Genomic DNA, 51,039 nt, shown 5'->3' with positions numbered 1-51,039 from the left:
CGAGGCAAGGTAATGCGCGTTGTTGTGGCACGCGGTCGCCACCTCCCGGAATCCCTCTGGTCCAACCGTGGACATGTAAGCCGTGGCGGCGGTCGCCATCAACCCCTGGTTCGTGCAGATATTGCTGGTCGCCTTCTCCCGGCGGATGTGCTGCTCGCGGGTCTGGAGCGCGAGGCGGTGGGCGGGCTTGCCGTGGGAGTCGACGGACACGCCGACGAGTCGGCCGGGCAGCTGCCGCTCGAGGCCCTTGTGGACCGACATGTAGCCCGCGTGCGGTCCGCCGAAGCCCATGGGCACGCCGAGGCGCTGGGCGCTCCCGGCGGCGATGTCGGCACCCCACTCACCGGGAGGGGCGAAGAGGGTGAGGGCGAGCAGGTCGGCGCATGCGGTGACGAGGGCGCCCGTCGAATGGGCGGCTTCGGCGAGGGCACGCCAGTCCCTCACCTCGCCGGTCGCGTCGGGATACTGCACGACCACGCCGACGACCTGGGCGCCGTCAGCGGCCGCAGCGAGATCCTCGGCAGCGCGGACGCTGCTGAGGTCGGTGACGACGAGGGGGAGGCCGATGGCCGAGGCCCGCGTCCGCATCACGGCGATGGTCTGCGGGAACAGGGAGCGGTCGACGAGCACGACGCCCTCCGTGGCGCGGCTCGCCCGGTGCATGAGCGACATCGCCTCGGCGGCCGCGGTGGCCTCGTCGAGCAGCGATGACCCGGCGATGTCGAGGCCCGTCAGGTCGCTGACGGCGGTCTGGAAGTTGAGCAGCGCCTCGAGCCGACCCTGGGAGATCTCCGGCTGGTACGGCGTGTAGGCCGTGTACCAGGCCGGGTTCTCGAACACGTTGCGGCGCACGACCGGTGGCGTGATGGTGCCGTAGTAGCCGAGGCCGATGAGCGAGGTGAGGACGCGGTTGCGTGACGCGTGGCCTCGCAGCTCCTCGATGACGGCTGACTCGCTCTCGGCGGCCTCGATGCTCAGCGCGTCGGTTGACCTGATCGCCCCGGGGATGGCCCGGTCGCACATGGCGTCGAGGCTTGGCTGCCCCACGACGCGCAGCATCTCCTCGACGTCGTTGGCGTCGGGACCGACGTGCCGGCCCACGAAGTCGGCGAGGGTGGGCGTCAGCGTGGCTTGGGACTGGGACGACATCGGGGCTCCTCACGGATGAGCGGACGAACACACGCCCCGACTGTCGGTGTCCGGCGGCTGTGCCGAAACGTCCTCCAGAGTGCCTCGCCACATGGTTCGGGTGCCTGAGAGGTTCCGGGGAGGTTGCCCCTTCGGCGCCTCGTCGACGGGGGGCGTCACCCGCCTCACGTCGGCCGAGAACTCTCCCATGTGGGTCGCGCGGCGGGCTCAAATCTACCAGCCGCAGCGTTGGACACTCGCCCCTCAGGCCATGCGGCGCGCCTGGCGGCGCGCTGTCAGCTCGTCGTCAGGGTGAGCGGCCGACTGCTCGTCGTCAGCGCGCTCGCTCGGCAGCTGGGCCAGCTCGCCCTCCACCTCGCGCCACACGCGGCCGACCGCGATGCCGAAGACTCCCTGACCGCCCTGCACGAGATCGATGACCTCATCCGCGGACGTGCACTCGTAGACCGAGGCCCCGTCGCTCATCAAGGTGATCTGCGCCAGGTCGTCCACGCCACGCTCACGCAGATGGTCGATGGCGACTCGGATCTGCTGGAGGGAGACACCGGTGTCGAGCAGGCGCTTGACCACCTTGAGCACGAGGATGTCACGGAAGCCGTAGAGCCGCTGGGTGCCCGAGCCGGTTGCGCTTCGCACCGATGGCTCGACGAGTCCGGTGCGGGCCCAGTAGTCGAGCTGTCGGTACGTGATCCCGGCTGCACGACAGGCGGTGGGCCCGCGGTAGCCGACATCGTCGGCCAGCTCCGGAAGGTCGTCGGTGAACAGCATCCCCTGCGAGGGAACCGGGAGACGACCGCCGCCGGGTGCAGCGTCCTCGATGGCGGCCATGGGAGGTCCTCCTCGTCGGAAGGTTATGGGCGTCGAGTGGACGACACCGGGGTAACTACAGTCACGTCGTTCACTTCGACGGTAGATCCCGCGGGAAGGACCGTCAATCACCGGGGCCTGGACCGGGACCGTGTCGGACCCGCTGTCGGACCTGGTGCCCGGTCCCGCTCAGGCGTCCTTGGGCGGGCCCGGCTCTCCGGGCTGCTCGAAGTCCTCGGCAGAAACATGGTCGAGGAACTCCTTGAACCGCTCGACCTCGTCGTCCTCGTCGGAGGAGACCACGATGGCGGCCTCGTCGAGGATGCTCGGCTCGACCAGCACCTTCGAGCCGGTGCGCAGCGCGAGGGCGATGGCGTCCGATGCACGCGAGCTGATCTCGGTCTTGCCATCGATGACGAGGGCGGCATGGAAGACCGAGTCGCGCAGCGCCACGATCCGCACCTCGGTCAGCTCGTGCCCGAGCGCGGCGAGGATGTCGCGCATGAGGTCATGGGTCAGCGGCCGCGGGGGGACCACCCCCTGCTGCGCGTACGTGATCGCGGCGGCCTCGGGCGCGCCGATCCAGATGGGCAGGTAGCGGCCGCCGTCCCGCTCCCGGAGGAGCACGATTGGCTGGTTCGTCGGCATCTCCACACGGACACCCAGGACATCGACCTCTCGCACGCCTCCACCGTACCCCGCGTGGAGCGGGGAAGCTGTGCGCCGGGCCAGCTGGCTCAGCGCGCCAGGCCGGTTCGCACCAGCGCGGTGTGCAGAGCGACGCAGGCCGAGAGGATCTCGGCGGCCAGGTCCTCGCGGGATCCGTTGCCGCGCCGGCTGGCCAGGACCTGGTCGACGAGCCCGATCTCACGGTCCGCGGCGGCCCGAAAGGGGCGCAGATGACGTGGCTCGAGGCCGTGTTCGGCGAGCTGCTTCGCGGCCACGGCGACGTCGACGGCCTCCCCGACGAAGTGGCCCGTGGCGTCGGCACGGAGCAGGCCAAAGCTCTCGAGCGCGGAGAAGAGCGGCTTGTCGATGCCGCTGGCCTCGCGCAGCTCCGGGCCGGTGAGTCGCACGCGCCCACGCGGAACGAGGGTGTCGCGGCGCAGGAGCGCGGGATCCGACGAGCGTGGCGAGGCCGGTGAGGTCGGCAAGGTCGGAGGGGCCGGCAAGGTCGGCGACCGATGTGGCGTCACGGAATCCTCACTGGGATCGGGCAGTCCGCGATCGAGGGCGTCGAGGGCCTCTCGAATGACCTTGAGCGGCCAGAAGCGGTCGCGTTGCGTGGTCAGGACATAGCGGAGGCGCTCGACGTCCTCGGCGCTGAACAAGCGGTAGCCGGCTGGGGTCCGCTCGGGTGTGACGAGGCCCTGGGCCTCGAGGAAGCGCACCTTGGACGACGTGACGTCGGGGAACTCGTCACGCAGCTGCCCCAGCACCTGGCCGATGGTCAGGCCGCCGCGCGTCCCGGGCCCGTCAGGCTGACCCGCACTCATCGAGGCGCTGCGTCAGGCCGCGTAGTAGACAAGCCGGAACTTGCCGATCTGGACCTCGTCCCCGGTCTGGAGGTGGGCCTCCTCGATCCGCTCGCGGTTGACGTAGGTGCCGTTCAGGGATCCGGCGTCGCGGACGCTGTAGCCCTGGTCGCTGCCGATGAAGAGGGCGTGCTTCCTGGAGACCGTGACGTCATCGAGGAAGATGTCGGAGTCAGGGTGACGCCCCGCCGACACCTCGAGGTCGTCGAGGAGGAACCGTGCTCCGGTGTTGGGTCCCCGCAACACGATGAGCAAGGCGGTGCCCGGTCGCAGCGCCTCGATCGTCGCCTGGTCCTCAGCGCTGAGGCCACGGATGTCGTGCGTCTCCACGTACTCGGCGCCTGCGGCGGGCACGCCCTGGAACCGCATCGTGCGGGGTTCGACCGTGAAGTCCTCCTGGTCGGGCTGGTCGCTCGACATCGGTCCTCCTGGAACGCCGTGTGTCTCGGGGTTTCTCCACTCTAGTTCAACCGCAAGCCCCGGTGACGCGCCCACGGGCGTTGAAACGGGGCTCTGGGTCGCGTCAGGTGAGCGTGGCCACGTAGCCGGCCGAGTCGAGCAGGCCATCGAGTGCGGAGCGGTCCTCGATGCGCAGCTCGAACATCCAGCCCTCACCATACGGATCGGAGTTGACCAGCTCGGGGGTGGTGTCGAGTGCATCGTTGACGGCCGTCACCTCGCCGGCGAGGGGCGCGTAGATGTCACTCACGGACTTCGTGGACTCGACCTCACCGCAGGCGTCACCCGCGGCGACCGAGTCGCCGACGGCCGGAAGCGACACGTAGACGACGTCACCCAGGGCGTCCTGTGCGAACGAGGTGATGCCGACGCGGACGACATTGTCCTCGTCACCTTCACGGATCCATTCGTGGTCGCTCGTGTAGCGCAGGTCGGAGGGATAGTCGAGGTCACTCATGTTCGCTCCTGTCAGAACGGCGTCGGATGGGGTGCTCGAGATCTACAGCGACCCAGGGAGGCAGCTGCGCCAACGGTCGGGTCGAATCTACCGGCGGCCGAGCCGCGCCGGGGCGCCAGTCCCCAACTGCCTCGCGACTCGCCCTGCTGGGGCGTCCTGCGGCTTCACTGGCTGGGCTCGGCGTGGGTCAGCGGTTTCGGAGTGTGGGTGGAGGTGATCGCGAGGGACCTCGACTCGTTCACGGAGGCACTGCCCCCCTTCTGTCGGATCGTCTCGACGATGCCGCCCGGGATCGTCATGGCGGACGCCAACGTGTTGGGATCGCCGATCGCCTTGACGAGGACAGGCCGGTTGATCGACCTGCCGTCGACGGACAGGTCGCCGGCAGCGTCGCCCACGAACGAGGACGCGACGACGCGCACTCCCCCGACGTCGATCGACTCGGCACCGGCGTCCCGCAGTTCCTGGATGAGGTCGAGGATCACCGGACCGCTCACCTGGCGATCGGGGTCGCTGATCGACACGGTGATACCCGGTCCCTGCGCGGGCAGGGTCCCCGCCAGGATGCCCAGCGTGTCGGCGCGCTGCTGGGCCAGCTCGAGGGCCTCGCCGCTGCTGTCGGTGCCGCTGAGCAGGGCCTCCTTCCTCTCCTCCAGCTCGCGTACCTGCTCGTCCAGCCGGTTGGAGCGGGCCGAGATGTCGTCGAGGAGACGGATCAGATCCGACTGGCTGAGCTCGCTGAGACCGCGCTCGTTGGTCAGCTGGACCTGGGTGGCGATCCCCACGCCCAGTGCGACGGCGAGCAGGGCACCGAGGACGTTGGCCTTGGTCGTGCGGGGCCGGCCCATGCGAAAGAGGCGTCGCCACGCCGCCTTGCCCTCCACGTGTCCAGATGGGACACCGCCATCGCCGTCCACCGCGCTGTCAGCGGGCGTCACTGCTTCAGGGCCGTATGCCGCTGGGCTGGCTTGCATCACCTGCGCCACCGGGCGGTGTGGCTCGGTTGACGACCCGACGACAGTGCTGTCCGGGTCGACGGCAGGGGCGCCGGGCGGCACGGTCGGATCCACCTCCGCGCCCGCCGAGGCATCCACCGGGGTGGCGGCCTCCTCCGGCTCGGGCGCGGCCTCCTCCGGCTGGGGTTCCTCTGGTTCGGATTCTTCTGGTTCGGGTTCCTCGAGTTCGGGTTCGTCAGTGGCTGACTCCCCCACATCCACCGTCTGCGTAACGGTTCCCTCGGGCTCGACTTGGGCCGCAGGGCCCTCCACCCTGGAGTGCAGCTGGTCCTGGGTTGAGCCCACACCTTCCGGCGCGAGTGCGGTTTCAGCCGGTGCCTCGGCTGGGGTCTCGGAGGTCATCTCGGAGGTCGCCTCGGAGGTCGCCTCGGAGGTAGTCTCGGTGGCCTGCCGCGCGTCAGTCTCGGCTGCCACAGCAGTCGCGTCGAATTTGGCGGTCTCGTGCTCGACGCCCTGCTCGACGCCCTGCGCGACCCCACTGCGGGGCGCTGTCTTCGGCTTCCTGGAGCGCTGGGACTTGCCTCCCTTCCGGCGCGCCATGTCAGGCCTTGAAGAGGTGGCGGCGGATCGAGGCGACGTTGGAGAAGATGCGCACGCCGAGTACGACCACGACCCCGGTGGACAGCTGCGCGCCGACTCCGAGCTGGTCACCGAGGAAGACGATGAACGCCGCGACGACGACGTTGGAGAGGAACGAGACCACGAAGACCTTGTCGTTGAAGATGCCGTCCAGAACAGCACGCACGGCCCCGAAGACCGCGTCCAGAGCCGCGATGACGGCGATCGGGAGGTACGGCTGAAGCCACACGGGCACGGCTGGGTCGAGCAACAGGCCGATCGTCAGCCCGACCAGGAGTCCGAGGGCTGGAATCACGAAGTGCTCCTCTGTGTGTCGTCGCGTGCGGTCACCGGGTGGTTCCGAAGGACTGGTCCGGTTCGTTCGTTTCGGAGGTGACGGTACTCGGACTCGTCGTGGATTCGCTCGATTCACGCACGGCGCCCGTGGTCGCCGAATCTGGGGCCGTCGCAGTACCCTGCATCGGCCGGGCTGCGGTCAGTCGGGTCATGGAGTCGCCCGGCACGGTCAGCCGATCGCTGGCGGCCAGGTCCGAGGTGATCCCGAACTGGTCGCCGAGCTGAGCGAGGTAGGCGCCAGCGAACGACGGCTCGAAGAGCTGCTGCATGCGCGCCGCGTCTCCGAGCACGGTGATGACGTAGGGGGGCGTGATCGGGCGGAAGTTGACGATGATCGCCTGACCGGCGAAGCGGATCGCAGCAGTGGAGGTGAGCCGATGGCCGTTGATCGCAATCGCCTCCGCGCCGACTCCCCACAGGCCGTTGACCACGATCTGCAGGTCGCTCGAGGTGACGCGTCCGGAGTCGAATCCGCTGCTCGGCCGGTCGCCCGGGTTGGGATCTCCCCCGGCTGACGGCGCGTCGTCCATGGTCACGGTGAGGCCGGGCCCGCTCATCGCAACGACGCCGGCCGCGATCTCCAGGTCGCGGATGGTGTCGGTCAGGTCTGCGGCACCTGCCTGACGCAGTTGCAGCGCATCCAGGTCCCCGACCTCCTTGCGGAGCGCGGTGATCTGCGACTCCTGCTGCTGGCCCTCGGCCTGGAGGCTTTCGATCCGCGAGACGAGCTCCGACTTGACGGAGGCCGCGGCGGTCGGGCGGGGCCGCAGCGCTTGGGCTCCGACGGCGAAGAGGAAGCCGGTGAGCACCATCATGATGATCACCGCCGCGGTGCGTGTGGGCGTGGCAGGTGGCAGGCCGGCCGCGGCCCGGCGGTCGGCGGCTTCCTGGTAGCCGCCGTCCAGCGGCCTCTCGAGCATGGAGTTCAGCAGCGTCATCGACTCATCGGGGCGGCGCTGCCCCGGCGGCCCGGTCGTCATCCCGCCTCCAGCCGTGCCCGCGCGAGCACGAACCTCGCCTGCAAGGCGTAAAGGATCGCGGCGAGCCAGTACAGGGCAATGCCCCACCAGGCAAAGCCCCAGCCGATGGGCCGGGCAAGGTCGCCGATCCAGTCCGTCCGGTTGGCGAGCAGCAGGAGCGGGAACGCGTAGAGCAGGTTGAAGGTGGCGGCCTTGCCGACGAAGTGCACCGGAAGGCCGATCTGCCCGCGCATCCGAAGGTGCAGCAGCATCCCCGCCATCGTCACCTCGCGCAGGATGAGCACGGCGACGAGCCAGATCGGAATGATGTCGCGCCACGCCAGCCCGACCAGGGTGGTCAGGATGTAGAGGCGGTCGGCGATCGGGTCAAGCAGCTGGCCGAACCGCGACTCCATGTGGAACGTACGTGCGATCTTGCCGTCGGCGTAGTCGGTGATCCCGCTCAGCATGAGGATCAGCAGCGCCCAGCCGTCCTCCTCGGCCACGATGGCCCAGAGGAAGAGCGGCACGCCGACCAGCCGCATGATGGAGAGCACGTTGGGGAGCGTGAGCAGGCGGCCCGACACCTCGCCCGGGCGCCGCTCCGACACGACCTCGCCATCCACGTGTCAGAGCCTAACCGCCACTCCGGCCCCGGATGTCCTCCGGGGAGGCCCGGCCCGGGGGCGCTTTCCGGGACAGGCGTGGCAAACTCTCCCCCATGCCCGGCGGCCACCTCCACTCCCAACGACATTCACAGACCCATTCGCACCGGGGTGGTTCCCACGTCGAGGTGGGCTCGGTGGCGAGGGTCGCCCTCACCGTTTTCCTCATCCTCGCCGCCGCAGCCACCCTGGTCGGCCTCGTCCGCTACTGGCCGTCCGATGCGTCGGCGACTGATCGCGTTGCGTCGTCCGAGTTCGCCGCACCAGGCGTCACCTTCCCGGTCGCCACCGTCTCGGAGGCGCTGCCCCCGTGTGCGGGTGCCGACAGCCAGGTCGGGGCGCCTCCGGTGGAGAACCAAGGAGGCGACACCGCAAAGGACTCCGCAACCTGCGGCGCCATCCGCGTGGTGCTCGAGCCGGAGACCGGTGACTGGAACGACGAGGTGACCGTGACCATCTCCGTGCCGAGGCCGGTCACGACGTCGGGACTGCAGGCCGGAGACAAGGTCCAGCTGCTCAAGATCCCCGCCCAGGGCACCGAGCCCGCGGCCTACTCCTTCCTCCAGGTCCAGCGCGGCGCCCCCCTCGCCCTGCTCCTTGCGCTCTTCATCCTCGTCGTGGCCATCGTCGCCCGGCTGCGTGGCGTCCTCGCCCTCGTCGGGCTATGTTTCGGCGGGCTCGTCGTCATCACGTTCATGCTGCCGGCCCTCCTCGAGGGGCAGCCCGGCATCCGGGTCGCGCTCATCGCCTCGTCGGCCATCATGTTCGTCGTCCTGTACCTCGCGCACGGGTTGTCGACGCGGACGAGCACCGCCCTCGCGGGAACCCTTTTCGGCGTCGGCATCACCGCCTTCCTCGGGGTCCTGGCGGTCCACCTCGCGCGGTTGAGTGGCGTGGCGGACGATGAAGGCGCCACCCTGGCCGCTTTCAACGAGACGATGCGCCCGCGCGACCTACTGACCGCGGCGATCATCGTCGCCGGACTCGGCGTCCTGAACGACGTGACCATCACCCAGTCGTCGGCCGTGTGGGAGCTGCGCGCAGCGGCACCACACCTGTCGCGACGAGCGCTGTTCCGATCCGCGATGCGGATCGGTCGCGACCACATCGCCTCGTCCATCTACACCATCGTCTTCGCGTACGCCGGTGCCGCGCTCCCCGTGCTCCTGCTGCTCTTCCTGTACGAGCGCCCGGTCCTCGACCTCCTGCAGGCCGAGGCAATGTCCGAGGAGATCGTGCGTACCCTTTCCAGCGCCATCGGACTCGTCCTCGCGGTCCCGGCGACCACGGCCATCGCTGCCCTGACCGTGGGTCGGTCCCGCGAGCCGGAGATCCTGCCGACGGAGGTCATCGATGAGGACGTCGTCCGCGCCACGCAGGCGGACGACACCGTGGTCACCCGACCGCGAACCACCGGACGTGCCCGTCCGGCGACCAGTGTCCTTGAGCACCCCCGGCCCGGGCCCAGCGCAGCGGATCTCCAGCAGCGGGCCGCAGGCACCCATCGGGCGCCCACCTCGCGCGCGGAGGCGCGCTCTCGCAGGCGCTGACGGGGACGATCGAGAGCCCGCCCCGCTGGAAGCGAGGCTTCCAGCGGGGCGGGCTCAGCGGCATACGCCCCATGGCGCCGTGGCACCATGGGGACCGTCAGACGTTGTGCTGGCGCGGGCGGGAGGTGCCGTCCTCTTCCACGTCGGGGCGCCCGTCGCGATCCAGGTCGGTCCGGTCCACGTCGGTCCGGTCCACGTCGGTCCGGTCCAGGTCGTCGCGATCGTGGTCGTGATCGGCGAGATCGCGCTCTCGCACGTCCCGATCACGGAGATCGCGATCGGCGAGATCGCCGTCTCGTACGTCCCGGTCACCCAGGTCACGATCAGCACGGCCGTCGGCATCCATGCGGTTGCCGTGCTCATCGATCCGATATCCCTTGTCATCGGTGCGGACATCCGGGTCCTTGAGGTCAGCCAGGCGCATCTGCTCGTCGCGCTCTCGCCGCACCTCATCGGCGTGACCCGTCCGGCTCCGCGCCTCGGCCGCGAGCCGCTCGGCCTCCAGCTGCTGCCTCTGGGCCTCTGCCTTCGCCAGATCCGAACGGGCCTGCGCCTCAGTGGCGCTGGCCTCCCGCTCGCGAAGCTGGCGCTCGTGCTCGGTGGCCCTCTCGCGGATCTCCGCGGCCTTCGCCCGCTCCGCCTCCGTGCGACGTGCGCCCGAGCGCGAGAGTGCGAAGGCGACGATGCCGCCCACAACGATGATCGCCACGATGATCCAGACGATCGTGCTGCCTTCCATGGAGTCCTCCTGACTCGCGGGAACGAAGCGACTGCTGGTCGCTCGGTGTCCGCATACCCGGTTCGGCACCTGCGGAACCCAATGACGGGCGCACGTGTGGCACCGCGCACGTCTTGACTGACTTCACTCCTTGGAAAGACCCTCATGTCGTCGGGTATGGGAGGGAGTACCGTTGCGCGACCTGCCGACGGGGACGGTGTCGATGCTGTTCTCGGACATCGAGCGCTCCACCTTGCTGCTCACGCGCTTGGGTCGGGACTACACCGAAGCGCTGGATCGGCACCGTGGGTTGCTCCGCTCCGCGTGGGCAGCCGGGGCCGGGACCGAGATGAGCACCGAGGGCGACAGCTTCTTCGTCGTGTTCCCCACGGCCGGCGGCGCCGTCCGGGCAGCAGTTCTTGCCCAACGGGGGCTTGAGGCGGAGGCCTGGCCCGGGGGCGAGCACCTCCGCGTGCGTATCGGCATCCACACCGGGACGCCGCAGCTGCACGACAGCGACTACGTGGGCATGGACGTGCACCGGGCGGCGCGCGTGGCCGCAGCTGCCCACGGAGGTCAGATCGTGCTCACGTCGGCGACAGCCGAGCTCGCCGGGGGCCTCCTGCCCGAAGGCGTGCGGCTGAAGGACCTCGGGACCCACCACTTCAAGGATCTGCCGGAACCGGAGCGAGTGTTCCAGCTCGCCATCGATGGCCTCAAGGAGGACTTCCCCGCCCTGAGGTCTCTCGGGGCGTCGTCCAACCTGCCGATCCCGACGACTCCCTTGGTGGGCCGTGAACCGGCCGTGTCGGAGCTGTCCCGGCTCATCGATCCGCGCGACGTCCGCCTGGTCACACTGACCGGTCCGGGAGGGTCGGGCAAGACCCGTCTGGCCATCGAGGTTGCCGCAAGGATCGCCGCGACCTTTCCCGACGGGGTCTTCTTCGTACCGCTGGCCGCTGTCGCGGACGCGGAAGTGATGTGGACGTCGATCGCCGATGTGCTTGCCCTGCCTCGCGGGGCTCGATCGCCGCAGCGCCTGCTCGAACAGGTGGCTCAGCGGGCGGCGCTTTTCGTGTTCGACAACCTCGAGCAGCTGCACGGCGCCGACGACGTGGTCACCCAGCTGCTCGAGGCTGCACCGCGCGCCACCATCATCACGACCTCTCGACGTGCGTTGGGTGTCCCAGGCGAGCACCTGTACCCCGTTCCACCACTGCCGCTGCCCGTCCGACCGACTCTGTCGAGCGCGAAGGAGTCGCCGGCGGTAAGGCTGTTCGTCCAGCAGGCTCGGAGGGTGCGTCCCGACTTCAGACTGACGGCGGACAACGTGACGCAGGTCGTGGCGATCTGCCGGCAGCTCGACGGCCTGCCATTGGCCATCGAGCTCTCCGCTGCGCGGATTCGCCTCCTCAGTCCCCGGGCGCTGCTGCGACGGATCGACCAGAGCCTTGACGTGGCGACGAGGAGCCGGCAGGCGCCGAGCAGACAGCGAACTCTGCGCGAAACGATCGCATGGTCGTATCACCTGTTGTCGGCCCAGCACCAGGCGTTCTTCCGCCGTCTGGGTGTCTTCGCCGGTGGCGCAGACCTCGATGCCGTCGCTGCGGTGTCAGAGGGTGTCTCGTTGGGCTCACCGCCTGCCGACCCCTTGGACCACCTGGCCGAGTTGGTCGATGCCAGCCTCGTCGTGATGTCGGATGGTCCGGACGGTGAGCCTCGCATCACCTTGCTCGAGACGATTCGCTCCTTCGCCCGCGACCAGCTGCGGGACGCGGGCGAGCTGGACGTGGTCCACTCAGCCCATGCCCAGTACTACCTGCAGGTCGCCGAAAGGCTGCAAGGGCTGCGCGCCGTCGACCATCTGCTCGCCCTGCACCAGGCGGAGACCGAGCTCGACAACTTCCGCGAGGCCCTGGCGTGGGCGTTGCGATCCCGTGGGGGCCCAGGCCGCGACGGGGACGCCGACGCGGCGACCGACCTCCGACTGTCCTCGTCGCTCGGTTGGCTTTGGTACACGGGCGGATACGTCCTGGAGGGAAGTCGCTGGCTCGAGCAGGCCCTGGACCGCCCGGAACGGGCCCCGTCGGGTCAGCTCGCCGAAGGCCTCGCGCTGTATGCCAACCTGCTGATCACTCAAGGTGCCCTCGAGCGAGCCGGTGAGCTCGCCCTCCAGAGCCTCACCATGGCACGCGTCGTCGGCGACGACCCGCGGGAGGCCTATGCGATGGTCGTGCTGGGGACGGCACAGCTCCACCAGGGTGACGTCCACACTGCACGCCAGACCTTCGAGGATGCCCTGGTCCTCAATCGTCGAATTGGCGACCCGGACCGGGTTCACCGCGCACTGGGCAACCTGGCTGGTGTCGAGGAGGAGCTCGGCAACTTCGCCCACGCCGAAGAGCTGACTCAGGAGGCGCTGGGGATCGTCCGACAGGCCGGAGACGCGCACGAGGTGGCAGTCCAGAGCCAGAACCTCGCTCACCTGTTGACAGTGAGCGGCCGCGCCGAGGAGGCCGCCGAGATCGCCAGGTCACTCATCGACTCGGTCCTGCAGCTGCGCAGCCCCAACCTGACGATGGCGTTCGCGAACACGTACATGAACATCCTCCTCCGACTCGGTGACCCCTTCCGCGCTGCGCAGCTGCTCGGCTCGGAGCAGGCCATGAGGGTGCGGTTGTCGTTGCCGAACCCGCACGAGGACGAAGAGCTGGCAGAGGCATGGATCACCGCGAAGGATGTGATCTCCCGCCGAGACTGGGAGCTCGAGATCCAGAGGGGGCGCGAGACCGAGTTGGAGGCACTCCTTGCCAGCCTGAGCGACCGCTGATCACCCGACTGCTGACCACCATCCGGCACGCAGCCAGGACGAGGTCACCGGGCCGAGGCGACGTTGACCGACACCGAGGAGCCCTGCCTCCATGAGCGTCTCGTTTCCTGGTGCGACCAAGGTGTGCCCCTGCCCTTGCTTCCCGGCAGGGGCAAGAGTCCTGTCGTATGCCGCTGGGCTCGCTCCCACGCGAGCCGCGCTCTCCCCGCGGGGCGGGGTCGACGGGCCCTATCGTGATCCCGTGCGGACTATCGGCAACTTCCTCTGGTTTCTGCTCGCCGGCTGGTGGCTGGCGCTGGGTTACGTCCTGGCCGGTCTCCTGGCCATCGTGCTGATCATTACCATCCCGTTCGGCATCGCGTCCTTCCGGCTGGCCGGTTACGTCGTCTGGCCCTTCGGGCGGACCGTCGTCGTCAGTCGAGAGGCGGGCATCTGGTCGCTGGTCGGCAACGTTCTCTGGATCGTGCTCTTCGGCTGGGAGCTGGCGCTGATCCACCTGACTGCGGGGCTGCTGCTGTGCCTGACGATCATCGGTATCCCGTTCGGCGTGGCCTGCTGGAAGATGGTGCCGCTCGCGCTCATCCCCCTGGGCACTCGCGTGGTGCCTGTCTCGGCAGTCGATAGCGACCGCTACGGGGTGCCGGTGGGCAACGAGCCGGCCCGCCCCGCCTGACCCCTTCGGTGCTACCGGGACGTGCTGTCGCGTTGCGGTCCCCTCGCGCCGAGGCACGGCGCCGAATGCGGGCCGCTCACCCGACGAGCGGGAGGCTGCTCGCCGCGGTGTAGAGGGCAACGACGATCAGGAGGACCGCGAACGACGCAGTGAGGTGCCGGGGGTTCGTGCGCGCCGCGAGGCGCCCTCCAACCACGCTTCCGACAACGGCAACCATCGTGAACGTCGCGATCAGCGGCCAGTCCAGCTCGCTGGCCCCGGGCGGGCCGGTGGTGAGGCGTGCGGCGAGCGCAGTGGCGCTGTTGACCGCGATGACCAGCAGTGACGTCCCAACGGCCGTCGGCATCGAGAATCCGAGCGCGAGCACCAGGGCCGGCACGAGCACGAATCCACCTCCGACGCCGAAGAATCCCGTGAGCAGGCCCACGAGGGATGCTGTCCCGATGACCTTGGCCACGCGAGGGCACGCGCACGAGAAGGGCCGGATGGTGACCAGGGGCTCGTTCGGAGGATCGAGGACGTCGTTGGGGTGGCGGACTGAGCGGCGAGCGCGGCGCAGCATGAGGGTCGCGACCGCGAGCATGAGTCCCGCGAAGAGCAGGAGCAGGAGGTTGGGCTCGACCGACGTGGACAGGGCCGTGCCGAGGAAGGATCCGGCGGTGCCGAGTACCCCGAACAGGGTTCCCTGCCCGAAGCGCACTCGGCGGGCACGCGCGTGTTGCACGAGGGCGATGACGGAGGTGATGCCGACGATGAGCAGAGAGCTCGTCGTCGCCGAGCGCGGGCTCTGGCCCAGCACATGGACGAGCGCCGGAACGGTGAGGATCGAGCCGCCGCCACCGAGCGCGCCCAAGGACAGCCCGACGAGCAGCCCCAGTGGGACCACGAGCAGCGGCACGTCTAATCTCCTTGCGCGGCGGTCGAACCGAGATCTCTGGCCCGGAGGTGCTCCGAGGCCGAGGTGCGGTTGCGCGAATCGTTGAACGGGTTGGCTCTCGGGGTCGCTCAGGCGGCGATGATGGGCGGCCCGGAGGGGGCCATGGCTTGTTCCTTTCGGGGAACGGGTCGCTCCGGGGTTCCCTACTAGTCCTCGGACCCCACCGTTCCCATACCCCCCGGGGTATTGGTTTCAAAGACACACTAACCCGGCGCCAGGCATGAGCGCCAATTCGAAGGGCGGACAGCGGGATGGCCGATTGCGCACCAGTCGCGCAGGATGTTCGCCGCCGCGACGTCCACGACCACACGCCAGCACCACGGGTGTAGTGCTCGACCGGCACACCACTGGTCAGCCATCAAGGCAAGGCCGCCGGCCGACACCTCCCGGCGGCGCTGACCGGCGTTGGTGACCAGTCTGAGAGGCAAGAGCCCTGCCGGCGATGATCCGACAGGGCTCTCGCCTGTTCGAGCAGGTCAGCAACGGTATTCGTGCCGCCTGCCACACGGTCGGGCTGACAGGATTTGAACCTGCGACCCCTTGACCCCCAGTCAAGTGCGCTACCAAGCTGCGCCACAGCCCGCTGCCCCGCGGGGCGAACGAAACCTTAGCGCACCGATGTCATCGCTTCCGAATCGGGGCCACGTGAGGCACCCGGTCGCCGGCGATCTCAGGTCAGCGGCGACGCTTCTCCCGCACGCGCACCGACACCTCGATCGGCGTCCCGTCGAAGCCGAACTGCTCCCGCAGCCGCCGTTCCAGGAACCGGCGGTATCCGGCCTCGATGAAGCCTGACGCGAAGATCACGAACCGTGGGGGCCGCGTCGACGCCTGGGTGGCGAAGAGGATCCGCGGTTGCTTGCCACCTCGCACCGGGTGTGGGTGGGCGGCCACGACCTCGCCGAGGAAGGCGTTGAGCCGCCCGGTCGGGATCCGGGTGTCCCACGACTCGAGCGCCGTCTCGAGCGCCGGCACCAGGCGGTCGAGGTGGCGCCCGGTCCGAGCCGAGAGGTTGACGCGCGGCGCCCAGGGCACCTGGACGAGCTCCTTCTCGATCTCGCGCTCCAGGTAGTAGCGGCGTTCCTCGTCGAGCAGGTCCCACTTGTTGTAGGCGATGACCAGGGCTCGGCCTGCCTCGATGACCTGCTGGACGACGCGAATGTCCTGCTCCGCGATCGGCTGCTCCGCGTCGATCAGCACGACCGCCACCTCGGCCTTCTCCAGCGCGGTGTGAGTGCGCAGCGAGGCGTAGAAATCGGCCCCGCGGGTCTGGTGCACCCGCCGCCTGATGCCGGCCGTGTCGACGAAACGCCAGGTCTTGCCACCGAGCTCGACGAGCTCGTCCACGGGGTCACGCGTCGTTCCGGCGACGGTGTCGACGACGACCCGTTCGGCCCCGGCGAGCTTGTTGAGCAGGCTCGACTTGCCGACGTTCGGCCGCCCGATCAGGGCGACACGGCGAGGCCCGCCCTGGGCGTAGGCACCGTGGGCCGAGACCTGCGGGAGCACCTCCAGGACGGCGTCGAGCGCGTCACCGCTCCCCCGGCCGTGCAGAGCGGAGACCGGCCAGGGCTCGCCGAGCCCCAGGTTCCACAGGGCGGTCGCGTCCGCCTCGCCGCGCTGGTCGTCGACCTTGTTGGCGATGAGCACGACCGGCTTGCCGGACTTGCGCAGCAGCTTGACAACCGCCTCGTCGTCGTCTGTCGCTCCGACAGTGGCGTCGACGACGAACATCACGACATCGGCCAGCTCGATGGCGATCTCGGCCTGCTCCGCGACGCGCAGATGGATGCCTGTCGCGTGGGACTCCCAGCCCCCCGTGTCCACGATGGTGAACCGGCGACCACCCCATTCCCCCTCGTAGGACACCCGGTCGCGCGTGACTCCGGGCACATCCTCGACCACCGCCTCCCGACGGCGCAGGATCCGGTTGACGAGGCTGGACTTGCCCACGTTGGGCCGCCCCACGACGGCGACCACCGGGAGCGGGCCGTGCCTCGCCTCGTCGCCGAGCAGCGCATCGTGGGTGTCGAGGAGCGCCTCGTCCTCGGCGCTCAGCTCGAACTCATCCAGGCCGACTCGAAGGGCGCGCTCGACCGACCCGTCGTCCTCCGCGGAGATCGGGGCGCCCGCTGCGTCCGGGCGGGCGGTCTCGTCAGTCACGGTGTCCTCGAATCAGTCGTGTGGGAAGTGTGCCTTCATGGCCTGAGCGCATGGCCGGATGCCGTCACGCGCTCACGACGAAACTCCATTGTCCACCAGCGCGGGACACACCGGCGACGCACGACCTCAGGCGCGGGCGGCCGAAACGACCTGCAGCACCGCCTCGACCGAGCCCTCGAAGTCCAGGTGGGACGTGTCGATCGTCGTGACGCCGTCGGCCGCCACGATGAACTGGGAGACGGTCGAGTCTGCCTTGTCCCGGTCGATGACCTGCGAGCGCGTCGCGTCGATGGAGGCCGCGTCGGCGTCACCGTGCAGCTCCCTCGACCGGCGGGCCAGCCGCGCCTCCTCGGAAGCCGTCAGCAGGATGCGCACTGGAGCATCGGGCGCGACGACCGTCGTGATGTCGCGACCCTCGACCACGACCCCGCCTCGCGCCGCTCCGGCCTCCGAGATGAGGTCGCGCTGCAGCTCTCGCAGCACCTCGCGCACTGGGACCACGGTGGCCACCTTCGAGACGGTGGTCGAGATCCGCGGCTCGCGGATGGCGATCGCCACGTCGGTGCCGCCGACTGACACGCTGGGGTCGTCGGGGTCCGTGCCGATGACGAGCGGGAAGTCCGTCGCCGCCGAGAACACCGCCGCCGGATCGTCCAGGTCGATCCCTTGGGCGAGGCACCACCAGGTCAGGGCGCGGTACATCGCGCCGGTGTCCAGGTAGGCATAGCGCAGCGCGCGGGCCACCTGTTTCGAGACACTCGACTTCCCCGATCCCGACGGGCCGTCGATGGCAACCACGCACCCGGACAGGGCGTGGTCGGTTGGCCGGGGCACGTCGGATTCGACGGGGGTCTGCGGCATGGGCGGCAGCCTAGTGGCCGACAGCCACCACCCGACGCGGCCGTCCCCCGGGGCAGGTGGCCACCAGAGCGACACCAGGCCGTATGCCGCTGAGCTGGCCCAGCGGCATACGGCTGAGTGACGCCGTTGCCGGGGTCACGCAACGTGACGGTCTCAGTCGTGCAGCTGCCAGCCGAGCCTGGTGAGGGTCTCCTCGAGTGGCTCCGCCGCCGAGGGGACCACCGAGATGTAGGCCACGCCGAAGGGCTGACCCAGCCCGTGCTCGAGGTGCATGTCCTCGAGGTTGATGCCGGCGTCACCCATGTCCGTGAGGAGGCGGGCCAGGGATCCAGGCTGGTCCGGCACGAGCACGGAGACGACAGCGTAGGCGGTGGGCGCGCTGCCGTGCTTGCCCGGGATCCTTGCGTGCCCGAGGTTGCCGGCCTCGAGCATCCCGCTGAGCGTGCCCAACGACCCCTCCCCCTCGCCCTCGCCCTCGACGAGTCCCTCGAGGGCGCCGACGACCGCGTCGACCTGGGCTCGCAGGTCGAGCAGGACGTCGCGGACCGCCCTGGCGTTGCCCGCGAGGATCTGCGTCCAGAGCCGCGGGTCGCTCGCCGCGATCCGGGTGACGTCGCGCAGTCCCTGGCCGGCGAGCCCGACGGCCGGCTCGGGAAGCTCCCGGAGACACGACGCCACGATGCTCGCGGCGACCTGGGGCACGTGGGACACGGCCGCGACGGCCTCGTCGTGCTCGCGGGCCGGCATGACGCGAACCGCCGAGCCCACCAGCGTCGCGATCTCGCGGATCGCGTCGACGGCCTCCTCGGCCGAGCCCTCGTGCGGCACGACCACCCAGGCCCGCCCGTCGAAGAGGTCGCGCCGAGCGGCCGCCGCACCGGATCGTTCGCGACCCGCCATCGGGTGTGACCCGACGTAACGGGACGCGTCAGCACCGGACCGCAGCACCCTGTCGAGCACCGTCTGCTTCACCGACGCGACATCGGTCACGACGGACCGGGACCACCGCCCGAGCGCCGCGACGACAACGTCCGCGGTCACGTCCGGCGGCGCCGCGACGACCACGATGTCGGGCTCGTCCTCCGGGTCGAGCTGCGAGGGCAGGCGGCCAGCACCGAGGTCTCGGGCGAGTCGCCGGGCCGTCGGTGAAGGGTCCTCGAGTGAAACGTCAAATCCCTTGGCCGACAACGCGATTCCGAGGCTCGTGCCGATGAGCCCGGTGCCGATGACCCGGACGTGCGCGGTCCCGGGCCTCACAGCCCGGCGGCCTTGTAGAGGGCGCCGACCTCCGCCTTGTTGAGCCTGCGCGTGCGACCGGAGCGCAGGTCGGCGAGACGGATGGGGCCCACCTCGGTCCGGACCAGCTCGAGGACCGGGTGGCCGACCGCCTCGAGCATCCGCCGCACCACGTGCTTGCGACCCTCGTGCAGCACCACCTCGATCATGGCCTTCCCCGGCTGAGAGTCGACGACCTTGAACGAGTCGACCTGGACTGGACCGTCCTCGAGCTCGACGCCCGCACGCAACTGCCTGCCGACGTCCTTGCCGACGGGACCGCGGACGGTGGCGAGGTAGGTCTTGAGGACGCCATGGCTCGGGTGTTGCAGTCGGTGGGCCAGATCCCCGTCGTTCGTGAGCAGGAGCAGGCCCTCGGTGTCGGCGTCGAGCCGGCCGACGTGGAAGAGTCGTTGTTCGCGGTTGCCGACGTAGTCGGCGAGGCTGACGCGGCCGAGGTCGTCGTTCATCGTCGTGACGACACCCTTGGGCTTGTTGAACGCCAGGTACACCCGGTCCTCGTCGAGGTTGACCCGCACCCCGTCGACGTGGACGACCTGCGTGCGCGGGTTGATCCTGACGCCCAGCTCGGTGACGACGTGGCCGTCCACCTCCACGCGGCCCTGCTCGATGAGGTTCTCGCACACCCGGCGAGAGCCGACTCCGGCCGCTGCCATGAGCTTCTGCAGCCGCACGCCCTCGGGGTCGTGGACGTCCACCGGCGGACTGGCCGGACGGCTCGGGAGCTTGGTCGGCTGGCTCGGCTTCGTCGAACCGGCGAAGCGGGCGCCGGTCCCGCGCTTCGACCCCGGCTTGGACCCGGGCTTGGAGCCGGGCTTGGACGCTGACTTGGACCCTGAGCGAGCGGCCGAACCGCCCTTGGGCGTGGAGCCGGACTGGCGCTTGCGTGGCTGACGCGGCGACCTGCTGTGCTCACTCATCCGTGACCTTCCTCGATCAGCTCGTCGATGACATCCACGTCCGGCAGGAAGGGCGCGAGCGGCGGTAGCTCGTCCAGCGATGAGAGGCCCATTCGTTGCAGGAAGAAGGGCGTGGTCCGGTAGAGGATTGCCCCGCTCTCACCCATCTCCTCCACCTCTTCGATGAGCCCACGGGACATCAGTGTGCGGACCACGCCGTCGACGTTGACACCGCGGACGGCGCTGACCCTCGCCCTCGAGACCGGCTGCCGGTAGGCGATGACCGCCAGCGTCTCGAGCGAGGCCTGGGTCAGTCTGGCCTGCTGCCCGTCGAGGACGAACTTCTCCACGACGGGTGCGTAGTCGGCCCGGCTGTACATCCGCCATCCACCGGCCACGTTGCGCAGGGTGAACCCCCGGGAGGCGGCCGCATACTCCTCCTCCAGGCCCCGGAGGTGCGCATGGACGTCGTCCACCGGCAGCTCCAGCGCTGAGGCCAGAGCCATCTCGGACACCGGCTCGTCGACGACCATGAGCACCGCCTCGAGCGCGGACCGCGCCCCACCGGGGAAGTCGCTGATGTCGAAGGCGATCTGTTCGTCGGTCGGCTGCCCGGGGTCAGGAGCCGCCACGTCGTCCTCACTCATGGTCCGCTCCCTCGGTTGGGCGTTCATCGTGGTCCTCGTCGGGCTCGTCCTCGTCGGGCTCGTCCTCGTCGAACTCGTCGTCGATCGCGACGTCGCCCTGCTCACTGCCGGTCCAACGGATGTCGAGCTCACCGAGTGCCTGGGCCTGCTCGAAGGCGATGGCCGCCTCCTTGAACAGCTCGAGCAGGGCGAGGAACCGGGCCACGATGACGAGGGTGCTGTCCGCGTCCGCCACGAGACTCCGGAAGGACACCTGCCCGCGTGCCCGGAGGCGGGTCACCATGATGGCGGCCTGCTCCCGCACGCTGACCTGAGGTGCGTGGAGGTGCTCGAGCCCGACCGTGCGCGGTGCCTTGGGGGTCATGGCACGGGCTGCGATCATGGCCAGCTGCTCCGGCGTCACGGTGATGACGAGCTCGGGCAGCAGATCCGCGAACTGCGGGTCCAGGCCGGCCTGCCTCGCTGTGATCCGGCCCGACGTGGACATCCGTTCCTGGAAGGTCTGGGCGATCTCCTTGTAGGCGCGGTACTGCAGCAGGCGGGCGAAGAGCAGGTCCCGTGCCTCGATGAGGGCCAGGTCCTCGTCGTCCTGGGGTCCTGACTGGGGCAGCAGGCTAGATGCCTTGAGGTCGAGCAGCGTGGCGGCGACGAGGAGGAACTCCGATGCCTGGCTGAGGTCCCAGTCGTTGTCCGTCGTCTGGGCCGCCTTGATGTGCGCCACGAAGTCGTCGGTCACCTTGGCGAGGGCCACCTCGGTGATGTCGAGCTTGTGCTTGCTGATCAGCCCGAGCAGCAGCTCGAACGGCCCCGAGAAGACGTCGAGATGCACCTCGAAGGGCGCCGCGGAGCGGCGCGTGAGGACGCCTCCGGGTACGGCTGTGTCGTCGACCGGTGGGCGGCCGACCGCGTCGAGCTCAGTCATCACGGTTGGCGCTTCAGGCGGCGCCACCTCGGGCGATCAGCTCCCGGGCGAGCTGGCGGTAGGCCGCTGCACCGGAGTGGTCGGACGAGTACGACGTGATCGGCTCTGCCGCGAGGGTCGCGTCCGGGAACTTGACGGTGCGGCTGATGACCGTGTGGAAGACCCGGTCGCCGAAGTGGTTGACGACGGACGCCACCACCTCGCGGCTGTGCAGGGTGCGCGCGTCGTACATGGTCGCGAGGATCCCGTCCACCTGCAGGCGGGGGTTGAGCCGATCAGTGATCTTGTCGATGGTGTCGATGAGCAGGGCGACGCCTCGCATGGCGAAGTACTCGCACTCGAGCGGGATGATCACCCCGTGTGAGGCGGTGAGCGCGTTGACGGTGAGCAGCCCGAGTGAGGGCTGGCAGTCGATGAGGACGACGTCGTAGTCGTCCAGGACCGGGCGCAGGACGCGGCCCAGCACCTGCTCGCGAGCCACCTCACCGACGAGCTGGACCTCGGCTGCCGACAGGTCGATGTTGGCGGGGATGACATCGAGGTTGGCGGTCTGCGTCGGGCGGATGATCTGCCTGACGTCGTGCCCGTTCTCGATGACCAGGTTGTAGATCGTGACGTCGAGGTCCTGAGCGTTGATCCCCAGCCCGACCGACAGGGCGCCCTGCGGGTCGAAGTCGACGGCGAGGACCTTCCGGCCCAGCTCGGCGAGCGCGGCGCCGAGGTTGATCGTCGTCGTCGTCTTGCCGACCCCACCCTTCTGGTTGCACATGGCGATGATCCGTGCGGGCCCGTGAGTCCTCAGCGGCGCCGGCTCCGGGAAGCTCGGCAGCGGGCGGCCGGTGGGGCCGATCTCACCGGCGGACATGGACTCGACGACGGGAAGATGCTGGGCTGCGCCGGGCTGGTGGTTGAGGGAGCCGTTGGCACCCTCGGCGACCCTTGCCGAGCCGGGACGGGCGAGGCGCTCGTCCTGCATGGTCTCGTGTGACTCGTCGTTCACCGGGTGTTCCACTCCGCTCGGTTGTGCCCTCGGCCGCGCGTTTCGGTCAGCCTCTCGCTGATCGTTTTCGACCTTATCAGCGAGCACGGGGGTGAGCCCCGGCATAGACCTCTCGCAATCGGTGTGTCGAGACCAAGGTGTAGATCTGCGTCGTCGTCACGGACGCGTGGCCGAGCAGCTCCTGCACCACCCTCACGTCCGCCCCACCGTCGAGCAGGTGCGTCGCGAAGGAGTGGCGCAGGGTATGGGGCGACACGTGTTCGGTGAGGTCGGCCCGCTCGGCAGCGCGCTGCACGACCGCCCAGGCGCTCTGCCGAGACAGGCGTCCGCCTCGTCGGTTGAGGAAGAGCGCCGGCCCACCGGTGCCCCGCTGCGCCAAGGCAGGCCGTCCTCGGACGAGGTAGGCCCCGACCGCCTCCACCGCGAAGCGCCCGACCGGCACGATTCGCTCCTTGCCGCCCTTTCCCAGGAGGCGCACGATGCCGACCTGTCCGGGACTGCCCGTGTCGAGGTCGTCGACGTCGAGGCCCACCGCCTCACTGATGCGGGCGCCCACCCCGTAGAGCACCTCCAGCAGAGCGCGATCCCGCAGGGCCTCGGGTGTGTCGCCAACGGAGGTCGCGGCGAGGAGGCGCTCGACGGCAGCGACCGGGATGGCCTTCGGCAGGCGACTGGGTGGCGTGGGCGGTGCGACATTGACCGCGGGGTCCGCAGGGACGGTGCCCTCGAGGGCGAGGAAGCGGTGGAAGCCGCGCACGGCCACGAGGGTGCGTGCGGCGGAAGAGGCCGCCAGACCCCGTTCCCGCAGCGAGGCGAGGAAGTCAGACACCTGCGCTTCGGTCACCGCTCCGGCCGCGTCGATCCCCTGCTGATGGAGATACCGGCGATAGGTGCGAAGGTCCCGCTCGTAGGACTTGAGGGTGTTCTCCGAGGCGCCCCGCTCCACGCGGAGGTGGTCGAGCCAGCCGCGGACCTCCCGGTCGAGCCGGGTGAACCGCGGTGGTGCCGACCGCGCCGGATCCGTCAGGACAGCGCCTCGTCGAGCGCCATCGACTCCATCCCGTGGGCCTCGGCGACCGGTGCGTACGTGACGGCTCCCCCGTGCGTGTTGAGTCCAAGACCGAGGGCGCGGTCGAGCCGGAGCGCCTCCCTCCAGCCGCGGTTGGCCAGCTCGATGGCGTAGGGCAGGGTGACGTTGGTCAGGGCGTACGTGCTCGTGTGCGGCACCGCGCCAGGCATGTTGGCCACGCAGTAGAACACCGCGTCATGCACCGGGTAGGTCGGGTTGGCGTGGGTCGTTGGGCGCGAGTCCTCGAAGCACCCGCCCTGGTCGATGGCGATGTCGACGAAGACGGAGCCGGGCTTCATCCGGGACACCTGCTCGTTGGTCACCAGACGCGGAGCACGGGCTCCCGGGACGAGGACGGCACCGATGACCATGTCAGCGTCGACGATGGCCCGCTCGATCTCGTACGCGTTGGAGGCCACCGTCTGGCAGTGCCCTTGGTAGATGAAGTCGGCGTGGCGCAGTCTGCTGATGTCCTTGTCCAGCAGCAGCACCTCCGCCTGCATGCCCAGGGCGATGGCCGCGGCGTTCATCCCGGCCACTCCGGCGCCGATGACGACGACCTTGGCGGCGTACACCCCGGAGACTCCGCCCATGAGGATGCCGCGTCCGCCCTCGGCACGCATGAGGGCCTGGGCTCCGACCTGGGGGGCGAGGCGACCGGCCACCTCCGACATCGGGGCGAGCAGGGGCAGGCTCCGGTCAGCCAGCTCAACGGTCTCGTAGGCGATTCCGGTGACCTTGCGGGCGATGAGCTCCTCGGTGAGAGCCTTGTCGGCCGCGAGGTGGAGGTAGGTGAACAGCACCTGTCCCTCGCGCATCCGGGGGTACTCCTCGGCGACCGGTTCCTTCACCTTGAGGATGAGGTCCGCCGCCCCCCAGACGTCGTCAGCCGTGCCGAGGATGGAGGCCCCGGCCGCGACGTAGTCCTCGTCGAGGATCGAGGAGCCGCGCCCTGCGTCGCGCTCCACCAGGACGTCGTGCCCATTGCGCACGAGCTCGTGCACGCCGGCGGGTGTGATGGCCACGCGGTACTCGTGGTTCTTGACCTCGCGTGGGATACCGACCTTCATGTGCGGTTGATCCTTCCGATCACGGATGGGCCGCGGCGTCCTTGCCGCATCCCCGCGCCAGCGGGTCACGCCGCGCGATCCCACTGTAGCCACGGGGAGCCACACTCACGCGAGGACGGGGAACTCAATACGGCTGCACGATGTGTCATCGTGCACGCATGAACGCGGCCAGCCCCTCGCCCACCTCGCAATGGCGTCCCACGACGATCGGCGCCCTCGTTGCCGGCGGCATGATCGTGGTCTCGTTCCTCGTGGGCGTCGTGATCGAGCAGGGCGGGTTCCCGGCCTTGATCCTCGTCGGCCTGCCCAGTGTGATCGGCGGGGCTGTCGCGTTCACGCGGCCCCACCTGCGGCCCTACGCCGCAGGCTTCCTCGTGGCGTGGATCTCGGCGCTCGTCGTGGTGGGGGTCGTGTACATCCTTCTCATCGCGGCACTCTCGGGCGCCGGCGCCTGACGCCAACACATGGCCGTATGCCGCTGGGCTCCCTTCCGCCGCTAGGTTGAGTCTCGCTCCCAGCACCTTTCGAAGGGGTCGACGATGAAGCTCTATGCGGACACGCCGGTCCGCCGGACTCGACAGCTGTTCGCCGACGTCTTCGTCCTCCTCTGGGTGGCGACCTGGGTGTGGGCGGCGCGTCAGGTTCACGACACGGTCGCTCTGCTCACCACGCCTGCGAACTCCTTGACGGCAGCGGGAGATTCGGTTCACGGGGCGTTGACGGGCGCCGGGGACCAGGCGGCACGGATCCCCGTCGTCGGCGAGGACTTCGCGTCATGGCTCGAACGCGCGGCCGGATCAGGCACGAGTCTGCGAGCTGCGGGGACCAGCATGGCCTCGACCGTCGAGGCCGTCGCCCTGTGGCTCGCGCTGGTCACAGCGCTGGTCCCGATCGTCATCGTGGCGGGTGTGTGGCTCTGGGTTCGGGTCCGGTTTGTCCGCAGCGCGACGACCGCCCAACGTTTCATCGACTCGAGCGATGACCTCGACCTCTTTGCGCTGCGGGCCCTCGCCAACCAGCCCCTCACGGCTCTGGCGGGGATCAGCGACGATCCCGCTGGTGCCTGGCGGCGTGGGGAGCCGGAGGTCGTTCGAGCGCTCGCCACGCTCGCGCTGCACGACGAGGGACTGCGCCCGCCCCGGAGCTAGCGCTGCGCCCGCCCCCGGTCGGTCGAGTGTGCAGTGCGCGCCTGAATCCGCCCAGACGTGAACTGCACACCCGACGAAAGCTGCACACTCGATCAGGTGCGGGTGACGGTGGGGTGCAGGTCCTCAGCAGGTGGGGTCCAGCTGCCCGTGGAGGCGGGGACCTGCTCACCGCTGCGGATGTCCTTGACCTCGTCGCCCGACTCCCCTGCCCCGGGGAACCAGACGAAGGGAATCCCGCGGCGCTCGGCGTAGCGGATCTGCTTGCCGAAGCGCGCCGCCGTCGGGGCCACCTCACACGGGATCCCGCGGGAGCGCAGCGCCGAGGCGATCGCGATCGACTCCTCGCGCGACTCGTCGTCCGTCAGGGCCACGAGCACCGCCGCCGGGGTCGAACGAGACGCGCTCACGAGGCCCTTCCCGATGAGCAGTCCCACGATGCGTGACACGCCGATCGAGATCCCTACGCCCGGATAGGTGCTGCGGCCGTCGGAGGCGAGGGCGTCATACCGGCCGCCGGAGCAGACCGACCCCCAGTCCTCGTTGCCGATGATCTGGGTCTCGTAGACGGTGCCCGTGTAGTAGTCGAGACCCCGGGCGATGCGCAGGTCAGCGACGACCTTGCCCGGCGCGTGCGCCATCGCCGTGCGGATGACCGTCGTGAGTGACTCGAGCCCCTCCTCGAGCAGTGGGTGCGTGACGCCGAGCTCACGCACGCGCGCCGCGAAACTGAGGTCGTCCGCGCGAATGGCGGCCAGGGCGAGGCACTGGTCGGCCTGCTCGCGGGTGGCGCCCGACTCGATGAGGAGGCCGGCGACCTTCTCCCGGCCCAGCCTGTCGAGCTTGTCGACGATGCGCAGCGTCGTGGTGACATCGGACAGGCCGATGCCCTGGTAGAAGCCATTCGGGATCTTGCGGTTGTTGACCTGGATGACGAACTCGCCGACCGGGAACCGGCTGAAGACGTCCGCGATGACGAGGGGCATCTCGGCCTCGAAGTGCGGCGACAGCTCACCCACGTCGACGACGTCGATGTCCGCCTGGGTGAACTCTCGGTAGCGGCCCTCCTGCGGTCGCTCTCCGCGCCACGCCTTCTGGATCTGGTAACGGCGGAAGGGGAAGGCGAGCTTGCCGGAGTTCTCCAGCACGTAGCGGGCAAACGGCACCGTCAGGTCGAAGTGCAGCCCCCACTTGGCCACATCCCCGTCGTCACCGGCGAGGCGCGAGACACCGTAGATCTCCTTGTCGGTGTCGCCGCCCTTCCCGAGGAGCCGGTCGACCGGCTCGATGGCGCGGGTCTCGATCGAGGTGAACCCATGCAGCTCGAACGTCTCCCGGATGACGTCGAGGAACCGCTGCTCGACGATGCGCTCGGAGGGCAGATACTCGGGGAAGCCGCTGATCGGGGTGACCTTGGCCGTGTTCGCCGTGTTCGCCGTGTTCGCCGTGGCGGCCTGCGGGTTGTTCACGCCCGCAAGTCTGTCAGGTACGGGTTTGTGACGCGCTCGTGGGCCATCGTCGTCGCGTGGTAGTGACCCGGCAGCACGAGGGTCGTGTCCGGAAGCGGCAGGACGACGTCGCGCAGGCTGCGCATCATCGCGCCGTGGTCCCCACCGGGTAGGTCGGTGCGGCCGATGGACCCCGCGAACAGCACGTCACCGCTGAGCATCGTCCGGTCGACCTCGACCTGGTCGCCGATCCCATCCGGGACGGCATCGGTGCCGAACATGACGGATCCCTCGGTGTGACCCGGCGCATGGAGGACCTCGAAGTCCAGGCCCGCCAACGTCAGCCGAGCGCGGTCCTTGATCTCGACGACGTTGCTCGGCTCCGCCCACCGGGCCTTCGAGCCGAACTGCTGCTCCAGCATGGCCACCAGACCGGGGTTGCTGTTGCCGAGCGGGTCAACGAGCCGGTACCGGTCGTCGCTGTGGATGTAGGCGGCGGTCTCCGCGCCACAGACCGGCGTCACCGACCACACGTGGTCGACGTGGCCATGTGTCAGCAGCACCGCTGCTGGCCGGAGCCGGTGGGTCGTCAGCACCTCCCGCAGCGTCTGCTCGACACCGATCCCGGGATCGACGATGACGCACTCCTCACCCTCGGACGGCGCGAGCACGTAGCAGTTCGTGTCAAACGCGAGGGCGGGGAACGAGACGGTCAGCACGCTGGGAGCCTAATGGCGCCCTGGGAGCCAGCCCAGCGGCATACGGCAAATGTGGCCTGCTGTGAAAAGGTGGAGTCGTCACGCACTCGTGACCCGATGAGCACGACGAGCCGGACCCCGGTCCCTAAAATGACCGAACGCCCGGGGTGATTCCCGTACGTTCGTTCGAGGAGAGGTTTGTGACCAAAGAGCAGGAACGCGCCCGCGCGCGCCGCCGCTACGAGAAGCAGGCGAAGACCCATAAGGCACCCGTCGGAGACTCGACACGGGACAAGCAGGTCTTCGGCGTGATCCTCGCAGTCATCCTCATCCTCGCCGCAGTCATCGTTCTGCCCATCATCATCGGGGACCGAGACAGCGCCGAGCCCGCTGCCCAACCGACGGACTCGGCCACGACCCCAACTGGCGGTCAGACCGCCGGCCTCGCGGCCGGACAGAAGCTCGCGGCCGGGTGCACCGAGCCTCCCGCCCCCCAGTCGAAGCCCAAGTCGTTCACAGACGTCCCGGACAAGGCCGCCGCCACCGGCAGGACGTGGGTCGCGACGGTGCAGACGACGTGTGGCGATCTCACCTTCGAGCTCGACGGGACGAAGGCGCCGCAGACCGTCGCCTCCTTCATGCACCTCGCCAAGGAGGGCTTCTGGGCCCCCAGCCCGTGCCACCGGGTGACGACGGAGGGCATCTTCGTCCTCCAGTGCGGCGACCCGACGGGCACCGGCTCCGGCGGCCCCGGCTACACGTTCGGCATCGAGAACGCTCCTTCGGATGGGAAATACCCGAAGGGCTCGCTGGCGATGGCCCGGACGCAGGACCCGAACAGCAACGGCAGCCAGTTCTTCATCACGTACAAGGAAACCCAGTTGCCGACCGAAGGAGGCGGCTACACGATCTTCGGGAAGGTCACCAAGGGTCTCGACATCGTTGAGAAGATCGCAGCGAACAAGGCACTTGACCCGAGCCCCGCAGACGGGACGCCGGTCTCGCCGATCAGCATCCTCAACGTGAGCGTCACGGAGAAGAAGGCATGAGCGATACGAACGAGCCGCAGCCGACCGAGCCAGTCTCCGTCGGAGCACCGGAGGCCGCCGAGGAAGCCCAGCCGGTCTCCACCCAGCCCACCGAGGACACCGCCCCCACCGAGGAGGCTGAGCCGGTCTCCACCCAGCCCGCCGAGGAGCCGTCGGCGGCTCCGGCGCCGGCCGCGACGCCAGCCTCGATACCAAAGCCGAGTGCCGTCCCCACGCCGGCCGCTCTGGCGAAGTCCGCACCCCGTCCGACGACACCGGCAGCGCCGCCGCCGATCCTGACCGACCACTCCGCCTCCGCCGCCTTCGGTCGGGTCGACGAGAACGGCACGGTTTTCGTCCGGACGAAGGAGGGAGAGAAGGAGGTCGGGTCGTATCCGGGAGCGACCGCCGACGAGGCGCTGACCTACTTCGCGCGCAAGTACGACGAGCTCCATGCGTCGGCCGTGCTCCTCGAGCAGCGCCTCGCTCAGCCGGAGGTCCCGTCCAAGGACGTGGCCGATGCGCTCAAGGCACTGACGGCCCAGGTCAACGAGGCGAGCGTCGTCGGCGACCTCGAGGGCCTCGCCACGCAGCTCGACGCGATCCAGTCGGGCATCGCGGCCAAGCGCACCGTCGAGCAGCAGCACCGAGCCGAGGCTCGCGCCGCCGCTGCCGCGGAGCGCGAGCGGATCGTCGCCGAGGCCGAGGGCATCGCGGCCCAGCCCGAGAACCGCATCCAGTGGAAGCAGAGCGGTGCCCGGATGCGCGAGCTGCTCGATGAGTGGAAGTCGCACCAGCGCGCCGCGACCCGCCTCGACCGTGAGACCGAAACGGCGCTCTGGCAGCGGTTCAGCGCCGCTCGCAACCGGTTCGACAAGGCGCGCCGGACCCACTTCGCCACTCTCGATGCATCTCATGCCGAGGCCAAGGGAGCCAAGGAACGGCTTGTCGCCGAGGCGGAGAAGCTGTCGACGAGCACCGACTGGGCCGCGACGGCCGGTGCCTTCAAGCGGCTCATGGACGACTGGCGGCGGGCGGGACGGGCGAGCCGGGCCGACGACGACCGACTGTGGGAGCGCTTCAAGGCCGCGCAGGATGCCTTCTTCGCGGCGAAGGACGCGGTCGTCGCCGCCGAGGAGGAGCAGTACCGCGGCAATCTCGCGGTCAAGGAGACCTTGCTTGCCGAGGCAGAGGCGATCCTGCCGGTGACGGACCTCGACCGGGCCAAGGCGCAGCTGCGGGTCATCCAGGACAAGTGGGACGCCGCCGGCAAGGTGCCGCGCGCGGACATGGACCGGGTCGAGAAGGCCATGCGCCGGGTCGAGCAGACCGTCCGCGACGCCGAGGACCGGAAGTGGCGATCCACGAACCCGGAAGCCGCAGCACGGGCGCAGGGCATGGTCGAGCAGCTCGAGCGGGCGGTGGCGGAGCTCGAGGAAGACCTGGCGAAGGCGCGGGCATCCGGCAACGCGGCGAAGGTCAAGAAGGCCCAGGACGCTCTCGACGCCCGCCAGGCCTGGCTTGACCAGGCTCGCGCGGGCGTGCGGGAGTTCGGCGGCTGAGCGTCGAGTGAACCTGGCGTCGCGCTGGGAGCGAGCCCAGCGGCATACGGCCTACACCTTGGCGCGACCGCCGTTGACGCGGTAGACGTCGAAGACGCCGTCGATGCGGCGCACGGCTTTGATGACATGGTCGAGGTGGGCCGGATCGCCCATCTCGAAGGTGAAGCGCGAGATCGCCACGCGGTCGCGTGACGTCTGGACCGACGCCGACAGGATGTTCACGTGCTGGTCCGACAGGACCCGCGTCACGTCACTGAGCAGCCGGTTGCGGTCGAGGGCCTCGACCTGGAGCTGGACGAGGAAGACACTGGCGGACGATGGCGCCCACTCGACGTCGATGAGTCGCTCGGGGTTGGCGGTGAGCTGGTCGGCGTTGGTGCAGTCCACCCGGTGCACCGACACCCCGCTCCCCCGGGTGACGAACCCGATGATGGGGTCGCCCGGCACGGGCGTGCAGCACTTCGCCAGCTTGACCCAGACGTCTGCCGTCCCGACGACGACCACGCCCGGGTCGCCGTCACGCCGTCGGCGCGCCGCGGCGCGGGTCGGCACGGTGGCCTCGGCGAGATCCTCGGTGGCGCCCTCTACGCCGCCCATCGACGCCACGACCTTGCCGACGACATGCTGTGCCGACACGTGGCCCTCACCGACAGCGGCGTACAGCGCCTCGATGTCCTGGTAACGCAGGTCGGTCGCAACCGCGGTCATGGACTCGTGGCTCATCAGCCGCTGAAGGGGCAGGTTCTGCTTGCGCATCGCCTTGGCGATGCTCTCCTTGCCGGCGTCGATCGCCTCCTCGCGGCGTTCCTTGGAGAACCAGGCCTTGATCTTGTTGCGGGCGCGGGCGCTCCTGACGAAGCCGAGCCAGTCACGGCTCGGACCCGCACCGTCGGCCTTGGACGTGAGCACCTCGACGACGTCGCCGTTCTCGAGCGTCGACTCGAGCGGGACGAGGCGCCCGTTGACGCGGGCCCCGATGCAGTGGTGGCCGACCTCGGTGTGCACCGCGTAGGCGAAGTCGACCGGCGTTCCGCCGACCGGCAGGGCGACGACCGAGCCCTTCGGCGTGAAGACGTAGACCTCGCTGGAGCCCATCTCGAAGCGGAGTGCGTCGAGGAACTCGCCGGGGTCCTCCGTCTCCCGCTGCCAGTCGAGGAGCTGGCGTAGCCACGCCATGTCGTTCTGCGGGGCACCCTCGCCCGGCTTGGCTCCGCCGCCGACCGACTCGTCCTTGTACTTCCAGTGCGCAGCGACGCCGTACTCGGCCCGCCGGTGCATCGTGTGGGTGCGGATCTGGATCTCGACCGGCTTGCCCTGCGGGCCGATCACGGTGGTGTGCAAGGACTGGTACATGTTGAACTTCGGCATCGCGATGTAGTCCTTGAACCGCCCGGGAACGGGATTCCACCTCGCATGCAGCGCGCCGAGCGCCGCATAGCAGTCGCGGACCGTGTCGACCAGGACCCGGACCGCGACCAGGTCGTAGATGTCCTCGAAGTCGCGGCCTCTCACGATCATCTTCTGGTAGACCGAGTAGTAGTGCTTGGGCCGACCGGTGACCACGGCCTTGATCTTCGCCCCGGTGAGGTCCTCGGACACCTGGGCGCGGACGCCCGCGAGGTACTCCTCCCGGGCCGGCGCCCGCTCCGCGACGAGGCGGACGATCTCGTCGTAGACCTTCGGGTAGAGCGTCGCGAAGGACAGGTCCTCCAGCTCCCACTTGATGGTGTTCATCCCGAGCCGGTGCGCGAGGGGGGCGTAGATCTCCAGCGTCTCGTTGGCCTTGCGCTTGGCCGACTCCGGACTGACGTAGCGCCATGTCCGGGCGTTGTGGAGTCGATCGGCGAGCTTGATGACCAGGACCCGGATGTCCCGCGCCATGGCGATGACCATCTTGCGGACCGTCTCGGCCTGTGCCGCCTCGCCATAGGTGACCTTGTCCAGCTTGGTGACGCCGTCGACGAGCATCGCGATCTCGTCCCCGAAGTCCCGACGCAGCTCGTCGAGGCTGTACGCGGTGTCCTCGACCGTGTCGTGGAGCAGTGCCGCGGCAAGGGTCGGTGGCGTCATGCCCAGCTCGGCCAGGATCTGGGTCACCGCGAGCGGATGCGTGATGTAGGCGTCGCCGCTCTTGCGCATCTGGCCCTCGTGAGCCCGCTCCGCGACAGCGTACGCACGCTCGATGATGGACAGATCGGCCTTGGGATGGTTCTGCCGGACCGCGGTGAGCAGTGGCTCGAGAACGGGGTTGCCGGGCGTTCGGCTGGCGCCGAAACGGGCGAACCGAGCACGCACCCGTGACGGGGCGCTCAGCTCGCTCCGGACCTCCTCGCTCATGAACCGAGTCTAGGGGGCCCGGTGCAAATCAGAGCGTCAGGATGGCGTTCACGTTCCGGTCGCCGAGACGCTTGCGACCTTCGAGAAAGGCGAGCTCGAGGACGACCTCGATGGCGGCCACGACGGCGCCCGCTCGCTCGACCAGGACCGCGGTCGCCTCGGCCGTTCCGCCGGTCGCCAGCACGTCGTCGATGATGAGGACGCGCTGGCCGGGCTGGAACGCATCGGTGTGCACCTCGATCTCGGCGTGGCCGTACTCCAGGGCGTACGACTCCCGAATCGTCTCACCCGGCAGCTTGCCGGCCTTGCGGATCGGCACCATGCCGAGCCCGAGCTCGTAGGCGACGGCGGCACCGAGGATGAAACCACGCGCCTCGATGCCGACGACGACGTCGACCCGGCCGACGTAGCGCTCGGCGATGCTCTGCACGAGCGCCTTCATCGCGGGTCCGTCGGCGATGAGGGGCGTGAAGTCCTTGAAGAGCACCCCGGGCTTCGGGAAGTCCGGAATGTCGCGAAGATGGCTGCGCACCAGCTCAGCAAGATCGGCCGGCGAGCCGTCCGGCGCCCCGGTAGCCACCCTCGCTCTCACCTCTTGGACTTGGGAGCCCGCTTGGGCTGGTTGCGCGGGCCGGCCTGGGCGTACTTGTGGATCGGACGGGGAGCCCCGTCGGCACCTGCCGTGCCGACGTCCGCCGGATGGAGCGTCGCGGTCGGCTCCTCGCCGACCCCGACCGCACCGGTCAGGTCCGCGCCCACCGCCACCGGCACGCCGGCCGGCGCCTCACCGGCACCGACGTCACGGGCTGCATCGCGGGCCGCCCGCTTGGCTCCGTGTCGTGCCACGTAGCGGTCGAGGTCGACGATCGCCGGCTCCTTCGAGCGCAGCTGTACGAGCATCGGCGTGGCGATGAAGATCGACGAGTACGCACCGACGCCGATACCGATGAAGAGCGCGAGCGACAGGTCGAGCAGAGTGCCCGGGCCCAGCATGGTGAAGCCGACGAAGAGGATCGCGGCGATCGGCAGCAGCGCCACCACGGTCGTGTTGATCGACCGCACGAGCGTCTGGTTGACGGCCAGGTTGGCTGCATCGGCATAGGTCATACGCTTGGTGCGGAAGGCCTCCGCCGTGTTCTCGCGGACCTTGTCGAAGACGACCACCGTGTCGTAGAGCGAGTATCCGAGGATGGTGAGGAACCCGATCATCGACGACGGCGTGATCTCGAAGCCGAAGAGCGAGTAGATGCCGACCGTGATGACGAGGTCGTGCAACAGTGCGGTGAGACCCGCGACGGCCATCTTCCAGGTCCGGAAGTACAGGGCCAGGACGATGGTCACGAGGATGAGGAAGACGACGAGTCCCTGGATCGCCTGCTGGCTGACCGCGGCTCCCCAGCTCGGACCGATGAGAGTGGAACTGACGCTCTCCCGTTGGACGTCGAAGGTCTCCGCGAGCGAGGTGCGCGCGGCGTCCGCCTGCGCCTGGGCCGCCTCGGTCTGGACCCGGACGGTGTCACCCCCGACGATCGTCGTGGCCACGGAGCCGGGAATCCCGGCCTCGCCCACGGCGTCCTGCGCCTTGGCCTCGTAGTCCTGGGTGTTCGTGACGCCGAGCACCCGGAACTCCGTGCCACCGCGGAACTCGATCCCGAAGTTGAGGCCGTTCAGGAGCACGCCGGCGAGGGCGAGGCCGATCATCACGGCCGACAGGGAGTACCACAGCTTGCGGCGCTGGACGAAGGCGATCGACCGGCGCCCGGTGTAGAGGTCGTTGCCGAACTGGGCGAAGTTCATCATGCCTGGGCCTTCCCCTCGGCGAGCCGCGTGGAGCGGGTGGCGGTCGCCGCTCCGGCCGGTCCGAACTGTCCGCGACCCCGGTAGCGTGGGGCCTCCTTGGCGCCGAGCCGCTCCGGGTCGAGGCCGGACCACTTGTGGCCGTGGCCGAAGAACTCCGTCCGAGCGAGCAGCTGGACCATCGGATGGGTGAACAGGACGACGACGGCGAGGTCGATGATCGTCGTGAGGCCGAGCGTGAAGGCGAAGCCGCGGACGTTCGACGACGCGAGCACGTAGAGCACGATCGCGGCCAGCATGTTCACCGCGTCGGCGATGATGATGGTGCGCCGGGCGCGCTTCCACCCGGTCTCAACGGCAGCGACGAGCGGCCGTCCCTCACGCACCTCGTCGCGGATGCGTTCGAAGTAGACGATGAAGCTGTCGGCCGTCACGCCGATCGCGACGATGGTGCCGGTCACCCCGGCCATCGTCAGTCGGAAGCCGTGGGTCGTGCCCAGGACGACGAGCGTCAGGTACGTCAGCACCGTTGCCACAACGAGTGAGATGACGGTGACCATGCCAAGGGCGCGGTACTGGAACAGCGAGTAGACGACGACGAGGAGCAGGCCGATGGCACCGGCCAGCAGCCCGAGGCGGAGCTGTTCCTCACCGAGCTGCGGCGTGATCGTGTCGTTGGTCTGCAGGGCGAACGACATCGGCAGCGCACCGAACTTCAGCTGCTCGGCGAGCCGCTTGGCTGAGTCGAGCGTGAACGACCCGGTGATCGACGCGCGCCCATCGGTGATGATCGCCCGCGCCTGCGGCGCGGTGATGACCCGCTTGTCGAGGACGACGGCGAACTGGTCGAGAGGCGGCTGGCCCTGCTGGCCGACGAGCCGCTTGGTCACCTCGGCGAACTTGGCCCGGCCCGAGTCCTTGAAGGACAGCGCCACCTCGACGATGGAGGTCGGCTGCCCGTTCGGACCCGGCTGGTAGCCGCTCGTCGCGTCCTGGATCTCGCTGCCGTCGATCTCGACCGGGCCGAGGACGTACTTGCTGACCCCGTCCTCGCCGCACGTCGCCATCGGCGCGTCCTTGAGGTCCGGCACCTCGTCGATGGCACCGGGCTCCTGGCAGTTGAGCGCGACGTACTCCTTGGCCACCTTTGCGGCGGCCTCGTCGGCCTTCTTCTGCTCCCATCCGAGCGTGAGCAGACCCTTGGACGCCTGGGCCGCGATGGCCGCCTCGAGCTGGGCGTCGGTCGGCGGAGCAGGTGCCTCGGTGGCCGGCGCGGTGGCGGTGCCGGTGGCGGTGCCGCCGGGGGTCGCCGGCGTGGTCACGGGGGTCGCCGGCGTCGTCGGGGCCGTCGTCGCCGCTCGCAGGGCCTCCGGGGCGACGCCGTTCGCAGCCGTCGTCGGGGGCGGGGTCGCGGGGGTGTTCCCCGTGGGAGCGGGTGTGCCGGTCGTCCCGGCAGGTGCGGGAGTCGTGGCCGTGCCCGTCGGCGTGCCACCCGACCCGACTGGAGGCGCCGCGGTCTCGACGTCCTGGACGAACACGGACCGGAACCGCAGCTGCGAGGGCTTGCGGATTGCGTCGAGCTGCTCCTCGGAGGGTGTTCCGGGGATCGCGACGACGATGTTGCGCCCGCCCTGGGTGGAGATCTCACTCTCGGCGACGCCGTTGGCGTCGATGCGCTGGCGAATGATCTCGACGGCGCGGTCGAGCTGGCCGGGGTTGACCGCGGTCCCGCCCTCGGTGACCGGGGCGAGAACCATCTCGGTGCCGCCCTCGAGGTCGAGGCCCAGGCGCGGAGTCAGCTGCCCGCCGCCCCACTGATGGAGCCCCGCGACGAGCAGGGCGAGCCCGACGGCCAGTGCGAGGAGGGCGGACAGGCTCCGCAGAGCGGACTTCGTGGTGGTGCTACGAGCCACGTGAGCGCCTCACTGACCGGGCGCGGACGAGTCGTCCGTCTGGGCCCGGTTGATCGGTGGCGGCGTCACATCGGCCTGCTTCATGGCCACGGCGCGCCGGTCGAAGCGCAGGATCATCCCCTCGGCCACCTCGATGTGTGCGCTGACGTCGTCGAGGTGACGGATGGTGCCGAAGATGCCCGATGAGGTGACCACCTCGTCGCCGACATCGAGCGCGGAGTTGAAGTCACGCATCCGCTTCGTGCGCCGGTTGGCACTCCAGAACATCCAGGCCAGCAGCAGGAGCGGCAGGGCCAGGATGATCAACGAGGATCCCCCGTTGTTGTTCATATCAGGCTCAATCCTTCGACTTCTCGATCCGGCAGCGCGCGAACCAGTGGTGGTGTGGGCGACACGTCAACGTCCGGGGGCACCGGATGGTGCCGCGGCGGCGGCGGGGGTGCCCGCAGGAGTCTACGTCCGGCGTGCGGGTTTGTCAGACCGACGGGTGGCCGTATGCCGCTCCGCCGGGTCACGTTTTGGCCGCGGTTTCGCCGTGGTCAGGTCTCGAAGCGTCCTCCGCCCAGGTCGTCGAGCGGCAGTGTGGCCGCCCACAGTCCTTGGGCGTCCAGGGGTGGCGTGAGGCCGAGGTGGGACCAGGCGAGCGCCGAGGCGGCCCGCCCCCGCGGCGTCCGCAGCATGAAACCCTCCCGCACGAGGAACGGCTCGGCGACCGTCTCGACGGTGTCGGGCTCCTCCCCCACGGCGACCGCCAGGGTTGACAACCCCACCGGCCCCCCGCCGAACCGCCGGCAGAGAGCGTCGATCACGGCTCGGTCGAGCCGGTCGAGACCTCGCTCGTCGACGTCGAACAGCTCGAGCGCCTGGCGGGCGGCGGCCTGGGTGACGCGGTCCTCGCCGTGGACCTGGGCCCAGTCGCGCACGCGGCGGAGCAGCCGGTTGGCGATCCGTGGCGTTCCCCTGGAGCGCCGGGCGATCTCGACGATGCCGTCCTCGTCGGCGTCGAGGGCCAGCAGGCGCGCGGAGCGGTGCAGGATCGTGACGAGGTCGCTCGGCTCGTAGAAGTCGAGATGTCCGGTGAACCCGAACCGGTCGCGGAGCGGGGCCGGCAGCAGGCCGGCGCGCGTCGTCGCGCCGACGACGGTGAACGGCGGCAGCTCGAGCGGGATCGCCGTCGCTCCGGGGCCCTTGCCGATGATGACGTCGACCCGGAAGTCCTCCATCGCCAGGTACAGCATCTCCTCGGCCGCCCGTGACATCCGGTGGATCTCGTCGAGGAAGAGGACCTCCCCCTCCGCCAGGGACGAGAGCACCGAGGCGAGGTCGCCGGCGTGCTGGATCGCCGGTCCAGAGGTGATCCGGATCGGCTGCTCGAGCTCGCTGGCGACGATCATCGCAAGGGTCGTCTTGCCCAGCCCGGGGGGACCGGAGAGCAGCACGTGGTCGGGCGCGGTGCCCCGTCGCTTGGCAGCCTTGAGGACCAGACCCAGCTGCTCGCGCACGCGGGTCTGGCCGGGGAAGTCATCGAGCCGCCTCGGCCGGAGCGCCGCCTCGACCTGCCGCTCGTCGGCGTCGCTTCCGGGATCGACGATCCGCGCGGTCGCGTCGTGGGATTGGTCCCAGGCCTGCTGCTCGACACTCATCGGCCCAGCTCCTGCAGGGCCGCGCGGAGCATGGCCGAGACGCTGGCGCCGTCAGCCGCCTGGGGCGCGACCCGGTCGAGGGCGTCGTCCGCCTGCCGAGCCGACCACCCGAGACCGACCAATGCCTCGCGCACCTGGTCACGCCAGTGTTCGCCCGTGGTCCGCTGGACCACGAGTCCGGGCTCGTCAGCCGAGCCGCCCCATGCGCCCAGCTTGTCGCGCAGCTCGAGGACGAGCCGCTCGGCGCCCTTCTTGCCGATGCCGGGGACCTTCGTCAGGGCGGCGACGTCGCCGGTGCCCAGCGCGCGCCGCACGGACACCGGGTCGTGCACGGCGAGCAGGGCCAGCGCGAGACGGGGGCCCACGCCGGAGACCGTCTGGACCGTCTCGAAGACGTGCTTCTCGTCCTCGGTCGCGAAGCCGTACAGGGTCAGGGAGTCCTCGCGCACGACCAGCGTCGTCTCCAGGTCCGCCGCCGCACCAACCCGCACCGAGGCCGCCGTCGCCGGCGTCGTGTGGACGAGCATCCCGACTCCCCCGACCCCGAGGACCACGGAGTCGAGGCCGGCCTTGAGGACGGTTCCGGACAGTGAGGCGATCATCTGCGTGCGGCTCCAGCGGTCGTGGGTCGGCGAGGTCTGGTCTGGCCGGCACTGGCGTGCGCCGACGCGGCGGCCGCGAACCTGCTCTGTGTGCCGCCGCGCCAGACGTGACAGATGGCCAGGGCCAGGGCATCGGCGGCGTCCGCGGGCCTGGGTGGGCTCTGCAGGCCGAGCAGGTGGGTGACCATCGTCGTGACCTGCGCCTTGTCGGCGCGGCCACTGCCACTGACGGCGGCCTTCACCTCGGTCGGGGTGTGCAGGGTGACCGGGAGGCCACGGCGCTCGGCCAGCATCATGACGATGCCGGTGCACTGCGCGGTCCCCATCACGGTCGAGACATTGGTGTCGGCGAAGACGCGCTCGATGGCCACGGCCTCCGGCTGGTGCCGCTCGAACCAGGCGCGCATCTCGTCCTCGAGCGCAACGAGGCGCTTGGGGGTCGGGTCGGTCGACGGGGTCCGGATCACACCGACCTCGACGAGGGTGAGCCGCCGTCCGGGCTGGCCCTCGACCACGCCGACTCCACACCGGGTGAGCCCGGGGTCCACCGCGAGGACGCGCACGCCACCTCCAGACTCGATCCGACTCGTCGCGTGGCTCGCGCCACGACCGAACAGGTGTTCGGCCCAACCGTAACCGCCCGCCTCCCCGAAACGACGGAAGGCGCGCCGCTCCCGGCGCGCCTTCCGTGCGGCCGCCAGCCCCGCGGCATACGGCCTGCTGTGTCTTTCAGTCCTCCTCGTCGAGCTCCGCAAGGACGTCGTCCGGGATGTCTCCATTCGCGTAGACGTTCTGCACGTCATCGCTGTCCTCGAGGGCGTCGATGACGCGGATCATCTTCTTCGCGCCGTCGAGGTCGAGCGGGACCTGGAGGTTGGGAACCCACGACGCCTCGGCGGAGTCGTAGTCGATCCCCGCCTCCTGGACGGCCTGGCGCACGGCGACGAAGTCGCTCGCCTCCGAGACGATCTCCCACGTGTCGCCGTTGTCGTTGACCTCCTCGGCACCCGCATCGAGGACGACCTCGAGGATCGAGTCCTCCGAGATGTCTCCGGACGCCCCGTTCTTGGGCACGATGACGACGCCCTTGCGGTTGAAGACGTACGCGACCGAGCCGGGGTCCGCGAGCTGGCCGCCGTTGCGGGTCAGCGCGGTCCGTACCTCGGCTGCGGCCCGGTTGCGGTTGTCGGTGAGGCACTCGATGAGCAGCGCGACGCCGCCCGGTGCGTAGCCCTCGTAGGTGATCGGCTGCCAGTCGGACGCGCCCGCCTCGGCGCCGGAGCCACGCTTGACCGCGCGGTCGATGTTGTCGTTGGGGACCGAGGTCTTCTTGGCCTTCTGGATCGCGTCGTAGAGCGTCGGGTTGCCGGCAGGGTCACCGCCACCCTGCCGGGCCGCCACCTCGATGTTCTTGATGAGCTTCGCGAAGAGTTTGCCGCGCTTGGCGTCGATGGCGGCCTTCTTGTGCTTCGTGGTGGCCCATTTGGAGTGGCCGCTCATGCAGACTCCCTCGCGTTCTCGACGATCCGGACGAATTCGGCGTGGATGCGGCGGTCCCCACCCACCTCGGGGTGGAACGACGTCGCCACGAGATTGCCCTGCCGAACCGCGACGATCCTACCCGCGGCCGGTCCCTCGCCCACTCGGGCAAGGACCTCGACACCCTCGCCTGCCTCGTCGACCCAGGGGGCACGGATGAAGACCGCGTGGACGGGTTCGTCGAGTCCCGCATAGTCGAGCTCCGTCTCGAACGAGTCGACCTGGCGTCCGAATGCGTTCCGTCGCACCGTCATGTCGATGCCGCCGAGGGTCTCCTGGTCGGGCCTCGCGTCGGCGATGCGGTCGGCGAGCATGATCATCCCGGCGCACGACCCCAGGGTGGGCAGGCCAGCGGCGATCCGCTTGCGCAGGGGATCCTGCAGCTCGAAGGCCCGGACCAGCTTGTCCATCACCGTCGACTCCCCGCCGGGAATCACGAGCCCGTCGATCTGCTCGACCTCGCCGGGTCGGCGGACGGTGACGACGTCCGCGCCGAGTGCGGTGAGCGCGGCGGCGTGCTCGCGCACGTCGCCCTGGACGGCGAGGATGCCGATGGTGACCTTCACAAACCCCAGATCGTATGCCGCTGGGCTCGCCACGCGTGCACCGCCTCCTGCCGCTCGCGGTACGTTGCCACCATGTCCGCCGACGTCACCGACGACCTGCTCGCCCGGGCCAGCGACCTCGATGCCCATTCGCCGCTGAGCGGTAGCCGTCAGCGGTTCGCGCTCCCGGAGGGCGTCATCTACCTCGACGGCAACTCGCTGGGGGCGCTACCCAGGACCGTGGGTCCGGCGCTGGCCCGCGTGGTCGAGCACGAGTGGGGCGAGCGGCTCATCCGGTCCTGGAACGAGGCGGACTGGTGGGGCGCGCAGACCCGGGTCGGCGACCGCATCGGCCGGCTGGTCGGTGCTGCCGCAGGCCAGGTCGTCGTCACCGACTCGACCTCGGTCAACCTCTTCAAGGCCATCGTCGGCGCGGCGCGGCTGCGGCGGGGTCGCCGGGTCGTGCTCACGGATCCCGCGTCCTTCCCCACCGACCTGTACCTGGCGGAGGCGGCCGCCCGAGTCGAGGGGCTGGAGGTGCGCCGCGTCTCCCCCGCCGACGCTCCGCGAGCCATCGCCGAGCTCGGCCCGGACCTGGCGGTCGCGGCCTACTCGAGCGTGGACTATGCCACCGGCGAGCTGTGGGACCTCGCGGGGATCACGTCGGCCGCCCACGACGTCGGTGCCCTGGCCTGCTGGGACCTGTGCCATGCCGCAGGGGCCGTCGATGTGCAGCTCGACGAGGGCGGCGCTGACGTGGCGGTGGGGTGTGGCTACAAGTACCTCAACGGCGGCCCCGGTGCTCCGTCGTTCATCTATGTGGCCGCGCGTCACCAGGACGCCTTCGACCAGCCGCTCACCGGCTGGTTCGGCCACGCGCGGCCGTTCGAGATGGCCCGGGACTTCGTCCCGGCACCGGGCATCGACCGGGTTCGCGTGGGGACTCCACCGATGCTGTCGGTCCTGGCCCTCGAGGCCGCGCTCGAGGCCTTCGACGGCCTGTCCATGAGCGACGTGCGGACGCAGTCCGTCTCGCTCACCTCGACGTTCCTCGAGGCGCTCACAGCGCTCGACCTCGACCTGACGGTGGCGACCCCGGCGGCGGCGGAACGACGGGGGTCACAGGTGTCGCTGCGCCATCCCGATGCCTTCGCCGTCGTCCAGGCGCTCATCGCTCGAGGCGTCATCGGCGACTACCGGGAGCCCGACATCGTCCGGCTCGGCTTCGCCCCGCTCTACGTGACGCACCTCGATGCGGTCACCGCGGCGCGGCACGTCAGGGAGGTTCTCGACGGCCGTGAGCACGAGCGACCGGAGTTCGCCGCCCGGCACGCCGTCACCTGACGGGGCGCCGCGGCGAGGGGCCGGTTCGTTCGTTTGCTCACGTTTGCTCCACGGCACGGAGCGTCCTTGACACGATGGGACCCACTGAGGGAGAGGGAGAACGATGAAGCTGGAGACCCTGCTGAGGGAGTCGGAGGACAGCATCCTCGACGAGGCGTTCTCGGACCTGCAGCGCTCACATGTGCACCACTACGAGAAGGCCGGCGAGACGTTCACCCGCGAGCGGTTGACCACCCTGTTCGACCTCGTCGCCACCGCGATCAGGACCCGGAGCCTCGCCGACCTGAGCACCTACGCCGACCGCATCGCGACCGAGCGGTTCGACGCCGGCTTCGACATCTCCGAGGTGCAGATGGCCTTCAACTCGCTCGAAGAGGCGATGTGGCGACGCGTGGTCGCCGCCGAGCCCCCGAGCGAGCTGGCTCAGGCAATCGGGCTGCTGAGCACGGTCCTCGGCTTCGGCAAGGACACCGTGGCCCGCAAGTACGTGTCGCTCGCCTCCGAGAAGCACGTCCCCTCGCTCGACCTCAAGGCCCTTTTCGCGGGCACCGAGCCGTCGGCCGGTACGGCCAACGACTCGACCTGAGCCGTCTGCAGCTCGCCTCGTCGCTTCTGTGGGTCCACTTGCGCTGCAACCGGATTCGTTGTCCACAGGTGCGAGAATGTCCTTGACGCGATCCCGAAAGCATGTTCGAATTGGGACGGCGACGCGCTCACAGGGAACCCACGCGGAAGGAGGGCGCTCGTGCCGTACGTGGACGCTGAGGACGCCCTCGACAACCGGTTTGCCGACCTGATCGAGGGCTTGCCCGGAGAGCTGTGCGAACGCTCGTCCGAGACCTGGCACGAGGAGGTCCTGGCGCGCCAGCTCGCCGAGGCCGCCGCCCTGCCCGACCCGTTCGAGGGGCTCGACGAGTTCGACTGGCTTGCCACCAGCCCAGTCACTCCGGTCACCACGACTCCGGCCGCGATCGCGGCCAGGACCGCCAGCGGCGAGAGCAGCGATGCGGGCAGCGTGAGCGAGCGGTTGCAGGAGCGTGCCGATTGGCTCCTGGCCCAGATCGTGGACCTGGAGGCGGGAAGGGCCAGGTTGGACGGGCGCATCGTCGACGCGTACGGGGACTTCCGCGCCGTCGTCGCCGCGCAGGTCGCGCACCTCGAGGTGGAGTTCAGTCCGGGTCTGGTCAGCAGGCGACGGCGAGAGACCGCGGCGGAACGGGCCGTGAATGTCGATGTGGCCACGGTGGACGAGATCACCACCGCGACCTCGGTGCCAGCTGGGGAGGCGGCCCGACGGCTGCGGCTTGCGGTGGACGCGATCCGGTATGCCCCGCTGCGAGACAGGCTGGCCGTCGGGTCCGTATCGCTGCTGCACGCCGGGCTGATCGCAGACGAGGTAGCCGCCCTGGCGAACGCCGAGGGCTGGGACGAGGCCGACCACGACGAGGTCCTCGCCATGGTGGTGGAGCGGGTGCTGGCGCCGATGCCCGGCGGACACCGGCCCACTCATCCGCAGATCCGGCAGCGGCTGACCCGGGTCCTGAAGGCCGTGCAGGATCCTGCCGCGGCGAGGGCGCGCCGGGAGAGGGCGACCGCTCGGCGACGCCTGGCCGCCGAGCTGACCGAGGACGGGATGGGGGTTCTGGCCCTGCATCTGCCGGCCGAGCAGGTCGTCGCGGTCGCCGATCGGATCGAGCAGCTGGCTCGGTCACTGCGTCAGGCAGGGGACGAGCGGAACCTCGACCAGCTGCGTGCGGACCTGGCCGCCGAGGCGTTGCTTCGCCACCGGTACGGCCCCTGCCCCGTTCACGCCACCCCCGCCAGCGACGACCCGCCCTCGATGGGTGCGTCGAGTCCGGAGCGGAACGACCAGTCGGTTGAGCGGGCCGTCTGCGGGTGCGCTCCGGTGACGCCGCCGGCATCAGTGTGGGTCGTGGTGCCGTTCGAGGTCGCCGCCGGGCTCTCGGACGCGCCCTGCGAGCTGCCAGGGCATGGCTGGGTCAGCGCCGAGCACACCCGTCAGGTCATCACGGCTCCAGGATCGGTGTGGCGGTGGCTGGCCGTGGACCACCTCACGGGGCGGGCGCTCGAGCTGGGTACGGACAGGTACCGACCGACCCCGGCAATGATCGAGCAGATCCGGGCCCTGGACGGGCACTGTCGCGGTCCCGGCTGCACCGTCGACGCACGGCGGTGCGACATCGACCACCACACCGCCTGGCCGCAGGGTCGCACGGTTGTCGGCAATCTGGGTCCACTGGACCGGCGACGGCACCATCAGCCGAAGACCGCTGGGCTCACCTCGTGCGAGCCGGTCGGCGATCCGGCCCAGCGAGGTCTGCGCTGGCGGACGCTGACGGGACGGGACCACATCACCTACCCGAAGTCGTGGACCGAGGCGCTGCGCGACCCGGGCCCGCCAGCCCCGGGCGAACAGCCACCGAACGAGAGACGAGATGAGCCGCCGCCGTTCTGACTCGACTGTCCCAGCCACTCGCAGAGGTATGCCGCCGCGCTCACTGAGCCCAGCGGCATACGGACTGGTTGTGGTTGGTCTCGATCACCAGCCGCGCTCGGCGAGCCGATGGGGCTGTGGGATCTCGTCCACGTTGATGCCCACCATGGCCTCGCCCAGGCCGCGCGAGACCTTGGCGATGACATCGGGGTCGTCGTAGAACGTCGTGGCCTTGACGATCGCCTCGGCACGCTGCGCGGGATTGCCGGACTTGAAGATCCCGGACCCGACGAAGACGCCCTCGGCGCCGAGCTGCATCATCATCGCCGCGTCCGCGGGGGTGGCGATGCCGCCGGCGGTGAAGAGCACGACAGGGAGCCTGCCGTTGCGAGCGACCTCGGCGACGAGCTCGTAGGGAGCCTGGAGCTCCTTGGCGGCGACGTAGAGCTCGTCCTCGGGGAGTCCCTGGAGGCGGCGGATCTCGGCGCGGATCTGTCGCATGTGGGTCGTCGCGTTCGACACGTCACCAGTGCCTGCCTCGCCCTTGGAGCGGATCATCGCCGCGCCCTCGGTGACCCGGCGCAGGGCCTCGCCGAGGTTGGTCGCCCCGCACACGAACGGGACGGTGAACTTCCACTTGTCGATGTGGTTGGCGTAGTCGGCCGGGGTGAGGACCTCGGACTCGTCGACGTAGTCGACGCCGAGGCTCTGGAGGACCTGCGCCTCGACGAAGTGGCCGATCCGGGCCTTGGCCATGACGGGGATCGACACCGTGGAGATGATGCCGTCGATCATGTCGGGGTCGCTCATCCGGGAGACGCCGCCCTGGGCACGGATGTCTGCCGGGACGCGCTCGAGGGCCATGACGGCGACGGCTCCGGCGTCCTCGGCGATCTTGGCCTGTTCCGGCGTGACGACGTCCATGATGACGCCGCCCTTGAGCATCTCGGCCATGCCGCGCTTGACGCGGGTCGTGCCGGTGCCGGTGTCGGACTGGGGGTGAGACTGGGTCTCAGGAGTGGTCACGCTCGTCCTGCTTTCGTGCTCGGTTGATGCTAAGAATCGTAGGCCCATCCGAGGGGTCCCTCGACCGCGCCGAGTCGCCACCGACCGGGGCACGGAGCTCAGGCGGCCAGGCCGGGCGGCATCTCGTCGTCGAACTCCACTGTCAGCGGCATGGGCGTGTGCCCCGCCAGGCGGAACAGCCGCACCGCCCACTTGCGCCGCACCCGCCGGACATCGGTCACCGCGTCGTTGTGGAACCGCCTCGCGAGCGAGACCCTGGTGCAGGTCGAACGGAGGCGGTCCAGGTGGTCGACCCCGAGCGGACCGGCCTCGCGGATCTGCCCGCTCTGCGCCTCGGTGAGCGAGTGATGGAGCGCTTCGGTCAGGTCGTTCTCCACCACCTCGCGGATCTCGCCGTGCTCACCCGGGTTCTCCAGCGACTCGGCGGCGGCGGTGGCCAGGATGAGCGACGTGGCGACGTCGAGCAGACCGCTGTTGGCGAGCTCGAGCGAGGCCTCGGCCCGCCTGACGAGCTGGGCGTCGAGCGCCGCCAGGGTGCCGGTGAGCCGGACGTGGAGCCGGTCGAGCCGTGCGGCGGTGTAGGTGAGGTACCACGCAATGATGACGACGACGAAGAGAACCGCGAAGACCCACGAGAGGACCTCGCTCATCGGGCACCCCCACGCAGGAAGCGGTTCCACCTCGTTGGTGGCTCCGTCTGCGCCGCGAGCCGACCCTCGATCACCGTCTCGTAGACCGCGCGGATCTGGTCGGCCACGACCGACCAGTCGAAGCGGTGCGCCCACTGCCGGCCCCGGGCGGCGAGGTCCCGACCACGCTCGGGGTCCTCGAGCAGGCGGATGAGCTGGTTGGCGAGGTCGGCTGGGTCCCCGTTGCGGAACATCGCACCGACGGCGCCGCCGTCGAGCACCCGCGAGAACGCCGCGAGGTCACTGGCCAGGACGCAGGCCCCGGACGACATCGCCTCGATGAGGATGATCCCGAAGCTCTCCCCGCCGGTGTTCGGCGCGACATAGAGGTCGACCGACGAGAGGAGCGACGCCTTCTCCTCGTCGGAGACCGCCCCCAGGAACTCCGTAGCCCCACGCACGTCCTGCGGCCACCCTTCTGTGATCTCGGCTGGATCCCCGGGCCCGGCGACGAGCAGTCGCAGCCCGGGCACCTGCTGCAGGACCGTGGGCAGGGCGGCGGCGAGGACGGGCAGGCCCTTGCGTGGCTCCGCCATCCGTCCGAGGAAGGCGATCGTCGGCCGATCCGCTGTGCCCTCCCACTCCGGCCGCTTCGGCGCGGCCGCGAAGCGCTCCACGTAGACGCCATTCGGGATGACGACCGCATCTCCTCCGACGTGGGTCGTGACGGTGCGGCGTGCGTCCTCGCTCACGGCGATCCGGGCCGAGATCTTCTCCAGGGAGGGGCGGATGATCGGGTAGGCCGTCTGCATCGTGCGGGACCGGAGCATCGAGGTGTGGAACGTCCCGACGATGGGCCCGTCGGCCGCCATGAGCGCGAGAACACTGACACTCGGAGACATCGGCTCGTGGATGTGGAGGACGTCGAACCTCCCGTGGTCGAGCCACCGGCCGACCTTGGCCGCAGTGACCGGACCGAAGGCCAGTCGTGCGACTGAGCCGTTGAACCGGACCGCGGTGGCCCGTCCCGCCGACACGACGTAGCCCGGCAGCGCCGTCTCGCTGTCGGCCGGGGCGAGCACCGAGACCTCTTCCCCCTCGCCGATGAAGTGCTCGGCGAGGTCACGGACGTGGAACTGCACCCCGCCGGGCACGTCGAACGAGTAGGGGCAGACGATGCCGATTCTCATGGGCGAGCCCGTCGGGCGCGGGTCACGAGAGGTCCTCGACGAAGACCCGCTGGAGCATGTGCCAGCTCGACGTGTGCTGGCGAATCGTCATGGACAGGTGGTCGGCGCACTGTTGGATCAGGTCCTGCGCCTTGGCGGCCGTGGGACCCTCCACCCGAGGATGGAGCCGTGCGCTGAACTCGATCACCGTCCGGTAGCCGCCGAGCCCGTAGCCCTTGGGCGCCGACTCGTAGTGGACGGTCGCACAGTACAACGGCGCCCCGGTGAGCAGGGAGAGGACGGCAGGCCCCTTGGCCATCCGGGCCCGGTGACCCACGAGGTCCACCTCGACGCCGTTGCTCGTGAGGTCGCGGTCGCTCGCCAGGGCGATGACTCGGCCCCCGGCTCGCGCGGCCTGGACCAGCGCAGTGAAGGGGTCTTCGCCACCCGTCAAGGGGATGATGTCCATGTCGATGGCGTTGCGGAAGGCGACGAACTCCTGGAAGACCTCCTCGGGCTCGAGCCGCTCAGCCACCGTGGTCACCGGCGCCAGGCTGCCTGCCGCCCACGCCGCCGCCAGGTCGAAGTTGCCGAGGTGACCGACGAAGACAACGACGGCTTCCCCCTTCTCGGTGAATCTGCGCGGCTCGTCATCCCCACGGCTCACGACCGCGCGGTTGATCTGGTCCCTGCTGAGGGAGGGCAGCCGGAATGCCTCACAGTAGTACCGCATGTAGGAGCGCATCCCGGCTCGCACGAGCGAGTCGAGCGCTGCCTCGTCAACCTCCGGACGGGCCTTCCGATAGTTGGCGCGGAGCCGCTCGACCCGGTTGCCGCCACGGCGCACGGCGACATCGGCAATCCGGTTGAACAACCCATAGGCGACCGGCTCGGGGAGCGCGCGCAGCGCCCTCCAGCCGAGCTTGAAGCCGGCGACGGTGAGCTGGTCCCGGAGGTCGCGGGTCGCACTGGCGACGCCTCGGGAACTGGTCAATGGTTGACCTCGCCAGCCGCGAGGGCCTGCGAGCGTACCGTCATGATCCGCTGCACCACGGTGACGAGGCTGGCGACTGCCAGCAGCGCGAGGACCACACCGAGCACGAGCGTCGAGTCGAACAGGTCCGCGAAGAAGGCGGCCACGAGCACGGCCACCAGCCGGTCGGCGCGCTCCGCGATGCCGACGGAGGCGGTGAAACCGAGGCCCTCGGCCCGCGCCCGCGCGTACGAGACGACGCTGCCGAGGATGAGGCAGGCGAGGGCGAGCGCGGACATGACGCTGTTGTCCCCCATGCCCGCGTAGTAGAGCACCAGGCCGCCGAAGATGGCCGCGTCACCGATGCGGTCGAGGGTGGAGTCGAGGTACGCGCCCCACTTCGTCGAGCCCCCGGACTCGCGGGCCATGATCCCGTCGATCGTGTCCGAGAAGACGAAGGCGGTGATGACGAGTACACCGATCCACACCTGCCCTCGAGGGAAGAAGTAGAGCGCGCCGACGCTGACCCCGATCGTGCCGACGACGGTCACGATGTCCGGGCTGATGCCGATCTTGAGGAGGAGACGGGCGATCGGACCGAGGAGCTTGGTGACGGTCGCACGGAGGAGTCTGTCGAGCATAGTGGGGCCAGCCTACTGAGGTTGACGGCTCGGCTCAGGCGGCCGGCCAGGCGGCGAGGATCAGCTGACGGGTGTCCTCGAGGAGGACGGGGAGCGCCTTCGTCTGACCGACGATCGGCAGGAAGTTCGAGTCGCCTCCCCACCGCGGCACGATGTGCTGGTGCAGATGGGCAGCGACACCGGCCCCCGCTACCGCACCCTGGTTCATCCCCAGGTTGAAGCCGTGCGGTGCCGAGGCCGCCTCGAGGGCCCGGATCGCGGCCTTGGTCAGCGCGGTGAACTCCTCCGTCTCCGCGTCGGTGAGGTCGACGTAGAGGGAGACGTGGCGGTACGGGCAGACCAGGAGATGACCCGGGTTGTACGGGAACAGGTTCAGCACGACGTAGCAGTGGGTGCCCCGGTGGACGATGAGCCCCTCGGCATCGCTCTTGTCCGGGGCGGTGCAGAAGGGGCAGCCGGAGCCCGGCTCGTCGGTCGGCTTGTCGCCGACGATGTAGGCCATCCGATGGGGCGTCCACAGCCGCTCGAACCCGTCGTCGACGTGCGCGAAGGTGGTGTGGTCCTCGAGTCGGGCAGCGACGTCCGTCCCGTCGTCAGGGCCGACGTCCGAGGCACTCCCGCCGCTCCCCTGCTCCGTCATGGCCCGCATCCTATGTGGAGTCCGCCGGCCCTCTCGCGGGCGTGTCGATTTGAGGCCCGACGGTGCCAACGGGTTCAATGGGTAGGGCCCTGCGGTGTGTGAGACCGCAGGGCAACCCCCCTTCTTTGAGCACAAACGAGCGTTGTCAAAGATGGTCCGGTCCACCCACGGTCCACCCCGCAAGCCCGGACGTACCGTCCGAAGCATGGATGGACTCTTCGATGGACCGGTGTTCGGCCCAGAGGTCGAGCAGATGGACGCGCTACTCGGGCAAGCTCGATCGCCTCGGCTTCGACTCGATCCCTGTCGAGGACTGACGTGTCCCGCGCTCCGCTGCCCCTGCAGACGGGAGCTCTACGCCATCCGAGAGCTGGCGCAGCTCCGCGCGGAGGTGGAGGCCAGCATCGTTGCCGAGCTGCTCCGCTCCGGAGTCGGCAGCCTCCCGAAGGGCCAGGCAGAGGCAGGGTTGTCGATCGGGCTCACTCCCGGGCAGACACTGCGGTCGATCCGGCTGCCGCAGGCCGGCACGGCGATGCTGCCGGCACTCGTGGGGCAGCTGGTTGTGGTTTTGAAGGACACCGCGCTGGGCCAGATCATCACGTACCCAGAGCTGCTCACCACTTGCCAGCAGATCGGCTCGTACAAGTCGAACCCGGGTCCGGCGATCATCGTCATCGCGGTCATCTTCATCGTCATCACCTACTCGCTGACGACGGTGGCGGCGGGGGTCGAGGGGCGGCTGCGCCGCCGTGGCCGCTCGACGATTGGCGCCGGTGGTGCGGGTTCGGCGCTGATCGTGCCGGAGCCGGAGCTCACCCATGCCGACCAGCCCGGGCAGGACCTCGGCGACATCCTTGCGGACGGCACCCGCCGCTGAGCCTCGCGCGTTTGGCCCCAGAGCGTCAGCGTGTCACACGATCGCTTCGCCAGTTTGGCAGGGAGCGCGCGGACCCCCTGCGAGACTGCTGGTTGCCCCGCCCTTCAACCGGGCGGGGCAGCCGATGCGTGGTCGCTCAGGTGGTACTGGAGCTGGATGAAGGGGTCGGTGACGTCGAAGTCGTCGTCGGAGGCGGTGGTGTCGTCGTCGTCGTCGTCGGAGGCGGTGGCGTCGTCGTCGTCGGAGTCTCGACGTCGTAGCAGAACGAGATGTGGCTCAGGCCGTATGGCTGGCCGTTCGCCGGGTTGATGGGGGCGGTCAGCCCCGTGTCGCCCAGACTTTCGAAGGGATACGTGTAGACGTTGGCCTTCGGACCGCCCTTGACGATCACCACATCAACGCCGATGTTCGACGTCCAGTCGAATGACGAG

Annotated in this window: 51 protein-coding genes, 1 tRNA gene and 1 riboswitch; of the genes, 11 read left to right on the top strand and 41 right to left on the bottom strand. The window is 69.7% G+C overall.

Features of this window, described 5'->3' with window-relative positions:
* The 10 genes from gcvPA to VJN29_RS14435 form a co-directional block, all read right to left on the bottom strand.
* A partial coding sequence (gene gcvPA / locus VJN29_RS14480) for an aminomethyl-transferring glycine dehydrogenase subunit GcvPA (protein ID WP_324144336.1) occupies positions 1–1,149 on the bottom strand: 1,149 nt, incomplete at its 3' end.
* Between the two features lie 82 nt (positions 1,150–1,231).
* Positions 1,232–1,347, bottom strand: a riboswitch (glycine riboswitch).
* 45 nt (positions 1,348–1,392) lie between these two features.
* A complete protein-coding gene (locus VJN29_RS14475) occupies positions 1,393–1,977 on the bottom strand; it encodes a MerR family transcriptional regulator (protein WP_324144335.1) in 585 nt (194 codons plus the stop codon).
* 168 nt (positions 1,978–2,145) lie between these two features.
* The gene (locus VJN29_RS14470; protein WP_324144334.1) at positions 2,146–2,640 is read right to left on the bottom strand and encodes a bifunctional nuclease family protein; all 495 of its coding nucleotides are present in this window, start codon (positions 2,638–2,640) and stop codon (positions 2,146–2,148) included.
* A gap of 53 nt (positions 2,641–2,693) precedes the next feature.
* On the bottom strand, positions 2,694–3,452 hold the full coding sequence (locus VJN29_RS14465) for a MerR family transcriptional regulator (RefSeq protein ID WP_324144333.1): 759 nt from the start codon (positions 3,450–3,452) through the stop codon (positions 2,694–2,696).
* Positions 3,453–3,464: 12 nt separating this feature from the next.
* The gene (locus VJN29_RS14460; RefSeq protein WP_324144332.1) at positions 3,465–3,911 is read right to left on the bottom strand and encodes an FHA domain-containing protein; all 447 of its coding nucleotides are present in this window, start codon (positions 3,909–3,911) and stop codon (positions 3,465–3,467) included.
* 103 nt (positions 3,912–4,014) lie between these two features.
* Positions 4,015–4,407: a glycine cleavage system protein GcvH gene (gene gcvH / locus VJN29_RS14455; RefSeq protein WP_324144331.1), complete on the bottom strand. Its 393-nt coding sequence runs from the start codon at positions 4,405–4,407 to the stop codon at positions 4,015–4,017.
* Between the two features lie 164 nt (positions 4,408–4,571).
* Entirely contained in the window at positions 4,572–5,501 is a 930-nt protein-coding gene (locus VJN29_RS14450; RefSeq protein WP_324144330.1) for a DUF881 domain-containing protein, read from the bottom strand.
* 463 nt (positions 5,502–5,964) lie between these two features.
* Entirely contained in the window at positions 5,965–6,297 is a 333-nt protein-coding gene (locus VJN29_RS14445; RefSeq protein ID WP_324144329.1) for a small basic family protein, read from the bottom strand.
* 31 nt (positions 6,298–6,328) lie between these two features.
* Positions 6,329–7,318 (bottom strand): DUF881 domain-containing protein, encoded by a 990-nt coding sequence (locus VJN29_RS14440; RefSeq protein WP_324144328.1) that lies wholly within the window; start codon positions 7,316–7,318, stop codon positions 6,329–6,331.
* Positions 7,315–7,923: a CDP-alcohol phosphatidyltransferase family protein gene (locus tag VJN29_RS14435; protein WP_324144327.1), complete on the bottom strand. Its 609-nt coding sequence runs from the start codon at positions 7,921–7,923 to the stop codon at positions 7,315–7,317. The genes VJN29_RS14440 and VJN29_RS14435 overlap by 4 nt, the downstream gene beginning before the upstream one ends.
* A gap of 176 nt (positions 7,924–8,099) precedes the next feature.
* Between VJN29_RS14435 and VJN29_RS14430 the strand changes: the two genes are divergently transcribed.
* Complete coding sequence (locus tag VJN29_RS14430; protein ID WP_324144326.1) at positions 8,100–9,512, top strand: YibE/F family protein; 1,413 nt, start codon at positions 8,100–8,102, stop codon at positions 9,510–9,512.
* A 97-nt stretch (positions 9,513–9,609) separates the two neighbouring features.
* On the opposite strand, the gene VJN29_RS14425 is transcribed toward VJN29_RS14430, so the two are convergent.
* Entirely contained in the window at positions 9,610–10,251 is a 642-nt protein-coding gene (locus VJN29_RS14425; protein WP_324144325.1) for a hypothetical protein, read from the bottom strand.
* A 172-nt stretch (positions 10,252–10,423) separates the two neighbouring features.
* Here VJN29_RS14425 and VJN29_RS14420 point away from each other — a divergent pair, with 172 nt between their 5' ends.
* Together VJN29_RS14420 and VJN29_RS14415 are read left to right on the top strand one after the other, a co-directional pair.
* Positions 10,424–13,060: an ATP-binding protein gene (locus VJN29_RS14420; RefSeq protein ID WP_324144324.1), complete on the top strand. Its 2,637-nt coding sequence runs from the start codon at positions 10,424–10,426 to the stop codon at positions 13,058–13,060.
* Positions 13,061–13,301: 241 nt separating this feature from the next.
* The gene (locus VJN29_RS14415) at positions 13,302–13,733 is read left to right on the top strand and encodes a YccF domain-containing protein (RefSeq protein WP_324144323.1); all 432 of its coding nucleotides are present in this window, start codon (positions 13,302–13,304) and stop codon (positions 13,731–13,733) included.
* Between the two features lie 76 nt (positions 13,734–13,809).
* On the opposite strand, the gene VJN29_RS14410 is transcribed toward VJN29_RS14415, so the two are convergent.
* From VJN29_RS14410 to ald, 11 genes are all read right to left on the bottom strand, one after another.
* Positions 13,810–14,631, bottom strand: a complete 822-nt coding sequence (locus VJN29_RS14410) for a sulfite exporter TauE/SafE family protein (protein WP_324144322.1) — start codon at positions 14,629–14,631, stop codon at positions 13,810–13,812.
* A gap of 548 nt (positions 14,632–15,179) precedes the next feature.
* Positions 15,180–15,253 (bottom strand) — tRNA-Pro (locus tag VJN29_RS14405).
* Positions 15,254–15,345: 92 nt separating this feature from the next.
* Positions 15,346–16,833, bottom strand: a complete 1,488-nt coding sequence (der, locus tag VJN29_RS14400; protein ID WP_324144321.1) for a ribosome biogenesis GTPase Der — start codon at positions 16,831–16,833, stop codon at positions 15,346–15,348.
* A gap of 126 nt (positions 16,834–16,959) precedes the next feature.
* Complete coding sequence (gene cmk, locus VJN29_RS14395) at positions 16,960–17,694, bottom strand: (d)CMP kinase (protein ID WP_324144320.1); 735 nt, start codon at positions 17,692–17,694, stop codon at positions 16,960–16,962.
* A 153-nt stretch (positions 17,695–17,847) separates the two neighbouring features.
* On the bottom strand, positions 17,848–18,951 hold the full coding sequence (locus VJN29_RS14390; protein ID WP_324144319.1) for a prephenate dehydrogenase: 1,104 nt from the start codon (positions 18,949–18,951) through the stop codon (positions 17,848–17,850).
* The gene (locus tag VJN29_RS14385) at positions 18,948–19,910 is read right to left on the bottom strand and encodes a pseudouridine synthase (protein ID WP_324144318.1); all 963 of its coding nucleotides are present in this window, start codon (positions 19,908–19,910) and stop codon (positions 18,948–18,950) included. Before VJN29_RS14385 ends, VJN29_RS14390 begins: the two co-directional genes overlap by 4 nt.
* Positions 19,907–20,536, bottom strand: coding sequence for an SMC-Scp complex subunit ScpB (gene scpB, locus VJN29_RS14380; RefSeq protein ID WP_324144317.1), 630 nt, complete (start codon positions 20,534–20,536; stop codon positions 19,907–19,909). Before scpB ends, VJN29_RS14385 begins: the two co-directional genes overlap by 4 nt.
* Positions 20,529–21,458, bottom strand: a complete 930-nt coding sequence (locus VJN29_RS14375; RefSeq protein ID WP_324144316.1) for a ScpA family protein — start codon at positions 21,456–21,458, stop codon at positions 20,529–20,531. Before VJN29_RS14375 ends, scpB begins: the two co-directional genes overlap by 8 nt.
* A 13-nt stretch (positions 21,459–21,471) precedes the next feature.
* A complete protein-coding gene (locus VJN29_RS14370; RefSeq protein WP_324144338.1) occupies positions 21,472–22,323 on the bottom strand; it encodes an AAA family ATPase in 852 nt (283 codons plus the stop codon).
* Between the two features lie 211 nt (positions 22,324–22,534).
* Entirely contained in the window at positions 22,535–23,485 is a 951-nt protein-coding gene (gene xerD / locus VJN29_RS14365) for a site-specific tyrosine recombinase XerD (RefSeq protein WP_324144337.1), read from the bottom strand.
* Complete coding sequence (ald, locus tag VJN29_RS14360) at positions 23,482–24,597, bottom strand: alanine dehydrogenase (RefSeq protein ID WP_324144315.1); 1,116 nt, start codon at positions 24,595–24,597, stop codon at positions 23,482–23,484. The genes xerD and ald overlap by 4 nt, the downstream gene beginning before the upstream one ends.
* 158 nt (positions 24,598–24,755) lie before the next feature.
* On the opposite strand from ald, the gene VJN29_RS14355 reads away from it, so the two are divergent.
* Together VJN29_RS14355 and VJN29_RS14350 are read left to right on the top strand one after the other, a co-directional pair.
* Complete coding sequence (locus tag VJN29_RS14355) at positions 24,756–25,052, top strand: hypothetical protein (protein ID WP_324144314.1); 297 nt, start codon at positions 24,756–24,758, stop codon at positions 25,050–25,052.
* A gap of 84 nt (positions 25,053–25,136) precedes the next feature.
* Positions 25,137–25,745, top strand: coding sequence for a hypothetical protein (locus tag VJN29_RS14350; protein WP_324144313.1), 609 nt, complete (start codon positions 25,137–25,139; stop codon positions 25,743–25,745).
* Between the two features lie 92 nt (positions 25,746–25,837).
* On the opposite strand, the gene hisS is transcribed toward VJN29_RS14350, so the two are convergent.
* Together hisS and VJN29_RS14340 are read right to left on the bottom strand one after the other, a co-directional pair.
* The gene (hisS, locus tag VJN29_RS14345) at positions 25,838–27,211 is read right to left on the bottom strand and encodes a histidine--tRNA ligase (RefSeq protein WP_324144312.1); all 1,374 of its coding nucleotides are present in this window, start codon (positions 27,209–27,211) and stop codon (positions 25,838–25,840) included.
* Positions 27,208–27,909, bottom strand: coding sequence for an MBL fold metallo-hydrolase (locus VJN29_RS14340; protein WP_324144311.1), 702 nt, complete (start codon positions 27,907–27,909; stop codon positions 27,208–27,210). Before VJN29_RS14340 ends, hisS begins: the two co-directional genes overlap by 4 nt.
* Positions 27,910–28,088: 179 nt before the next feature.
* Between VJN29_RS14340 and VJN29_RS14335 the strand changes: the two genes are divergently transcribed.
* Positions 28,089–28,937 (top strand): peptidylprolyl isomerase, encoded by an 849-nt coding sequence (locus VJN29_RS14335; RefSeq protein ID WP_324144310.1) that lies wholly within the window; start codon positions 28,089–28,091, stop codon positions 28,935–28,937.
* The gene (locus VJN29_RS14330; protein ID WP_324144309.1) at positions 28,934–30,478 is read left to right on the top strand and encodes a DUF349 domain-containing protein; all 1,545 of its coding nucleotides are present in this window, start codon (positions 28,934–28,936) and stop codon (positions 30,476–30,478) included. Before VJN29_RS14335 ends, VJN29_RS14330 begins: the two co-directional genes overlap by 4 nt.
* A gap of 51 nt (positions 30,479–30,529) precedes the next feature.
* Here VJN29_RS14330 and VJN29_RS14325 read toward each other — a convergent pair whose 3' ends face one another.
* From VJN29_RS14325 to pdxT, 10 genes are all read right to left on the bottom strand, one after another.
* Positions 30,530–32,815, bottom strand: coding sequence for a bifunctional (p)ppGpp synthetase/guanosine-3',5'-bis(diphosphate) 3'-pyrophosphohydrolase (locus VJN29_RS14325; protein WP_324144308.1), 2,286 nt, complete (start codon positions 32,813–32,815; stop codon positions 30,530–30,532).
* A gap of 28 nt (positions 32,816–32,843) precedes the next feature.
* Positions 32,844–33,395 (bottom strand): adenine phosphoribosyltransferase, encoded by a 552-nt coding sequence (locus VJN29_RS14320; RefSeq protein ID WP_324144307.1) that lies wholly within the window; start codon positions 33,393–33,395, stop codon positions 32,844–32,846.
* A gap of 8 nt (positions 33,396–33,403) precedes the next feature.
* Positions 33,404–34,615: a protein translocase subunit SecF gene (secF, locus tag VJN29_RS14315; RefSeq protein ID WP_324144306.1), complete on the bottom strand. Its 1,212-nt coding sequence runs from the start codon at positions 34,613–34,615 to the stop codon at positions 33,404–33,406.
* The gene (gene secD / locus VJN29_RS14310) at positions 34,612–36,525 is read right to left on the bottom strand and encodes a protein translocase subunit SecD (protein ID WP_324144305.1); all 1,914 of its coding nucleotides are present in this window, start codon (positions 36,523–36,525) and stop codon (positions 34,612–34,614) included. Before secD ends, secF begins: the two co-directional genes overlap by 4 nt.
* Positions 36,526–36,534: 9 nt before the next feature.
* Positions 36,535–36,855: a preprotein translocase subunit YajC gene (gene yajC / locus VJN29_RS14305; RefSeq protein ID WP_324144304.1), complete on the bottom strand. Its 321-nt coding sequence runs from the start codon at positions 36,853–36,855 to the stop codon at positions 36,535–36,537.
* Positions 36,856–37,064: 209 nt separating this feature from the next.
* Positions 37,065–38,168 carry a Holliday junction branch migration DNA helicase RuvB gene (ruvB, locus tag VJN29_RS14300; protein WP_324144303.1) on the bottom strand — a complete coding sequence of 368 codons (1,104 nt, stop codon included), beginning with the start codon at positions 38,166–38,168 and terminating at the stop codon, positions 37,065–37,067.
* Complete coding sequence (ruvA, locus tag VJN29_RS14295; RefSeq protein ID WP_324144302.1) at positions 38,165–38,770, bottom strand: Holliday junction branch migration protein RuvA; 606 nt, start codon at positions 38,768–38,770, stop codon at positions 38,165–38,167. Before ruvA ends, ruvB begins: the two co-directional genes overlap by 4 nt.
* Positions 38,767–39,333, bottom strand: coding sequence for a crossover junction endodeoxyribonuclease RuvC (ruvC, locus tag VJN29_RS14290; RefSeq protein WP_324144301.1), 567 nt, complete (start codon positions 39,331–39,333; stop codon positions 38,767–38,769). The genes ruvA and ruvC overlap by 4 nt, the downstream gene beginning before the upstream one ends.
* Positions 39,334–39,499: 166 nt before the next feature.
* Complete coding sequence (locus VJN29_RS14285; RefSeq protein ID WP_324144300.1) at positions 39,500–40,270, bottom strand: YebC/PmpR family DNA-binding transcriptional regulator; 771 nt, start codon at positions 40,268–40,270, stop codon at positions 39,500–39,502.
* Positions 40,267–40,875, bottom strand: a complete 609-nt coding sequence (gene pdxT, locus VJN29_RS14280; protein ID WP_324144299.1) for a pyridoxal 5'-phosphate synthase glutaminase subunit PdxT — start codon at positions 40,873–40,875, stop codon at positions 40,267–40,269. Before pdxT ends, VJN29_RS14285 begins: the two co-directional genes overlap by 4 nt.
* A 72-nt stretch (positions 40,876–40,947) precedes the next feature.
* On the opposite strand from pdxT, the gene kynU reads away from it, so the two are divergent.
* The 3 genes from kynU (at position 40,948) to VJN29_RS14265 (ending at position 44,674) form a co-directional block, all read left to right on the top strand.
* Positions 40,948–42,198 (top strand): kynureninase, encoded by a 1,251-nt coding sequence (gene kynU / locus VJN29_RS14275; RefSeq protein ID WP_324144298.1) that lies wholly within the window; start codon positions 40,948–40,950, stop codon positions 42,196–42,198.
* A gap of 103 nt (positions 42,199–42,301) precedes the next feature.
* Positions 42,302–42,784, top strand: coding sequence for an RsbRD N-terminal domain-containing protein (locus VJN29_RS14270; RefSeq protein ID WP_324144297.1), 483 nt, complete (start codon positions 42,302–42,304; stop codon positions 42,782–42,784).
* Between the two features lie 159 nt (positions 42,785–42,943).
* Positions 42,944–44,674 carry an HNH endonuclease gene (locus VJN29_RS14265; protein WP_324144296.1) on the top strand — a complete coding sequence of 577 codons (1,731 nt, stop codon included), beginning with the start codon at positions 42,944–42,946 and terminating at the stop codon, positions 44,672–44,674.
* 84 nt (positions 44,675–44,758) lie between these two features.
* Here the strand turns inward: VJN29_RS14265 and pdxS are convergent, their stop codons facing one another.
* The 6 genes from pdxS to VJN29_RS14235 all read right to left on the bottom strand — a co-directional run bounded on the left by pdxS (position 44,759) and on the right by VJN29_RS14235 (position 49,731).
* Positions 44,759–45,679, bottom strand: coding sequence for a pyridoxal 5'-phosphate synthase lyase subunit PdxS (gene pdxS, locus VJN29_RS14260; protein ID WP_324144295.1), 921 nt, complete (start codon positions 45,677–45,679; stop codon positions 44,759–44,761).
* A gap of 98 nt (positions 45,680–45,777) precedes the next feature.
* Complete coding sequence (locus VJN29_RS14255) at positions 45,778–46,329, bottom strand: hypothetical protein (RefSeq protein ID WP_324144294.1); 552 nt, start codon at positions 46,327–46,329, stop codon at positions 45,778–45,780.
* The gene (locus VJN29_RS14250) at positions 46,326–47,498 is read right to left on the bottom strand and encodes a glycosyltransferase family 4 protein (protein WP_324144293.1); all 1,173 of its coding nucleotides are present in this window, start codon (positions 47,496–47,498) and stop codon (positions 46,326–46,328) included. The genes VJN29_RS14255 and VJN29_RS14250 overlap by 4 nt, the downstream gene beginning before the upstream one ends.
* 22 nt (positions 47,499–47,520) lie before the next feature.
* Complete coding sequence (locus VJN29_RS14245) at positions 47,521–48,471, bottom strand: phosphatidylinositol mannoside acyltransferase (protein WP_324144292.1); 951 nt, start codon at positions 48,469–48,471, stop codon at positions 47,521–47,523.
* Positions 48,468–49,091 (bottom strand): phosphatidylinositol phosphate synthase, encoded by a 624-nt coding sequence (gene pgsA, locus VJN29_RS14240; RefSeq protein WP_324144291.1) that lies wholly within the window; start codon positions 49,089–49,091, stop codon positions 48,468–48,470. Before pgsA ends, VJN29_RS14245 begins: the two co-directional genes overlap by 4 nt.
* Positions 49,092–49,125: 34 nt before the next feature.
* Complete coding sequence (locus tag VJN29_RS14235) at positions 49,126–49,731, bottom strand: HIT domain-containing protein (protein WP_324144290.1); 606 nt, start codon at positions 49,729–49,731, stop codon at positions 49,126–49,128.
* A gap of 205 nt (positions 49,732–49,936) precedes the next feature.
* Between VJN29_RS14235 and VJN29_RS14230 the strand changes: the two genes are divergently transcribed.
* A complete protein-coding gene (locus tag VJN29_RS14230; RefSeq protein WP_324144289.1) occupies positions 49,937–50,608 on the top strand; it encodes an ABC transporter permease subunit in 672 nt (223 codons plus the stop codon).
* Between the two features lie 136 nt (positions 50,609–50,744).
* Here VJN29_RS14230 and VJN29_RS14225 read toward each other — a convergent pair.
* The coding region (locus VJN29_RS14225; protein WP_324144288.1) for a hypothetical protein at positions 50,745–51,039 on the bottom strand (295 nt) is incomplete at its 5' end.

Source organism: Intrasporangium sp. (assembly GCF_035280925.1).
Taxonomy (GTDB): domain Bacteria; phylum Actinomycetota; class Actinomycetes; order Actinomycetales; family Dermatophilaceae; genus Intrasporangium.
This window is presented reverse-complemented; position numbering and strand designations above follow the sequence as displayed.

Coding starts and splice junctions, on each gene's coding strand:
- VJN29_RS14475 (WP_324144335.1), bottom strand. CDS start 1,977: ATGGCCGCCATCGAGGACGCTGCACCCGGCGGCGGTCGTCTCCCGGTT.
- VJN29_RS14465 (WP_324144333.1), bottom strand. CDS start 3,452: ATGAGTGCGGGTCAGCCTGACGGGCCCGGGACGCGCGGCGGCCTGACC.
- VJN29_RS14460 (WP_324144332.1), bottom strand. CDS start 3,911: ATGTCGAGCGACCAGCCCGACCAGGAGGACTTCACGGTCGAACCCCGC.
- gcvH (WP_324144331.1), bottom strand. CDS start 4,407: ATGAGTGACCTCGACTATCCCTCCGACCTGCGCTACACGAGCGACCAC.
- VJN29_RS14440 (WP_324144328.1), bottom strand. CDS start 7,318: ATGACGACCGGGCCGCCGGGGCAGCGCCGCCCCGATGAGTCGATGACG.
- VJN29_RS14425 (WP_324144325.1), bottom strand. CDS start 10,251: ATGGAAGGCAGCACGATCGTCTGGATCATCGTGGCGATCATCGTTGTG.
- cmk (WP_324144320.1), bottom strand. CDS start 17,694: ATGCCGCAGACCCCCGTCGAATCCGACGTGCCCCGGCCAACCGACCAC.
- VJN29_RS14385 (WP_324144318.1), bottom strand. CDS start 19,910: ATGAGTGAGCACAGCAGGTCGCCGCGTCAGCCACGCAAGCGCCAGTCC.
- scpB (WP_324144317.1), bottom strand. CDS start 20,536: ATGAGTGAGGACGACGTGGCGGCTCCTGACCCCGGGCAGCCGACCGAC.
- VJN29_RS14375 (WP_324144316.1), bottom strand. CDS start 21,458: ATGACTGAGCTCGACGCGGTCGGCCGCCCACCGGTCGACGACACAGCC.
- VJN29_RS14370 (WP_324144338.1), bottom strand. CDS start 22,323: ATGTCCGCCGGTGAGATCGGCCCCACCGGCCGCCCGCTGCCGAGCTTC.
- ald (WP_324144315.1), bottom strand. CDS start 24,597: ATGAAGGTCGGTATCCCACGCGAGGTCAAGAACCACGAGTACCGCGTG.
- VJN29_RS14355 (WP_324144314.1), top strand. CDS start 24,756: ATGAACGCGGCCAGCCCCTCGCCCACCTCGCAATGGCGTCCCACGACG.
- VJN29_RS14350 (WP_324144313.1), top strand. CDS start 25,137: ATGAAGCTCTATGCGGACACGCCGGTCCGCCGGACTCGACAGCTGTTC.
- VJN29_RS14330 (WP_324144309.1), top strand. CDS start 28,934: ATGAGCGATACGAACGAGCCGCAGCCGACCGAGCCAGTCTCCGTCGGA.
- VJN29_RS14325 (WP_324144308.1), bottom strand. CDS start 32,815: ATGAGCGAGGAGGTCCGGAGCGAGCTGAGCGCCCCGTCACGGGTGCGT.
- secF (WP_324144306.1), bottom strand. CDS start 34,615: ATGATGAACTTCGCCCAGTTCGGCAACGACCTCTACACCGGGCGCCGG.
- yajC (WP_324144304.1), bottom strand. CDS start 36,855: ATGAACAACAACGGGGGATCCTCGTTGATCATCCTGGCCCTGCCGCTC.
- ruvB (WP_324144303.1), bottom strand. CDS start 38,168: ATGAGTGTCGAGCAGCAGGCCTGGGACCAATCCCACGACGCGACCGCG.
- ruvA (WP_324144302.1), bottom strand. CDS start 38,770: ATGATCGCCTCACTGTCCGGAACCGTCCTCAAGGCCGGCCTCGACTCC.
- VJN29_RS14285 (WP_324144300.1), bottom strand. CDS start 40,270: ATGAGCGGCCACTCCAAATGGGCCACCACGAAGCACAAGAAGGCCGCC.
- kynU (WP_324144298.1), top strand. CDS start 40,948: ATGTCCGCCGACGTCACCGACGACCTGCTCGCCCGGGCCAGCGACCTC.
- VJN29_RS14270 (WP_324144297.1), top strand. CDS start 42,302: ATGAAGCTGGAGACCCTGCTGAGGGAGTCGGAGGACAGCATCCTCGAC.
- VJN29_RS14255 (WP_324144294.1), bottom strand. CDS start 46,329: ATGAGCGAGGTCCTCTCGTGGGTCTTCGCGGTTCTCTTCGTCGTCGTC.
- VJN29_RS14250 (WP_324144293.1), bottom strand. CDS start 47,498: ATGAGAATCGGCATCGTCTGCCCCTACTCGTTCGACGTGCCCGGCGGG.
- pgsA (WP_324144291.1), bottom strand. CDS start 49,091: ATGCTCGACAGACTCCTCCGTGCGACCGTCACCAAGCTCCTCGGTCCG.
- VJN29_RS14235 (WP_324144290.1), bottom strand. CDS start 49,731: ATGACGGAGCAGGGGAGCGGCGGGAGTGCCTCGGACGTCGGCCCTGAC.
- VJN29_RS14230 (WP_324144289.1), top strand. CDS start 49,937: ATGGATGGACTCTTCGATGGACCGGTGTTCGGCCCAGAGGTCGAGCAG.